The sequence below is a fragment of the Salinispora mooreana genome (assembly GCF_000379065.1).
GTDB classification, from domain to species: domain Bacteria; phylum Actinomycetota; class Actinomycetes; order Mycobacteriales; family Micromonosporaceae; genus Micromonospora; species Micromonospora mooreana.
The window spans coordinates 3780530-3838200 of the sequence record NZ_KB900614.1; the positions used below are offsets into that span (position 1 = coordinate 3780530).

Here is a 57671-nt window from a genome sequence, read left to right on the forward strand (position 1 = left end):
GGGCGCTCTACGCCGTCGTTTTCGTCCTGCTGAACGCGGCGGTCGCCACCGGTGTCCGCTGGCCGGCCGCGCCGCTGTGGGTGGGCAGCATCCTGCTGACGGCGGTCGCGTGGTGGACCACGCCCCGGACCGTCACCGGACTGCTCTGGCCCACCCTGGGAGCCGCCGTGGTCACGACCCTGGTCATGACGCTCCGAACGTGGATGTCGACCCCAGCGCGAGCCGGCACGCGGGTTCCGGCGCCGCGGCGGGCGTCAACAGGAAGCTGACGCGGCGGCTCCGTCCTCAGCCAACCAGCTGCTGAGCAGGTGATGACCGATCGAGTCCGGCCGGCCGAGCCGATGTCCTGCCGCCGCCCGCTGACGCAGCTCGGCGCGAGTGAACCAGCGCCCCTCCAGCAGCTCGGCCCCGTCCACCCGGATCTCGTCGGATGTGGCGGTGGCCCGGAAGCCCACCATCAGCCCCGCCGGAAACGGCCAGGCCTGCGACCCCTGGTACGCCACGTCGGTCACCACGATGCCCGCTTCTTCGGCCACCTCCCGCCGGACCGCGTCTTCCAGCGTCTCCCCCACCTCGACGAAGCCAGCGAGGGTCGAAAACGCGTTCTCGGCCGCCCCGGCGTGCCGCGCCAACAGGCAACGGCCGGGCGAACCCACTGTCTCCACCAGCACGATGACGGCGGGCTCGATCCGGGGAAAGTACAGCCGGGCACAGTCCGGCTCCGCGCACCGCCGGGCATGCCCGGCGTCCTGGACGCTGGTCGCCCCACCGCACGTGCCGCAGTACCGCTGCTGCCGATGCCAGTGCAGCAGACCGCGCGCATACGCCTGGAGGGCTGCCTCGGCTGGGCTAAGCCGCCCGACGAGCCCGCGCACATCTGCCACCCGAGTTGCCCCGGCAGCCGCCAGTGCGGCGTCCTCGGTGAGCTCGGAGAGGTCCACCGCGAAGACCGCTTGCCCCGCCGCGAACCCGAGGAATACGGTCTGCGCCGCGGCGGCGCGAGCCCGCGCCGCCCCTTCGCCGTTCAGTCGAACCGGCACCGCACCGCTGACCAGACAGCGGTCCTGCCACAACGGCAGCACTCTGGCCTCTGCCACGCTCAGTAGCGTCGCCAGCCGGTCCGGATCGGCGCGGAGGGCACCGGCCCGATCCACCCAATCGCCGCCGTACGCCAGGGCTACCTCGTCCTCCCGCATGGACCCCACCGTCGCACGTCCAGACGGACAGGCGAGGATGGGGGGAGAGGCGACACGCGACGCAAGACGCGACCTGCCGCCACGCGCACATGTTGGCTACCGTAGTTTCCTTCCGGGTGTGATACCCGCCCGGGTGCGACGCCCTGATCGAGGTGACTGTGACCCTGTACGGCGACAGAAATCTGCCCGCGGATGACCGGCCCACCGTGCAGGTAGCCGCGGTGCAGTGGCCCATTGCGGACGCGGAACCCGCCAATCCTCGACCGGGCCGAAAGTGGTCCTTTCCGTCAGGCGGGGGACGGGCCCACCGCACCTGGCTGCTCATCGCCGCCGGGGTGACGACCGCGGTGCTCGCCTCCGCCGTCGGCATCGGTGCCTACGCGTACGCCGGTGACGTGCCCCGTGGCACGACGGTCCTCGGCGCGGAGCTCGGCGGTCAGAGCCAGGCAGCCGCGGTCGAGGAGCTGCGTGCGGCGGTGGAACGACAGGCCGCCGAGCTGAACGCGCCCCTGCCTGTGGTCGTCGGCGAACAAACTGCGGAACTGGTGCCGGCCGAGGTGGGCCTCCGGGTTGACGTGGAGGCCACCGTACGAGCCGCCATGCAGGAGGAGGCACACGTCTTCGAGCGCCTCGTCGGCTCCCGCACGGTGCCACCGGTGGTGACGGTGGACGTGGAGCAACTCGACGCGGCGCTCAAGGAGGTCTTGGGGGACCAGGGTCGCAAGATGACCATGCCCGGAATCACCTGGAGTGGCCTCACCCCGAAGGCAACCCATCCGAAGCCCAGCCTGGAGCTCAACCCGGAGCACTCCGCGCAGGCGGTTCGGGAGGGCTGGTTGACCGGCGAGCCGGTCACCATTCCGCTGGCCGAGACGCACCCGGTGACCACCGCCGAGGAGGTGGACCGGATGGTGACCGAGTTGGCGAAGCCGGCCGTGGCGGCCCCGGTGACCCTGACGACGGACGAGGGCTCGGTGAGCATTCCGCCGGCGGCGATCGCGAAGAGCCTGCTGTTCACCGCCGACGAGGCTGGCACGTTGTCGGCGAAGGTCGATGGCAAGCGGCTCCGCACCGAGCTCGACGACGACCTGACCAAGGTCGAGGTGACCCCGAAGAACGCCCAGATGACCCTCACCAATGGCAAACCGAAGATCATCGCCAGTCGGGACGGGAAGCAACTGGACACCAGCGACCTTGGGGAGGCTGTGCTCGCGGTCCTACCGCAGTCGGGTGACCGCCGGGTGACCGGCACGCTCAAGACAAAGAAGCCAGAGCTCACCACGGAGAAGTTGGCCGGCCTGGGCATCAAGGAGAAGGTGTCGACCTTCACCACCCAGTTCTCCGGCGGGCTCTCCTCGCCCCGCAGCCACAACATCATCACCGCCGCCAAGGAAGTGGACAACACGTTGGTGCTACCCGGCGAGACGTTCTCCCTGAACGGGCACACCGGCGACCGCAACTACGCCCAGGGCTACAAGGACGCTCCGGTCATCCTCAACGGCAAGCTCGTGCCGGGGGTCGGGGGCGGGGTCTCACAGTTCACCACGACGCTCTTCAACGCCACCTACTACGCGGGGCTTGAGGATGTTGAACACAAGCCCCACTCGTACTACTTCAGCCGCTACCCGGCGGTCATCGAGTCCACGATCTTCTACCCAAATCTCGACTTCAAGTTCCGCAACAACACCGAGTACGGACTCCTGATCGATACCTCGTACACGTCAAACAAGATCACCGTTTCGATCTGGAGCACAAAGATCTGGGACAAGGTGAAGACGGAGTACGGCCCCCGAAGCAACATCACCAAGCCGAAGACGGTCTACCTGGAGCCGGGCCCGAACTGCATCGCCGCCAACGGCAGCAACGGGTTCAGCCAGAACGCCTACCGGGTGTTCTACAAGAACGGCAAGGAGACGAAGCGGGAGAAGTTCAGTTGGCGCTACGCCGCGGAGCCACGCTTCATCTGTGGCCCGAAGCCCTCCTGAGCCCCGCACCCACCTGAACTAACCGGGCCCTGTCGGCATTGCGCCGGCAGGGCCCTCGTCTTGTCTGCGGCCACCACAGCCTGGTCTGCGAGCACCGCCACGCAAGGCAACCGATGTACCGCAGCCGAACCGCAGCAGCTACCGCCAACAGCCGCACCGCTTCGGCGGCAGGCCAGACACACGGCCGGCCAGCGATCCGGCGGACTCCGACGGCGATAGGGCAGAACTGGGCGCGGTCAGAACCGGGGTGTCGCCAGGCCGACGATGAGGCGAACCGTTGGAACCACCGACGGGGCCCTGCGGTCGTCATGCTGGTCGGCACCGGTCCGGACTGGGCGAGGCCGCCGGCTGGACCTGTCCGCGCGGCGCTCCGGGCACTCGTTCCGATCCTGAGACCGATGCGCCCCGCAACCGGGCAACCGGGCAACCGGGCAACCGGGCAACCGGGCAACCGGGCACAAACTGCCAGCAGCAGGCCGGGCACAGAGTCTCGGTGCCGTGGTGGTGTTGTCGGGCTGAAAACACGTTGAGGGCCGACCCGGGTAGGGTCGGCCCTCAACTGAAGTTTTGCCCGGCGGTGTCCTACTCTCCCACACCCTCCCGAGTGCAGTACCATCGGCGCTGGAGGGCTTAGCTTCCGGGTTCGGAATGTAACCGGGCGTTTCCCCTCCGCCATGACCGCCGTAACACTTATCGACATATCAAACACACCCAACACCACAGGCAATGTTTGTTTGCCAAGAGTTACACAGTGGACGCGCAGCAACTTAGTAATCAAGTCCTCGGCCTATTAGTACCGGTCAACTGAACCCGTTACCGAGCTTACATTTCCGGCCTATCAACCCAGTCGTCTAGCTGGGGGCCTTACCCCACCAAAGGTGGATGGGATACCTCATCTTGAAGCAGGCTTCCCGCTTAGATGCTTTCAGCGGTTATCCCTTCCGAACGTAGCCAACCAGCCGTGCCCCTGGCGGGACAACTGGCACACCAGAGGTTCGTCCGTCCCGGTCCTCTCGTACTAGGGACAGCCCTTCTCAAGTATCCTACGCGCACGGCGGATAGGGACCGAACTGTCTCACGACGTTCTAAACCCAGCTCGCGTACCGCTTTAATGGGCGAACAGCCCAACCCTTGGGACCTGCTACAGCCCCAGGATGCGACGAGCCGACATCGAGGTGCCAAACCATCCCGTCGATATGGACTCTTGGGGAAGATCAGCCTGTTATCCCCGGGGTACCTTTTATCCGTTGAGCGACACCGCTTCCATTCGCCAGTGCCGGATCACTAGTCCCGACTTTCGTCCCTGCTCGACCCGTCAGTCTCACAGTCAAGCTCCCTTGTGCACTTACACTCAACACCTGATTGCCAACCAGGCTGAGGGAACCTTTGGGCGCCTCCGTTACCCTTTAGGAGGCAACCGCCCCAGTTAAACTACCCACCAGACACTGTCCCTGAACCGGATAACGGTCCGAAGTTAGATACCCAAACCAACCAGAGTGGTATTTCAAGATTGCCTCCACATGCACTGGCGTGCACACTTCACAGGCTCCCACCTATCCTACACAAGCTAATTCAGATACCAATGTCAAGCTATAGTAAAGGTCCCGGGGTCTTTCCGTCCTGCCGCGCGTAACGAGCATCTTTACTCGTAATGCAATTTCGCCGGGCCTGTGGTTGAGACAGTGGGGAAGTCGTTACGCCATTCGTGCAGGTCGGAACTTACCCGACAAGGAATTTCGCTACCTTAGGATGGTTATAGTTACCACCGCCGTTTACTGGCGCTTAAGTTCTCCGCTTCGCCCCGAAAGACTAACAGGTCCCCTTAACGTTCCAGCACCGGGCAGGCGTCAGTCCATATACATCGAATTACTTCTTCGCATGGACCTGTGTTTTTAGTAAACAGTCGCTTCCCCCTGCTCTCTGCGGCCATACAACGCTCCAGCAGCACGTGCCTTCACGTCTCCGGCCCCCCTTCTCCCAAAGTTACGGGGGCAATTTGCCGAGTTCCTTAACCACAGTTCACCCGATCGCCTTGGTATTCTCTACCTGACCACCTGTGTCGGTTTAGGGTACGGGCCGCTCGGAACTCGCTAGAGGCTTTTCTCGACAGCATAGGATCACTGACTTCACCTGAATCGGCTCGGCATCACGTCTCAGCCACACGCGCCGCGGATTTACCTACGACACAGCCTACACGCTTACCCCGGCACAACCACCGGCCGGGCTCAGCTACCTTCCTGCGTCACCCCATCGCTTGACTACTACCCGCCAGGTTCCCACGCTCCCCCAGCACAGTCCGAAGACCACACCAAGCTCGGATGGTTAGCACAACGAAGTTCATCAGGGACGCTCCTTCGCGGGTACGGGAATATCAACCCGTTATCCATCGACTACGCCTCTCGGCCTCGCCTTAGGCCCCGACTCACCCAGGGCGGATTAACCTGGCCCTGGAACCCTTGGTCATCCGGCGGAAGGGTTTCTCACCCTTCTTTCGCTACTCATGCCTGCATTCTCACTCGCACCGCGTCCACAACTCGATCACTCGGCTGCTTCACCCCCGGCACGACGCTCCCCTACCCATCCACACACCTACACACAACCCAAAGGCCATGCGAAGTACACGCGTGAATGCCACAGCTTCGGCGGTGTGCTTGAGCCCCGCTACATTGTCGGCGCGGAACCACTTGACCAGTGAGCTATTACGCACTCTTTCAAGGATGGCTGCTTCTAAGCCAACCTCCTGGTTGTCTATGCGACCCCACATCCTTTTCCACTTAGCACACGCTTAGGGGCCTTAGCTGGTGATCTGGGCTGTTTCCCTCTCGACTACGAAGCTTATCCCCCGCAGTCTCACTGCCGCGCTCTCACTTACCGGCATTCGGAGTTTGGCTGATTTCAGTAAGCTTGTAGGCCCCCTAGACCATCCAGTGCTCTACCTCCGGCAAGAAACACACGACGCTGCACCTAAATGCATTTCGGGGAGAACCAGCTATCACGGAGTTTGATTGGCCTTTCACCCCTAACCACAGGTCATCCCCCAACTTTTCAACGTTGGTGGGTTCGGCCCTCCACGCAGTCTTACCCACGCTTCAGCCTGCCCATGGCTAGATCACTCCGCTTCGGGTCTAGGACACGCGACTCTAACGCCCTATTCAGACTCGCTTTCGCTACGGCTCCCCCACCCGGGTTAACCTCGCCACATGCCACTAACTCGCAGGCTCATTCTTCAAAAGGCACGCCGTCACCCCACAAAAGAGGCTCCGACGGATTGTAGGCGAACGGTTTCAGGTACTATTTCACTCCCCTCCCGGGGTACTTTTCACCATTCCCTCACGGTACTATCCGCTATCGGTCACCAGGAAGTATTTAGGCTTACCAGATGGTCCTGGCAGATTCACGGCAGATTACAGGAGTCCGCCGCTACTCGGGAACACCCACAGGAGACTGGCAGCTTTCACCTACCGGACTTTCACCGTCTACGGTCAGCCATTCCAGACTGTTCAACTAACCACCAGCTTTATAACTCCCCACACGAGTGTCAGCCCGTGTCGCAGGATCCCACAACCCCAACCACGCAACCCCTGACAGGTATCACACGCAGCCGGTTTAGCCTCAATCCGCTTTCGCTCGCCACTACTCACGGAATCACAATTGTTTTCTCTTCCTACGGGTACTGAGATGTTTCACTTCCCCGCGTTCCCTCCACACACCCTATGAGTTCAGGTGCAGGTGACACCACATGACTGATGCCGGGTTCCCCCATTCGGACACCCTGGGATCACAGCTCGGTTGACAGCTCCCCCAGGCCTATCGCGGCCTCCCACGTCCTTCATCGGCTCCTGGTGCCAAGGCATCCACCGTTCGCCCTTGACAACTTGACCACAAAGATGCTCGCGTCCACTGTGTAATTCTCAACAAACAACCAACCCGCAACCACCACCCCGCACCAGCAACACCAACCCCACCCACACAAGGGCAAAACCAGCATCCGGTATACGAGACAAGCCACGCCAGGCAAAACCACCATCCCCGCAACACCACCACAACAGTGACATCACAGAAACAACGGCCCAAGAAACAACCACACGGTCATTCCTTCAGGACCCAACAGGGTGTTCACCGCCAACCCCAGCCGCATCATCAACCCCTTCCCCCACCCCCACAAGAGGAGCGTGTACAAGAGCATCAAACCGCTGCCAAGACCAACTAGCCAGTGTCTCCGACCAATGAGCACCCCATCACCCAACACAGGCAACCGAGGCTCCATACCGCCCTTCGACGGATGGCGCTCCTTAGAAAGGAGGTGATCCAGCCGCACCTTCCGGTACGGCTACCTTGTTACGACTTCGTCCCAATCGCCAGCCCCACCTTCGACGGCTCCCCCCCACAAGGGTTAGGCCACCGGCTTCGGGTGTTGCCGACTTTCGTGACGTGACGGGCGGTGTGTACAAGGCCCGGGAACGTATTCACCGCAGCGTTGCTGATCTGCGATTACTAGCGACTCCGACTTCACGGGGTCGAGTTGCAGACCCCGATCCGAACTGAGACCGGCTTTTTGGGATTCGCTCCACCTCACGGTATCGCAGCCCATTGTACCGGCCATTGTAGCATGCGTGAAGCCCTGGACATAAGGGGCATGATGACTTGACGTCATCCCCACCTTCCTCCGAGTTGACCCCGGCAGTCTTCGATGAGTCCCCGCCATAACGCGCTGGCAACATCGAACAAGGGTTGCGCTCGTTGCGGGACTTAACCCAACATCTCACGACACGAGCTGACGACAGCCATGCACCACCTGTCACCGACCCCGAAGGACCCCCCATCTCTGGGGGATTTCCGGCGATGTCAAACCCAGGTAAGGTTCTTCGCGTTGCATCGAATTAATCCGCATGCTCCGCCGCTTGTGCGGGCCCCCGTCAATTCCTTTGAGTTTTAGCCTTGCGGCCGTACTCCCCAGGCGGGGCGCTTAATGCGTTAGCTGCGGCACAGAGAACCGGAGAGGCTCCCCACACCTAGCGCCCAACGTTTACAGCGTGGACTACCAGGGTATCTAATCCTGTTCGCTCCCCACGCTTTCGCTCCTCAGCGTCAGTATCGGCCCAGAGACCCGCCTTCGCCACCGGTGTTCCTCCTGATATCTGCGCATTTCACCGCTACACCAGGAATTCCAGTCTCCCCTACCGAACTCTAGCCTGCCCGTATCGACTGCAAGCCCGCAGTTGAGCCACGGGTTTTCACAGTCGACGCGACAAGCCGCCTACGAGCTCTTTACGCCCAATAAATCCGGACAACGCTTGCGCCCTACGTCTTACCGCGGCTGCTGGCACGTAGTTGGCCGGCGCTTCTTCTGCAGGTACCGTCACAAACGCTTCGTCCCTGCTGAAAGAGGTTTACAACCCGAAGGCCGTCATCCCTCACGCGGCGTCGCTGCATCAGGCTTCCGCCCATTGTGCAAGATTCCCCACTGCTGCCTCCCGTAGGAGTCTGGGCCGTGTCTCAGTCCCAGTGTGGCCGGTCGCCCTCTCAGGCCGGCTACCCGTCGCCGCCTTGGTAGGCCATTACCCCACCAACAAGCTGATAGGCCGCGAGTCCATCCCAAGCCGAAAAATCTTTCCACCAACCACCATGCGGCAGCCAGTCATATCCGGTATTAGCCCCGGTTTCCCGGGGTTATCCCAAAGCCTGGGGCAGGTTACTCACGTGTTACTCACCCGTTCGCCGCTCGAGTACCCCGAAGGGCCTTTCCGCTCGACTTGCATGTGTTAAGCACGCCGCCAGCGTTCGTCCTGAGCCAGGATCAAACTCTCCAACAAAAACTTGAAGAAAATCCCAGCAACAAAAATATTTGCTGCCAAATTCAAGCCCAAGCCAACCCACCACACAGCAGGCCAACCCAGACCAAAACGGCACTGGCTTTCCAAACACCCTGTTGAGTTCTCAAAGAACAACCACACACCATCAGAACCCCACACCAGGGCCCCTCCGGAGGCAACCGCTCCCACCCACCGCTCTCGCGTCAGGCACTTTTACTACCTTACCTCACCGTCTCCGCTGTGTCAAACCGTTTGTCTCGGTCTGTCATGCTTCGTACGGTTCAGCTTCCGTTGAGCGCACACGAGGTTTCCCGCGTGTGTGATCCTCGGATTTGGCAGACCGGCCGCCCGCGGTTTCCCGCTGACTCGCCCGGTTCCTGCCGGCTGTTACCTTACCCGGTCGGTTTCGCCGCACCCAATCGGCCTCTCGGCAGAATCGGCGGGCACCGCCCGGCCGGCGACTCGAAGGTGAGCCCTTCTTGGCGCCGGTGCCGCTTGGATGAGGCCTCAGGACTTTCACCCTGTTTGCCCCGTTCCGCGCTGGCAGAGAGAAAGTTACGCGGATTCGGGTTCGCACGTCAAATCGAGGGGGTGCGGCCCCCGTCACACCGCCCTCCCCCGCCTGTGGAGAACCCACGTTGACGCAGGTCAGCCCGGTACGTGCCGGGCAGGTCAGTCCGACTGCCCGCCGGCCTCGGCGCCAGCGCTATAGAAGACGTACCGACCCAACCGGGCTCGGCCATAGCCGTCTACCCGCGCCCCGCTCAGACCGGCGTCGACGAGCGCCGCCAGCACCTGCTCGGGGAGGCTCTCCCCGGCCTGGCTGGAGCGGTGCGGATGTCCCCCGTTGGGTCCGGACAAGCTCCCGCCGAGGTCGACGACGTGCAGCTCGCCACCGGGACGCAACACCCGCCGGACTTCCCGCAACACCGGCACCCACTCGGCCACGGGGACGTGATGCAGCATGAACGAGGAGAGCACCCGATCGACGTTGTCATCCGGCAGCGGCAGGTCGTCGGCGAACGCGCGCTCGTACTGAATCTGCAGTCCGCCCCGGGTCGCCTTACGGCGAGCGCGACGCAAGGCGCTCAGGTCCGGGTCGATGCCCAGCGCGTCGACCTCCGGAAACCGTTGCTTGAGCGTCCGCAGCAGTTCGCCGGTGCCACAGCCGATCTCCAGGACTCGTTGTCCCGGCTGCAGGTTTGCCCGAACCAGCAGCTTCTCATGAGCCCGACTGATACCCATGAACCGGGCAAACGGATCGTACAGGGGTAATAGCCATTGCTTGCCCATGGCGGACAGATAGCCCCGACTCTCGGAATGGAAGTTGTGGTGTCCGGTCATGGCACGCTCCGGTATTCGAGGAAACTCGGTCGTACCCTCAGCCTCATGGCAGGTGAAGCTGCGAACAATGGCGGAACTGTGGGCGGGGTACGACGAAATTTGGCTCTCCCAAGCCCAGCCGCAGCGCGCGCATCCCACCATGTCGGCGTCACCGGGCAGGGCGTGCCGGTCTTCGGCTTCGGCCACGTGCCCGGGATCCTCCCGGTCGTGGTCTCCCGGCACCGCCGCGGAGAGCCGGTCGCCAACCTCGGCGCCGTCGGCACCCACACCCACGACTTCCTGGTGCTCTTCTACGCCCACCTGGCCCACGGGACGGTACGCATCGACGACTGCACCTGGACGGTAGGCGACGGAGACCTCTTCGTCATCGCACCGGGACAGGTCGTCTCCGCCGGAGAGCAGTTCAAGGAGGCCACCACCGACGGCTGGACCGTGTGGTTCCCGGCCGACGTGGTCCGGCCGGGAATGCCCGGCGCCTACTCGTCCTGGCGGACGCACCCGTTGCTCTTCCCGTTCGCCCAGGGCATCAACCGGGCGCAGCGGCTACCGGTCCCACCGGTCGACCGGGCCGGCCTGGTGGAGCGCTTCGCCGCGCTCGACACGGAGCTCCGGGCCCGCCGCGACGGTCACCAGGAGGCCGCCCTCGCCCACCTGACCCTGCTGCTCGTGACCGTGGCCCGGCTCTCGACCGACCTCGCCGATCACCTACGTTGCGCCGACGAACCGCTGCTGGCAGCCGTCTTCGAGGCGATCGAGAAGCGCTACCACCAGCCCATCTCCCTCGCCGACATCGCGGCCGACCTCGCGCTCACCGCCGGCTATCTCACCACCGTGGTGCGTCGTAAAACCGGCCGAACCGTCACCCAGTGGATCGCCCAGCGCCGGATGCAGCAGGCCCGCCTGCTGCTCGCGGAGACCGACCTGACCATAGGCGCGGTCAGCCGCCGGGTCGGCTACCCCGACACCAGCTACTTCAGCAAACGCTTCCGCGCCCGCCACGGGGTCACCCCCACCCAGTGGCGGGACGCCGCACCTCCCACCGGTTGAGGGTCACCCACGCGGCGGCACCCGCTGTGGTGGGTACCGGGTCACGCGTCGTCCGATGGCGCCAAGACGACCGAATCGATCCAGCCCAGCGCCGCGACGGCGGTCGGAAAGCCACAGGTGGTGATGGCGGCGAGCGCAACGGCTCGCACCTCGTCCACGGTCGCCCCGTGCTGGAGCGCCTTGCGAACATTGGAGCGCACGGCTCCCTCCGCCTCGGCCCCAACAGCCACCGCCAACTTGATCAATCGGTCGGTTCGGTCATCAAAAGAGTTGCGCTCCCGTACCGTCCGCGCCAGCACGCCCTGCGCCTCCGCGATCTCCGGAAAGCGTTCCAGGAACTTCACGTAGACATCCGGAAGATACTGCTGTTGCATATCGCCCTCCGCTACCGCCCGATATTCACACATTAGTCATCGCGCCAAGGTCAGGTGGCCAGCGGAGGCATCCGCGAAGAACTCACACCCTGGCTGCCGTCGCGTAGGTCGGGCCTCCGGTCCGCCCGCGCCAACCCTGCGCCGGTCACTGCCGGGCGGCGTCCCGTACCTGGTCCGGCGAGGCCGTTGGCGACGGCGCCGGGCCGCGGCGAACACGGTAGACGACGTACGGACGCCACAGGTACGCCAGTGGGGCCGACCAGACGTGCACCAGACGGGTGAACGGCCACAGCGCCAGGAAGAGGAAGCCGCCGATCGCGTGCAGCTGGTAGACCAGAGGAGCCCCACTCATCAGCGCCGGATCGGGCTGGAACCAGAAGATCCCACGGAACCAGACGGCGACCGTCTCCCGGTAGTCGTAGCCCCCACCGAGCAGGTTGACCCCGACCGTGGCGATCATGCCGAGTGCGGCCATGGCGGCGAGCGCGGCATAGAGCACCTTGTCCATCCGGGTGGTGACCCGACGGACCCGCCCGTTGATCACACGCCGGATGATCAGCAGGACCAGGCCGGTCACCAGCATCAGGCCGGTCACCGTGCCGCCCCAGACCGCGGTGAGGTGGTAGGCGTGCTCGCTGATACCGATCTTCTCGGTCACCGACGCGGGCACGAGCAGGCCCATGAGGTGGCCGCCAGCAACCCCGAGCACACCGAGGTGGAACAGGGGTGAGCCGAGCCGCAGGAGGCGGTTCTCCAGTACCTGGCTGGTGTGCGTGGTCCAGCCGAACTGGTCGTGACGCCACCGCCAGACGTGGCCGGCGACGAAGACCGCGAGGCAGAGGTACGGCAGGACGGTCCAGACGAAGTTGGTCATCGCGATGCCTCCGACGGGGAGCAGGCGGGATAGGGGGCGAGCGCGGCAGCATGCAGGTCCGGACCGTCGCCGAGGGAATCCAGCCCGACGGTCTCCACCGGTGGCCCGTCAACGGCGAGCGCCGCGATGGCGGCCCGGTCGGCGTCGGTCAGCGCGGGCAACACCGCGCAGACAACGTCCAGCAGCAGGCGGTAGGGGGTGCCGCAGTCGGTCAGTGCGGCGCGGAGCAGCTCAATGCCCTGTCGATGTTGGCGCAGGGGCGCCTCCCCCTCGCCGGGGCCCACCATGGCGGCGTACTCCAGCACCACCGGCAGCAGGTCCGGCAGTTCCCCATCCGCGAGCCGCAGTCCGTGCGCCCGGTAGCGCTGCTTGAGCACCAGCAGCGCCATTCCCCGCTTACGGGTGTCTCCGTGCAGGTAGTAGGTGAGGTACAGGCCGGAGCGGCGGCGCAGGTCAAAGGTCTGCACGAAGTGCTGCTGTACGTCGATCAGGGTGTTGTCCAGCAGCCAGTCCAGGAACCTGTCGATCTGCTCCCGCGCCTGGGGCACCGCGATCTGCGCGGCGGCGCCGCGAAGCTCCGCTCCGGCACCGAGCAGCTCGTCGTCGGGGTAGGTGAGCAGCAGCGAGACCAGCTCGAAGATGCGGGTCCGGTCGGTCGCGGCGGTCATGAGCCGCCTCGCAGCGGGTTGATCGTGAAGCCACGCCGGCCGTCGGCGCGACGGGAGAAGAGTCCGGGCCGGCCGGGACGAACCTGATCGCCCTCGACGAGGTGGAAACTCTCCGCGGAGGCTTGCGTGGTCATTCCCGGGCCGCCCTCACAGTCCAGCGCGCAGTCCTGGTTCGCGGTGGCCTGTGCTTCCAGCGCCGCGGCGTCCTTGCTGTACGCGGCCGGGATCACGTAGCGCTCGTCGTACTTCGCGATGGCCAGCAACCGGTACATGGCCTCGACCTGGTCCGCGGTCATCCCGATGCCGTCGAGCAGATCGTCGGCGACGGTACCGTCCAGGGTGCGGGCCCGCATGTAGGAGCGCATGGCCGCCAGCTTCATCAGGACCCCGGCGGTCGCCTCCACGTCCCCAGCGGTGAAGAGCTCGGCCAGGTACTCCACCGGAATCCGCAGCTCCCGGATGGTGTGGAAGATGTCGTCGGCGTCGGTGTCGTCCCGGCCGGCATCCCCCACCGCGTCCAGCACCGGCGACAGCGGCGGGACGTACCAGACCATGGGCAGCGTCCGGTACTCCGGGTGCAGCGGCAGCGCGACCTTGTACTCGCTGATCAGCCGCCACACCGGGGACCGTTCGGCGGCGTCCAGCCACTCCTGCGGCATGCCGGCGGCCCGGGCGGCCTCCTGTACGGCCGGGTCCGTCGGATCGAGGAAGACCGCACGCTGCGCCTCGAGCAGGTCGTGCTCGTCGGTCACCGAAGCGGCAGCGAGCACAGCTTCCTCGTCGTAGAACACGATGCCCAGGTAGCGCAGCCGGCCCACGCAGGTTTCGGAGCAGATTGTCGGCTGCCCCGCCTCGATCCGCGGGAAGCACAGGGTGCACTTCTCCGCCTTACCGGTGCTGTGGTTGACGTAGACCTTCTTGTACGGGCAGGCGGAGACACACATCCGCCAGCCCCGGCAGTGGTCCTGGTCAACCAGGACGATGCCGTCCTCCTCCCGCTTGTACATCGCGCCGGAGGGGCAGGCCGACACACACGCCGGGTTGAGGCAGTGCTCGCAGATACGCGGCAGGTGGAACAGGAAGGTCTTCTCGAACTCGAACTTCACCCGCGCCGCAGCGTCGGCCGGCATCCGGGCGAGGTTCGGGTCACCGGTGGCGTGCTCGTGCGCCCCGCCGAGGCTGTCCTCCCAGTTGGCCCCCCAGGTGAGGGCCATCGGCTCGCCGGTCAGCGCGGAACGGGGCTGCTGCACCGGGGTGTCCTTGAGCCCGGCGGGGGCGTTGACCAGAATGTCCTTGTCGAAGGTCGCCGGCTCGTAGTAGTCGTCGATCGAGGGCAGATCCGGGTTGACGAACAGCCGGCTGAGCCGCTTGACCCGGCCACCGGAGCGCAGCTTCAGCCGTCCCTTCTCGTCCAGCTGCCAGCCCCCGTGCCAGCGGTCCTGATCCTCGTAGTGCTTGGGGTAGCCGATGCCCGGCTTGGTCTCGACGTTGTTGAACCAGACGTACTCGGTGCCGTCCCGGTTGGTCCAGGTCTGCTTGCAGGTGACGGAGCAGGTGTGACACCCAATGCACTTGTCCAGGTTCATCACCATGGCAACCTGCGCTCGGATCCTCATCAGTACTCCACCTCCTGGTCGCGGCGGCGGATCACCGTGATCTCGTCGCGTTGGCTGCCGATCGGGCCGTAGTAGTTGAAGGCGTAGGTGAGTTGGGCGTGTCCGCCAGCCAGGTGGGTGGGCTTGACCAGCAGCCGGGTCAACGAGTTGTGGTAGCCACCCCGGCGGCCGCTCTGCTCCGCCTTGGGCACGTTGATCGTCCGCTCGGGCGAGTGGTATTGGAACACCGTGCCCTCCGGCATCCGGTGACTGACCACCGCCCGGGCCACGATGACTCCGTTGCGGTTGTGCGCCTCGACCCAGTCGTTGTCCCGAACACCCACCTTGGCGGCGTCCGGCACACTCATCCAGATCACTGGTCCACCTCGCGACAACGCCAACATCAATTCGTTGTCGTGGTACATCGAGTGGATAGACCACTTCGCGTGCGGGGTCAGGAAGCGTACGGTGACGCCGCCATCGACCAACTCGCCCGGCGTGCCGAAGTGCCGGGCCATGTTCAGCGGGGGTCGGAAGCCCGGCAACTGCTCGCCCAACTCCGCCACCCAGTCGTGCTCCACGAAGAAGTGCTGCCGGCCGGTGATGGTGTGCCACGGCTTGAGCCGCTCCACGTTGAGGGTGAAGGGCGAGTAGCGACGGCCGTCCTTCTCCGAACCGGACCACTCCGGGCTGGTAAAGACCGACTGCGGTGCCCGCTGGGTGTCCGCGTACGTGATCTGGTCGGTCTCGTGCCCGGCGATCAGATCCGCGAACGGTTGCCCGGTCCGCTGCTCCAACGCCGCGAAGCCGGCCGCGGCGACCCGACCGTTCGTGGTGCCCGACAACGCCAGGATCGCCTCACACATGCGGTCGGCGGTGGCCAGCGACGGCCGGCCGGCGAACGGCCCGTCGGCGACGACCCCGTTTCGCTCCCGCAGGTACGCCAGCTCCGCGGTCACGTCCACGGTGAGCGCCTTCGTGCTGGTGCCGAGCCGGTCAAGGAGCGGGCCGACGGCACGCATCTTCGCGCCGATCTGGGTGTAGTCCCGCTCGATCTCGATGAGCTTCGGCATGGTGGAGCCGGGGACCGGCTCACACTCGCCGGCCTTCCAGTCCCGCACCCGACCGCTGGGCATGGCCAGCTCGTCCGGGGTGTCGTGTTGCAGCGGCGCGGCCAACACGTCCCGCCGTACCCCGAGGTGGTCGACGGCCAGCTCACTGAACCGGTCGGCGAGCGCCAGGAAGGTGTCGTAGTCGGAGTGGGCGTCGGCGGGCGGCTCCACCGCCGGGCTGAACGCGTGCACGAACGGATGCATGTCCGTGGTGGAGATGTCGTGCTTCTCGTACCAGGTTGCGGTGGGCAGCACCACGTCGGCGTGCAGCCCGGTGTTGGTCATCCGGAAGTCGATCGCCGTGAGCAGGTCAAGCTTCCCGGTCGGTGCCTCATCTCGCCACACCAGGTCCCGGGGTCGGTGCTCCGGGTCGCACTCCGTGGCGGTGGCGCTCGAGTCGATCCCCAACAGGTGGCGCAGGAAGTACTCGTTGCCCTTGCCCGAGGAGCCGAGCAGGTTCGCCCGCCAGAGGGTGAGGCAACGCGGGAAGTTCGCCGGGTCGTCCGGGTCCTCTGCCACCGACCGTAGCCGGCCGGCCTTCAGCTCGGCGACGATGTGCTCCTGGACCGTCACCCCGGCCACCGCCGCCTCGTCGGTGAGGTCGAGGGGGTTGCGGCTGAACGACGGGTGGCCGGGGCTCCAGCCCATCCGCTGTGCGGCGGCGACGGTGTCGGCGAAGGCCATCCCCGCGAATCGGCCGGTTCCCAACGGGGAGGAGAGCTCGTCGGCCGGGACCCGCTCGTACCGCCACTGGTCGGTGTGCAGATACCAGAACGGGGTGCTCGCCTGGTGCCGCATCGGCCGTTGCCAGTCGAGCCCGAAGGACATGTGCTGCTGGCCGGTGATCGGCCGGGCTTTCTCCTGCCCCACGTAGTGCGCCCAGCCGCCACCGTTGACGCCCTGGCAGCCGGTCAGGGTGACCAGGGAGATGAGCGCCCGGTAGGTCATGTCGGAGTGGAACCACTGGTTCGCGCCGGCGCCCAGGACGATCAGCGACCGCCCCTGGCTACGCTCGGCGTTGCGGGCGAACTCCCGGCCGATCCGGGCCGCCACCGCGGCCGGCACCCCGGTGATCCGCTCCTGCCAGGCCGGCGTGTTCGGGGAGTCCGGGTCGTCATAGCCGGTCGGCCACTCCCCCGGCAGGTCGCCACGGCGTACCCCGTACTGCGCCAGCACCAGGTCGTAGACCGAGGTGACCAGGTGCTCGCCGACCCGCATAGCCGGTACGCCGCGGCGGATGGTGGACCCGCCCTCGGTCTCCCCGACGTCGAAGCGAGCCAGCTCGACCTCGATCGCCTCATCGCTCCGGTCGAACAGCCCGAGAGCGGGGAGCACCTCGCCCAGGTCGAGGTTCCAGCGCCCCTGGCCCGCCTCGCCGTACCGGAAGCCCAGCGACCCGTTCGGCACCACCAACTCGCCGGTGCGCTGGTCGACCAGGACGGTCTTGTGCGTTCCGTCCTCCTGGCCCAGGTCTGCTGCGGTGAGGAACCGGTCCGCAGCCCACCGGCCGTCGGCGGCGGGTCGGAGCGTGACCAGGAACGGCAGGTCGGTGTAGCGGCGAATGTAGTCGGCGAAGTAGTCAACCGTGCGGTCCCGGAAGAACTCGGTGAGCACGACGTGGCCCATCGCCATCGCCAGGGCGCCGTCGGTACCCGGATGCGGGGCCAGCCAGTCGTCGGCGAACTTGACGTTGTCGGCGTAGTCAGGGCTGACCGCGACGACCTTCGTGCCCCGGTAGCGGGCCTCGGCCAGGAAGTGGGCGTCCGGCGTACGGGTGACCGGAATATTCGAGCCCCACATCATCAGATAGGTGGAGTTCCACCAGTCGCCGGCCTCGGGCACGTCGGTCTGGTCGCCCCAGATCTGCGGCGAGGCGATCGGCAGGTCGGCGTACCAGTCGTAGAAGCTCAGCAGGGTGCCGCCGAGCAGGGCGTGGTAACGGGTGCCGGCGGCGAAGGACGCCATCGACATCGCCGGAATCGGCGAGAAGCCCACCACCCGGTCCGGCCCGTACGTCTTCGTGGTGTAGACGTGTGCGGCGGCAACCATCGTGGTCACCTCGTCCCAGCTGGCGCGGACGAAGCCGCCCCGTCCCCGCTGGGTCTTGTAGGCGCGCGCCTTGAGCGGGTTCTCCACGATCTCGGCCCAGGCGGACACCGGATCACCCAGGCGCGCGAGCCCGTCGCGGAACATCTCGGCCAGCACCCCCCGTACGTAGGGGTGGCGCACCCGGGAGGGCGAGTACTCGTACCAGGAGAAAGAGGCGCCGCGGGGACAGCCACGCGGCTCGTAGTCCGGCGAGTCCGGGCCGGTTGTCGGGTACTCGGTGGCCTGGTGTTCCCAGGTGATCAGGCCGTCCTTGACGAAGACGTTCCACGAGCAGGAGCCGGTGCAGTTGACGCCGTGGGTGGAGCGCACCACCCGGTCGTAGCGCCACCGGTCCCGGTAGAACCGGTCCCAGTCGCCGTCGGCTATCTGGTGCAGCGTCCGGCCGTGGTCACCGACCGACTCCCGGCGGAGGAAACGCCGAGCAGCCAGCAGCGGCGCCGCACCGGGGACCTGGTCTGTCGCAGGATCATGAACTTCTGGCGGGCGGTGCGCTGACACGTGGGCACTCCTCCGGCGGCGAGCGACAACGCGAGGGCTGTCGGCGGCACACGGGCAGTGCGCCACGCATACCAGGGTTCGCGAAATCAACCGCCAGATCGGGAGGCCGCGGTCCCGAGCCGCCGGGACCAAGGTCCCGGCTATCCCGCTATAACACCGCGTGGAGTGCATCCGACGGGACCTGCTGCCAGCCAGACGGGGGAGAAGGTCCCTACCCACCGCTGATAAACGACAGCAGCCTTGGATAGACAGTCGCGCCAGTGACGCTAGCGCCGACCTCCGTCTACCGCTGATCGAGGAATTGCCGTGTACGTCAAACCCGCTCCAGACGACCCGACGCCGGATCACACCGCGGCCGAGCAGAACAGCCCCAACGATCGTGGGCGCACCCGGGTCCTGACCCTGTCCACCATCGGCTTCACCGTCATGTTCGCGGTGTGGCTCATGTTCGGCATCCTCGGCAAGCCAATCAGCGAGGAGTTCGGGCTCTCCGAGGTGCAGCTGTCCTGGATCATCGCTGCCGCCGTGCTCAACGGCTCGCTCTGGCGGCTCCCCGCCGGGATTGTGGCGGACCGGATCGGCGGCCGCCGAGTAATGACCGCGATGCTGCTCCTGACCGCGGCCGCCTCTTTCCTCGTCTCCCGCGCCGACTCGTACCCGATGCTGTTGGCGTTGGCGTTCCTGGTCGGTTTCGCTGGTAACTCCTTCACCGCGGGTATCGCCTGGAACTCCGCCTGGCAGCCGCGGGAGAAGCAGGGTTTCGCGCTCGGCCTCTTCGGCGCCGGCAACGTCGGCGCCTCCGTCACCAAGTTCATCGGCCCGCCGCTGATCGCCGGGACCGCCGGTGCCACCTACCTCGGCGTCATCGAGGGCGGCTGGCGCCTGGTCCCCGTCGTCTACGCGGTGTTGCTGCTCATCCTCGCGGCGGCCACCTGGTTCCTCACTCCGCGCCGGGATCGGGTGCCGAACCACGGCACCCCGTTGCGCGCACAGCTCGAACCGCTCAAGCAGCTACGAGTGTGGCGGTTCAGCCTGTACTACGTGGCGGTGTTCGGTGCGTACGTGGCGCTCGCCGCGTGGCTGCCGACCTACTACATGAACAACTACGACGTGTCCCTGCAGACCGCGGCCTACCTGACCGCCCTGTACATCTTCCCCGCCTCGCTGCTGCGACCGGTCGGCGGATCACTCTCCGACCGGCTGGGTGCCCGCCGGGTCATGTACTGGACGTTCGGCCTCATGCTGCTCAGCACGGGCATTCTGATGATGCCCCCGGGCCACATCGTCGTCGACCACCCCGACGGCACCCAGACCACCCACCTCGCCTACCAGCTCGGCATCGTGCCCTTCACCATTCTGGTCGTGCTGCTCGGCTGCGCGATGGGCGTCGGCAAGGCTGCGGTGTACAAGCACATCCCGGAGTACTTCCCAAGCCAGGTGGGAGCTGTCGGCGGTCTGGTCGGCATGCTCGGCGGTCTCGGCGGATTCTTCCTGCCCCCGCTCTTCGCCTACACCAAGGCCTGGACCGGGCTCCCGTCGAGCACCTTCCTGGTCCTGTTCATCCTCACCCTCATCTGCGCGATCTGGATGCACCTCACCGTCGTGCGCATGCTGCACAGTGAATCACCCCAGCTCGCTAACCACTTCGAGAAGCCAGACTTCGAGAACCGACCGGCCGTTCCCGCTTCGGAAGCGACCCGTGCGCCCAAGGAGGCCCACGTATGAACACGTCGATTTCCTCCCGGACCGGCCGAGCCGGCAACCGCGAGTGGCTGGAGTCCTGGAACCCGGAAGACGCCGACTCCTGGGACAAGGGCTTGGCGTGGCGCACCCTCTGGATCAGCACATTCACGCTGACCCTCTGCTTCACGTCCTGGTTTCTCGCCTCGGCGATCGCCCCGAAGCTGACGAATCTCGGCTTCGATCTCAGCACCGCCCAGCTCTACTGGCTCACCGCCATGCCCGGCCTGGCCGGCGGGCTCATGCGCCTGATCTGGATGGTGCTGCCGCCGATCATGGGCACCCGCAAGATGGTCACCCTGACCACCGTGCTCCTGCTCCTCCCCGTCCTGGGCTGGGGAATCTTCGTGCAGGACCCGAGCACTCCGTTCTGGGTGCTGCTGTCGCTGTCGTTCCTCTCCGGTATCGGTGGCGGAGCGTTCTCCGGCTTCATGCCGAGTACCTCCTACTTCTTCCCCCGCCGACTCCAGGGCACCGCGCTGGGCGTCCAGGCCGGTATCGGCAACTTCGGTGTCTCGCTGGTCCAGCTGCTGACCCCGTGGGTCATCGGCTTCTCGCTGATCGGCTTCCTCGGCAGCTCCCGGCCGATGGCCACCTCGCCGGGCGAACCTCCCAAGGACGTGTGGTACCAGAACGCGGCGTACATCTACATTCCGTTCATCATCGTCGGTGCCGCGCTCGCCTGGACCATGCTGCGGTCGGTCCCCGTCAAGGCGAACATTCGGCAGCAGTTCGACATCTTCCGCAACGTTGACACGTGGTGGATGACGCTGCTCTACATCATGACCTTCGGTACCTTCGCCGGGCTGTCCGCCCAGTTCGGGCTGCTGATGAAGAACCTGTACGGGGCCGGCAACCCCGACATCGTGCAGGGCACCGGGGCCGCCGCACAGCTTCTCGTGGACGGCTACTCCGTACCCGACCCGGTCAAGTTCGTCTTCCTCGGCCCGCTGGTCGGTGCCGCGGCCCGCGTCGTGTTCTCGCCGCTGACCGACAAGTTCGGCGGCGCCCGGTGGACCCTGATCTCCGGAATCGGGCTGGTCGGCTCCATCGCCTTCACCATCACCGCACTGCGACCCGACACCAGCTCGGCCGCGTCGCTGGATGCCGGCTTCGACCGGTTCCTCTGGGGAATGCTCGCGATCTTCCTGTTCAGCGGGATCGGTAACGCGTCCACCTTCAAGCAGATGCCGATGATTTTCGAGCGCCGGCAGGCCGGTGGTGTCATCGGTTGGACCGCGGCGATCGCCGCCTTCGGCCCGTTCTTCTTCGGAATCGGCCTGACGCTCATGTCCCCGACCGCGTTCTACCTCGTCGGGCTGGCATTCGCTGTTCTCTGCGTCGTCGTCACCTGGCAACGCTACGCCCGACCGGGAGCACCCAAGCCCAGCTGACCGTCCCGTCCCGCTCCAACCGACTGCGGACCTGGGCGCAGTTACGGCCGGGCTGACCTCGTTGCGCCGGCAACGAGGTCAGCCCGGTTTCTCTTGTTCTCCACGGTTAGCGTCCGGTGGCCCGTCACGGTCGGCGGCCCCTGCCCCAGGCCCTCCCATGAGCAGCGGCAAAGCCGGACGCTGCTGGAGCGCGGGGCCCGGTCGGGAGCCACGACGGCCTCAGACCAGAGTGATCCAGTAGTCCCAGAAGCGGTGCAGGATCGCGGCGACGATGAACGCAACCCAGATGACGAGGACCAGGCTGTGGTAGCGGGCGAGGTGTTCCGTTGCGCGCCGGAGGGCCCGCGGCAGTACGGTCGCGTTGTCGCGCAGGGTCTGCAGCGTGGTGTAGAGGAAGATCGGAATGGTGACCGCCCAGACCACCATGCAGTACGGGCAGAGCGCGCCGATCACATAGAGGCTCTGATAGATGAGCCAGTGCACGAAGACGACACCGAAGATGACGCCCCCCTGCAGGCCGAGCCACATCCACCGGGGGAGGCCTCCGGTGGCGAGCAGGACAGCGCCGAGCGTGGTGACCACGGCGAATCCCGCGATGCCGAGCAGCGGGTTGGGGAATCCGAACACCGCGGCCTGCGGAGTGTTCATCACCGAGCCGCAGGACAGGATCGGGTTGATGCTGCAGGTGGGGACGTACCCCGGGTCAGCCAGCAGGTTGATCTTCTCAACGGTGAGGGTGGCGGCGGCGAGCAGGCCGACGCTACCGCCGACCGTGAGGATCCACGCGGTGACGACACTCAGGAAGTGGCGTTCCGCGGGGGCGCTGACGGGTCGGTCGACGGTGGCGGTCGTCATCCGGCCAGGGCAGCGTCGATCATGTTGGTCAGATCCTCCTTGCGCAGGTCGGAGAGGGGCTCGCCGTTGAGGAAGAAGGTGGGGGTGCCCTGCACACCAACGGCCTCGCCGTCGGTCCGGTCCTTCGCCACCCGAGCGGCGGTGGCGGGGTCGTCCAGGTCGCGCTGGAAGCGGTCGATATCCAGACCGAGGGTACGGGCATAGCCGAGGAAGACCTCGGTCTGCGGCTCTTCCTGGTGGCCCCAGACGTCCTGGTTCTCGAAGAGCAGCTGGTACATCTCGGCGAAGCGGTCCTGGTTGGCCGCGGCCTCCGCGGTACGGGCGGCCAGCTCGGCATTGGGGTGGCTGGAGATGGGGAAGTACCGCACCACGAAGGTGATCTGCCCCTCGTAGTCGGCGAGGATCTCCTTGACCGTCGGGTACACCGCCCCGCATGCCTCACACTCGAAGTCGAGGAACTCCACCAGGGTGACCCTGCCGCCGGGAGCGGAGGTCAGTCGGTGACTGTCCTCGCGGACCAGCACCGTGGGTTCGACCGTGCCGCCGGTCGTCTCCGCGCTGGGAATCGCGTCGCGGCGGTTGAACGCCAGCACGCCGACCGCCACCAGAATCAACGCCACGACCGCGGCAAGGGTCAGCCGGGTGTTCCTCGTCATATCGCTATCTCCTGTCGGTCTGTCCGATCCCGCGGCGACCGCCCCGTGCAGGCGAGGCGCCAGAGGCAAAGGTACCGGGCGCACCACCGCGGATCACTGTGATTCACCTGTTCAGCGCGGAACGGGCAGGGCCGCACCGAGCGGCGGGGCTATCGGGACCACCATCCGGCTCGCCGACGCCCGCGGACGAGCGGGCCACCGCCTACTCACCGACGGACCCGCCGATCGCGTTCGGCCAAATCCGCCAGCATCCGGTTGTACGCGGCCAGCTCGGCGTCCTCGCGCCCTTCGGCTTCGGCGCGATCGGCGGCCCGGTCCCGGCGGCGGGCCTCCCGCTCGTCGGCCTTCATCCACTGGCGCATCAACGCGCCCAGCACGACGACGGTGGGCAACTCACCGAAGGACCACGCGATGCCGCCAGCGGTGCGTTGGTCCTCCAGTGGAGTGGCACCCCAGGGGCGGTCCAACGCGATCCACCAGGTCTCCGCGATCAGGGTGGTGGACTGCATGAGCGTGACACCGAGGAAGGCGTGCAGCACCATGCTGATCAGGACCAGGATCAGCTTCAACGGGTGTGGGATGCGGCGAGGCGCGGGATCAACCCCGATGACGACCCAAAAGAACAGATAGCCGGCGCCGACGAAGTGTCCGACCATGGCCAGGTGCGCGGCGTGCGAGCGCAGTGCCAGCTCGTACAGGCCGGTGAAGTACATCAGGTAGAGGCTGGCGACGTAGATCACCAACGCGACCACCGGGTTGGTGAGGACGCGCGAGAGCCGCGAGTGCAGCGCCACCTGCAGCCACTCGCGGGGGCCCGGCCAGCGCGGGTCGGTCGACGGGGCCAGGGCGCGCAGTGCCAGGGTGATGGGCCCGCCGAGCGCGAGCAGAATCGGGCCGATCATCATCAGCAGCAGGTGCTGAATCATGTGGATCGAGAACAGCAGCGGCCCGTAGCGGGCCAGACCGCTCGAGGTGGCCACGATGATGAGGGCACAGCCCAACAGCCACATGACGGTACGGGAGACGGGCCAGGCATCACCGCGGCGGCGGAGCCGCCACACCCCGGCCGTGTAGAACCCGGCGGCGGCGAGCACAGCCGTCATGATCAACGGCTCGGGCAACCAGGCGGTGGCAAGGTTGCCGATGGTCATCGGCGGCGGCATCGGGAAGCCGAGTAGCGCGGTGGCGAGGTCCTCTGTCTCCTCACCAATGGGTGCCGGGGTGCGGGACAGGGCGACCGAGGTACCGATCGCAGCGGCGAAGAGCAGCGTTTCGACGACCGCCACCCGCAGGAACGTTCCTCGCCGACCTGCCGCCAGGGCAGGCAGGGCCCGGCGACGGTGCGCCAATCCCGCGGCGGCGATCGCGACGAGCGCAGCAGCCTTGATCAGAAGCATCTGCCCGTAGCGGGTGCCCAGCAGGTCGGCGGCGCTCGGGAGCCGAACAGCGGCCGACAGCAGCCCGGACAGACCCACTGCGGTCAGGCAGCCGACGGCGAGCGGGGAGAACCTACGCACGGCCCGCGCCAGGTCGGCGGTCGTGCCGCGACTGGTAACGGCCAGGGCGAGCAGGCCACCGACCCAGAGGGTGACCGGCAGCACGTGCAGGAGCAGACCGGAGACCGCCAGCTGGTGGTCGCCGCTGGCTGCGGCGTGGCCGGTGAAGACCGGCGGCACCAGGCCGCCCAGCGCCAGCAGCAGGGCGGCCAGCGCGCCACCGGGTCGCAGACTGGTCGCGGCGACCACCGCCGCGACCAGCGCCAGGGCGCCACTGAGTGCCAGGGACTGCCCGAGCGGGACGGCGGTGGCGAAGTGGAGCACCCCCGACAGGGACAGCACCTCCGCGGCGGGGAGGCCGAACAGGTCGACATAGGTGTAACTGACCGCAACCGCGGACGCAGCGGCCCACACCGAGGCCGTGCCGGCAGCGGCGCGCATGCGGCGGTAGCCGATCGGGGACAACCGCCCACCCTCGTCCCGGGGCGAGAGCACCACCGCTGCCAGCAGTAGACCGACCGTGGCGACCGCGCTGATCTGCATGCCCAGCCGGGAGGCCGGCAGCAGCCAGGCCGTGGTTGGTCCTGGGTCCGGAAGCCCGGGCGGGGCCTCCGCGACAGCACCACCGCCCCACCACAGCAGCACCGCGCCGACGGCGGCGGACACCAGCACCGTCCCCGCCGACAGCAGGAACGGCCGGCGCCGTACAGTGGCGAGACTCATCACCGGGTCGCCAACCGACGCGGGTGGCGGGGGAGCGGCCGGAGACCGGCGACTACCCGCCAGACGGCGGCCCGGCGGGTAGTCAGGCTGGATGGGCGGTTCACGAACAGCTCCCAGATAGAGGGCGAAACATCAGGTAGTCGGCCTGTTGCGCCCGCTGGTTCCCGGGAGCGACGCAGGTCACCATCCGCTCCCGTGGCAGACAGCGTCCGCGTCGGCCGGCTCCGCCGGTTCGGCTTGCAGGGTGGCGTGCTCGATTGCGAAACGATCCTGCAGCAGCCGCCGGGACCGGGCCAGCACTGCGGCAAGATCGGCATCACGCTCGAGAACCAGGTGCGCCGAAGCAACGTCCATCCCTGAGGTTAGCGTCCATACGTGCAGGTCGTGCACGTCGGCTACCCCGTCCTCGGCGAGTAGCGCCGCCCGTACCGCGGCGATGTCCAGATGTGCCGGCGCGGCCTGCACCAACACCCGCAGCGCGGCGCGACCCAACTGGTACGCCCGGGGCAGGATGAACAGCCCCACCGCCACCGCGATCAGCGGGTCGGCGTACCACCAGTCGGTCACGGCGATCACGACCGCGGCGACGATCACGCCGACGGAGGTGAACAGGTCTCCCAGGACCTCCAGGTAGGCGCCCCGCACGTTCAGACTCTCCCGCGAGCCCGCGCGTAGGAGGAAGAAGGCGACGACATTGGCCACCAGGCCCGCGACCGCCACCGCCACCATCGGCCCCGCCAGCACCTCCGGTGGCTGACTGAACCGACGTACCGCCTCGACCACCACGTAGCCGGCCACCCCGAACAGCAGGACGGCGTTGGCCAGCGCCGCCAGCACCTCCATCCGATAGAGCCCGAACGTGCGCTGGCCAGACCGGGACGCCCTGCTGGCGGCGGTGATCGCGGCCAGGGCCATGCCGATGCCGAGGACATCGGTGAACATGTGGCCAGCGTCGGAGAGCAGCGCCAAGGAGCCGGTCATAATCGCTGCGACCGCCTCTACCACCATAAAGGTGAGGAGCAGCCCGAAGGCTGCCCAGAGCCGACCCCGGTGCTTCTCCCCGGCCCGCACCGCTTGTTGACCATGGTCGTGCCCCGCACCCATCCGCCTCTCCCCTCTGGTCAATCAGTGCCGCCCCGAACATATGCTCACATCGCTATACATGCAAGTACTACGGGTGCCACCAGCGATGACCTGAGGGCCCCATCCAGCCACTTCTGCACGTACTCACACCTGCAAAAAGGATGAAAGACGACATAACCTCTGAAATCACCTACGGGCTAGGGCAGCAGCGAACCCGCTGCGGAACATCGAATCCCGGGCCGAAAGGTAGGGAGAGCCCCAAGCCGGAGGGTAGGGGTAGCCCTGCCCGAATTCGGCGGGCTGACCGCCATGGACGAACGCCTTTTGCCGGCACCAGAATGAGCTCGAAGCCAGGGGGCACAGAACATTTGCGAGGAGCTGAGCGGCATGGGCGGTGGCGCCACACAGAATCGGCCGGGTCCGCCCGGGCACAGCACATCCGTCCCGACATCGACCAATCTGCCGGCACAGTACTCGCTGGCGAAAATCCTGGGAATCTGGGCGGCCGCCACCCTACCCATGGGACTGGGATACTGGGTGATCACCCCCGCAGTCGCCGACGGCCCCTACGACACCGTGGTGCTGGCCACCGTCACGCTGGCGGCCGGCCTGATCTGGCAGTTCGTGCTGGCGATGTTGATACTCTGGCGCGAAGAGGGGTCGATAGGCCGCTCCGCCATGGCCCGCCGACTGTGGCTACAGGTTCCCAAGGACCCGGCGAGCGGTCGTCCCCGCAAATGCCTCCTTTGGCTACTGGCACCACTGGGAATTGTGTTCGTGCTCAACATGATGCACGTGGCCCCAGTGATTGAGAACCTCCAGCAGCACCTGCTACCCGGGCCGGCCCCACTACCCTTCCAGAAAGCCGAAACGCTGTTCTCGGCCGAAGTCGCGCCGCAGATGGAAGGGGCTTGGTGGTTCCTTGCACTTTTCCTGACGCTCAGCGTCTTCAATGTCTTTCTCGGCGAGGAGTTCATCTTTCGCGGAATCCTCCTACCCAGGATGCAAGGCGTGTTCGGATCAGTGGACTGGTTCGCGAACGGAGTCTTGTTCGGCCTGTACCACGTACATCAGCCCTGGACTGCTGGTGGCATCATGCTAACCAGCGGACTGATCATGTCGCTACCGGTGAGACGCTATCGGAGCATGTGGCTCTCGGTTATTCCGCACTCGATCCAAACGGTGATCGTGTTTGGCATGCTGCTCGGCCTCATGCGGGGCACGGCGTGACACCGCCGACGCCGACACCACCGGCGAAACTCAACGCCCGGCTCCCCAACGCCGCCTGGGAGAGGCTTGGGGACCTGCCCGTGTGCGGGCAGGTCCCCAAGCCTCGATCTCCCGCTGTAGCAGCCCTCGGACCTACCGGCAGAAGTCACGCAACCGTGATCCCGCAAGCCCGGAGGGCACTCTCACCGACTCACCCAGCGCCCCGGCAGTATCGACGAGGCCGGGACAGAGCCAGCTAGTTGGCGGGAATCGTCACCAGGTCTGCCAGCGGCTTCTCGGTGGCATCTTCCCGCGGACGGGAGAGATAGAAATCGGCGTACAGATATCCCGTGCTCTCCATGTCGGCCGGGTCGACGCCCCGCGCCGCCAGCTCCGCCATTGCCCACTCTCGTTCGGTACCGTCGATAAACCGCCGCTGCCGAACAGCCTGGTCCGCCTTCTCGGTCACGAGCCCGTACTGCGCGAGCACGTCCGAAATCGGCTCATAGTCGTACGTCCTAAGGCAGAACGCGGCCACCCAGGGCGGGGCCTCAGTGCACGTGAGTAGTCGCTCGAACGTCCGCTCGGTGACATAGCCAATGCCACCCGTGGTCGTGATGAGGTCAACCTCCGACATCTTCTTGGCCAGCTCTGACGATGGCTTTGTCGCCTCCAGGTTCTCGACAAAGGCATCGTCGAGCGCACCGACTGCCACACCGTGCCGGGTAGCATTCTCGGCGACGTCCAAACCAATGACGTGCGGAGCGTCTGGCCGGGCCCGCTGACCCAGAAATTCGTTCTCGGCGCGGCGCACCTGGTCCACGGTACGCCCGTCGTCACTGGCACCCTGGTAGTACGTGTACACGTCGTCCAGCTCAAGATCGGTCTTGGTGAGCACCCCGACGATGCCATAGGAGCAGCACACGTCGAGCACGGTGGGGCGATAGCCGTCACCCCACGGTTGGGCATCGATCAACTGGTTGAATACGGTAGCCCCATGCTGCGGGATCTCGTATTTCAACTGTCGCAGGTTAGCGTAGTACGCGCACGGCGTCTCCTGGTTGTAGATTCCGCTGAAGTTGGCCTTACCGGACTCGTCGGTCAACGCTTTGACTCCCTTTACTCCGGATGCAAACTCAGGGCCCAAACACAGCCTCCGACCTGCGGCGGCCGGAGGCAACGGGTGCTACACGGGTAGGATATGGTGCATTCGTAGATTAGCCAAGCCGGCAAATCAGACAACCTACTCCAGCCACGGGGGTTGCGTAGTGTGGTGATCCCCGCGAAATCGCAGGTAGGAACGGGGATGAGCACGAGTACGTCCACTGTGCCGCTGATTGTGATCGGGCGACAGTGACACGTCGCAGTACTCTTCGACGTCACTCTCCGGCCTCCTTTCCAGGAAGCCGGAGATGTTCTCCGGCCAGGGGCGCCCGGGCGCGGCCACTCGGTGCCGCTGGTGTCCTAACCCGCCGGGTTGCGGAGAGTGTCGATCCTGGCGACCGCGTTCGCGACACCATCCTCGGCCGCGAGGCTCCTCCCCAGCTTGACCGCGGTGGCCCGGATCTCGGCGTCGGTGGTCACCGCACGGATCGCGACAGCCAGCCGCTGCGGAGTGAGCTTCCGCTGCGGTATGGGTGCACTGCCCGCGCCGAGCGCGAACACCCGCCGGCCCCAGACGAACTGATCCAGGAGGAACGGGCAGATCACCGAGGGCTTGCCAGCGCGAAGCGCCGCCGCGGTGGTGCCGGCCCCACCGTGGTGCACGACGGCGGACATCCGAGGGAAGAGCCAGTCGTGTGGGGCCTGCGTGAGGTGCCAGATGGTGTCTGACGGCTCGATCTCCGCCAAGCCGCCCAGCCGGTGGCCACGATGCCGCGGACTCCGGCCTGGCGCAGTGCCTCGCCGACGAGGCGGGTGAGTCGGCGTGGGTCGCGCCCGGCCATACTGCCGAAGCCGACGTACACCGGTGGGTCGCCCGCCTCGATGAAGTCGACCAGGGCGGCCGGGGGCTGCCAGCGGGCGGCGTCGTCCAGGAACCAGTAGCCGGTGAGGTGCACGTGCTCGGGCCAGTCGGCGGGGCGCGGCTGGACGTGCTCGCTGATGCCGTGCAGCACGGGGATCGGCCGCCCGTCGGGTAGCCGGGTGGTCAGCGCGGCACCGCTGGTCTTCGCGAGTCCGAGCGTGTCGCGACGAAAGGTGTTCACCATGCCGTCGTACATCCGGTATCCGGCACCGCCCAGTCGGTAGGTCAGTCGGTTGTACCAACGGCCGAGGGGCAGTTCGGGCAGCCCGACGAGGGGGAAGTCACCGGTCGGCACGGAGACCGGCACGGGCAGCGCCAGTACTACCGGTACGCCGAGCCTCTCGGCGATGTGTGGACCGGCCAGCACCTTGGGGTGGTAGACGACCAGATCTGGCTTGGCCTGCCTGGCTGCCGCCCAGGCATCGGCCAGCAGCCTCCGGTTGATGGGATTCGCCTGACGGGCCAGCCTGATGGTGGTCCTGACTGCCCCGAGCACCCCGGTGGTCTCCTCCATCGCGGCCCGGCCCGCTGCCGAGTCCAGCAGCTGCAGTATGTCGTCACTGAGCTGGCCGTACGCCAACCCCTGGTCGGTGACGAACGACCGGAACCGGGCACAGGTGGCCAGAGTGACGTCGTGGCCGGCCGACTGGAGACCTTTGCCGAGGGCCACGTACGGCTGGACATCTCCGCGCGACCCTACGGTGATCACCAGGATTCGCATCCTAGTTGTCCTTTCGTGCTTGTCGACGGAACTCCGCCAGCAGGGCTGGGGTGCGCTCGACCATGAAGGTGTAGAAGTCGCGGGTATGGCGTAACCGGCTGGCCTCCGGTGCCGCCGCGTCGCCGACCAGATCGATACCGCGCTGCATCAGATCGATGAAGGCGCGCATCTTGTCGGTGGGGTCGATGGCACGGGCGAAGGCATCCGGATGCATCTCGTACGCGTGTCCCCGGCCCTGGCTCGGCACTCGTCGGACCAGGCCGGACTGCTCCAGCACCCGCATGCCGGTGGATACCGAGGCCTTGGAGAGCCCCATCGCCTCGCACAACTGCGCGGTGGTCTGTGTCGGCGGGTCGCAGATGAGCAGCCAGCCCAGCAACTTACCGAAGGCGGGGGTGGTGCCCATCCGAGCCAGGACGATCCCCACCTCCTCGGCGTACCGCCGGCCAGCCTCCGGGTCCATAGACTCCTCTCCTGACTCGATAGATCCGAGCGTTCGGAACTTTCTAAACAAGAAATTAGACCTGGCCCGTAAACCAGGCCAGAGCGAAATATGAATTTTTCCACCACGAATCTATTCCCGAGACAGGTATTGACGATCCGCCCTCCCACATCACTGCTGCTAAACCGTCGAAATCGAGTACCTCGCAATGCTGCAACGGCACGCATCAGCCGGTATGGTCCGGGCTTATGGGACAGGAGATTATCGATCCCGCCGATGTCCGGCAGGACTTCGCTCGGTACTCGCTCCGCAGCTCGCTCTTCGTTCCCGCGTCGGCGCAGCAGGCATTCGCGGTATTCACCGGCGCGATAGCCGACTGGTGGGTCATGGAGTACACCTGGTCTGGCCCCGGCCTACTAACCACGCTGGGGATGGAGCCACGGACCGACGGGATGCTGTACGAAATCGGCCCGCACGGCTTCCGCAACGACTGGGGCCGGGTCCTGACCTGGACCCCGCCCCGCCGGCTCGTCTTCACCTGGCAGATAGGGGCAGACCGCGTCCCAGCACCCGATCCGGCCCGGGCCAGCGAGGTCGAGGCCCTCTTCCGGCCCGACCAGTCGGGGCAGACCCGGGTGGAGGTGGAACACCGACACTTCGATCGGCACGGCCCGGCAGCGGAGGGCTACCGCCGGGCACTGACCACCGGCTGGTCCGAACTCCTCGCTCGTTACGCGAACGTGGTCGCGAGGCGCGCCGTCGACTGAGGCACTGGCTCGACCATTTCCGCCACTATTGCAAAACCCCGGCAAATCAACACGGTCCGCCTGCGGAAAGCGATACAGCAGGGCCCCAGGCATCGGCAGGGCGCGCTACTCTGCGCAGCGTTACCTTCGCCTGAGGAAGGACTGCAATGCTGATCTCACGCGCCTCGCAAGCTGCCGCCCTGGCCGCTTGCGTGACGTTCCTGCTCGCCGGTAGCGCCTGCGGGACCGACGAGTCCGACGAGGTCGCCGCTACCCCGGTACGCCTCTACGGCACCGACGGCACCATGCTCGACTCGTTCCCCACCGAGTTGGGGAACCAGGCCGACCTGGTTGACGGAATGAAGGGCACCACACCGCTGACCCCACTGCCAACGGACTTCAAGGACCGGCTGCGGTCGATCGACCCCGACCTGACCAGCTTCGTCTATGCGGCAGAGACCTACGACGCGGTGCTGATCAGCGCGCTCGCCGCGCAGCTCGCCGGGACCACCGATCCGGCGGCTGTCGCAGCACAGATCGTCGGAGTCACCAACGGTGGCCAGCGGTGTGAGACCGCCGTGGCCTGCCTCGCGCTGGCCCGAGACGGGCAGGACATCGAGTACCGCAGTGTCTCGATCACCCGGGGTGGGTTCACCGCGGCCGGCGAGCCCTCCACCGCCAGCTACGCCACCCTGCACTTCGACGGGACTCAGATCAACGACGCCAAGACGGAGTTCGTCGGTGCGGGCTCCGAGTCCACCGCGAGCAGCGCGCCGCCGCCGAGTACCGGGGCGGCCGACCAGAACGATGACGCCCCGCTGGTGTTGGGCGGCCTGCTGCCGCAGACCGGGGACCTCGCGCTGTCCAACCCACCCCTCGCCGCCGGCGCTGCCCTCGCGATCCAGGAGATCAACGCTGCCGGCGGCGTCCTTGGCGCCCCGGTTACCTGGATCGACGGCGATGACGGCACCAACCCAGCGGTCGCCAGGGCGACGGTGGCGAGCCATGCCGCCGCCGGCGTCCACGTCATCATCGGTGCCGGGGCGTCGGGGGTCTCCCGGGCGGTGCTACCCGACGTGGTGCAGGCCGGGCTGGTGCTGTTCTCCCCGTCGAACACCGACGCGAGCCTCACCGACCTGAACGACGAGGGCCGCTACTTCCGAACCGCTCCACCCGACAGTTTGCAGGGCCGCGCGCTGGCTGACGTCATCTTGCGGGACGGCTCGAAGCGGATCGCCATCGTGGCCCGTCAGGACTCGTACGGCGAGGGACTACAGGAGATCGTCCGGTCCGAGTTGGAACGAGCTGGCCTCGCCTCGGACCAGCTCAACCTGAGCACGTATCAGCCACCGGAGGGCGCCGAGGCGACACCGGTCGACTTCACGTCCGTGGTCCGCGAGGTCAAGGAGTCTGGGGCCGACGCTGTCCTGATCATCGGGTTCAGTGAGTCAGCCGGTCTGATCCGGGCCCTCGCCGACGCAGGGGTGCCGCTGCACCACTGAGCCGCAGTCGGGGGCTGGCCACACCGGCGTACGGTGCGGCACCACCCCACCGGCTCCGGGCCCACCCAACCGACTAGGCGCCCCGCATCGCTGCCGACATCACCCGGTTCAGGACCGACGCCGACGCTCGAGAAAGTCGGTCATCCGCCGGTACTTCTCCTCGTCCTCGAAGAGCACTGCCTGACTGACCAGATCCAGGTGCGGGTGTGCGGCGGCTGGAGCGTCCACGGCCAGCTTGGTCAGCCGCAACGCGAACGCGGAGCCCTTCGCCACCTCGTCGAGCAGGGTGTGCGCCGCTGGCAGCAGCTCGGCGGGCTCGGCGACCACCTGGTTGACCAGACCGATCCGCAGGGCCTCCGCAGCATCCACCCGCCGGCCGGTGAAGAGCAGTTCCTTCGCCCGCGCCTCGCCGACCAGCGCCGGCAACCGGTGCGTCGCCCCCGCCCCGGCCAGGATGCCGAGCCGCACCTCGGGCTGCCCGAAGACGGCCCGCGAGGTGCACACCCGTAGGTCGCCGGCGTACGCCAACTCGGCGCCGCCGCCCAGAGCCGGCCCATCGACAGCTACCACGGTCGGCATCGGCAGCGCCCTGATCCGGGCGAAGACGGCCGAGTTGATCGCGGCGAGGGCATCCAGCCGGCCACGCTCGCGGAGCTGCCCAATGTCGGCGCCCCCGGCGAAGATGCCCTCAGCACCTCCGGTGAGCAGCAGCAGCCGTGGCCGGGCCTCCAGCTCGGCGCAGAGTTCGTGGAGCGCATGGACGAGGTCAACGTCGATGGCGTTGCGCTTCTCTGGGCGGTCCAGCGTCGCCACCACCCGGTCGTCCTGTTGATCGATCCGCAGACCCGTCACGCCTTCGCCCCGTTCTCCCACCGGTAGAAGCCCTGGCCGGACTTCTTGCCGAGGTGTCCGGCGGCAACCATCTCGACCAACAGCGGCGGTGGCGCGAACCGCTCCCCGTACGCGGCCGCCAGGGTGCGGGCGATGTCGAGCCGCACGTCCAGCCCAACCAGGTCGGTGAGCTCCAGCGGCCCCACCGGATGCCGGTAGCCAAGCACCATCGCCTTGTCGATGTCCGCCGGCTCCGCCACCTTGTCGGCGACCATTCGAATCGCCTCCAGACCGAGCGTCACCCCCAGCCGGGAGGTGGCGAAGCCGGGCAGGTCACGTACGACGACCGGATCCTTGCCCAGCCGAGCGGCGAGCGCGACCGCCGCGTCCGTGCTCTGCGGTGCGGTTGCCGGGCCGACCACGACCTCGAGCAGCGTCATCGCCCAGACCGGGTTGAAGAAGTGCAGGCCGAGAAAGCGGTCCGGGCGGGTCAGCCCCTCGGCCAGCTCGGCGATCGAGATGCTGGAGGTGTTGCTGGCCAACAGCGCAGGGCTCAGGTTCTCGGCGTCGCGCAGCACGGAGCGCTTCAGGTCAGCCCGCTCCGGGACGGCCTCGACCACGACCTCCGGGGTGACGCTGACCTCGGTGAGAGCTCCTCGAACAGTCACCCGGGACCGGTTGGCGCCGGCCTGCTCAACCGTCATCCGGCCGCGGGAGACGGCCCGGTCCCACAGCTCACCTAGGCGCACCGAGGCGGCTTCACCCCGGCCCGGATCGACCTCGACCAGGTCCACGTCGTAGCCGGCGCCGGCGGCTACGTACGCGATCCCGAGGCCCATCGTTCCGGCCCCGATCACGACCCAACGGTCACCCATGGTGCCTCCTCCCTCCGGCGGCGACCCGGGGGTCACCCGCGCCGTCCCGCCTACCCGTGTCGCTCGTCCCCGCGACCCTATTGGTTGGGAGGCCTCGCGCGGCAGGCCGGCACCAGGCGGCAAAGCTCCCGGATGGACACCGCCGCGGCAGCTCCACGACCAGCTCTGCGACGTACGGCACGCCGGTCCGGCTTACTGCCCGGTCAACCGGCCGTGGGGCCGTATCCTGGCGGCGTGGCCACGCTGGACCGACTCGCGACCGAGAAATACATCCTGCTCACGACCTTCCGCAAGGACGGCCGTGCGGTACCGACCCCGGTCTGGGCGGTCCGTGACGGCGATGCGCTCGTCGTGTGGACAGTTGCCAGCTCCGGCAAGGTGAAGCGGATCCGGCGCAGCGGCGATGTGACCGTCGCCCCCTGCGATGTCCGAGGTCGACCGCACGGTCCGGCGGTCGCCGGATACGCCGCGCTCGCCGACTCGGCGGGCACCCGGCGGGTCCGTGGCCTGATCAAGGAGAAGTACCGGGTACTCGGCCGGCTTACCCTGCTGGGGAGCCGGCTACGCCGGGGCGAGCAGGGCACGGTGGGGATTCGGGTCACGCTCAAGGACTGAACCAGGCCGTCCCACGGAGCATCCCGAAGTCGGAGTCGCGTTCACCCCGGCAGAGCCTTCCGGGGACGGAGCAGCGTTCGCCCCGCAGAAATGCCGTAGAGCGGTGGACAACTCGTCCACCGCCCTACGCGCGTTGTCCGTTGGCTCTCACCCGGTCAGTCCCCCTGACGCTGCTGTGGGATCTGCCCCTGCAACAGCGCTCTGACCTCCGACTCCCGATATCTGCGGTGCCCGCCAAGAGTCCGGATGGCACTCAGCTTGCCGGCCTTGGCCCAACGGGTCACCGTTTTCGGGTCGACACGGAACATCGACGCCACCTCGGCCGGCGTGAGCAGCGGCTCCGGTTCGTGCGTTCGCGATGCCATGGGTCACTCCTCCACATGTATAGACATCGGCCGGGGTCCCGCCGGCCGACGCGTCTCCCATGGTCCGGCTAGTCCCCGATGTCCGACATGGGCCGAACGGCCGAACGTCCTTAGACGGACGGATGAACCATGACCGAATTATTCGCCTTTAATATGACAGAAGCCACCTTATATGGTCTCATGATCAGGGTTTGTGACGTATCAAATGCGAGTGATTCCTGGGTCAACGAGGGGTAATCGACTGGTTTGGGGTCAGTTGCACCGCTCGAGCAACTGCACCGCGCGCCATCGCGACACCAGCTTGTCGTAAGCCGTTGACGCCTCCTCCGCCTCGCCCCGAGACAGCCCGGCCAGGCTGGCGGCGACCAACTCCGGCGAGTCGTCAGCCGCGAGGGTCTCATCGGAGAGCAGCGACACCAGCCCGCCGTAGTCCAGTTCCACCACCGACCGTGGATGAAACTCCTCCAGCCAGCGTGCGACCTCCTCCACCGCCTCGGTGATCGGCGTGACACCGACCGACTTGCGCAGTACGGCCAGGGCCCGCGACGAGCGACGGCGGGCCTTGGAAATCTCCGTCCGGTACCGCAGTGCCCGCCGGCCGGGCTCGGTGACCTGGTGCCGCTCCGCCGGCTCGAAGAGGACAAACCACCGCAGCGGCACGCCCCAGGTGGCGATCTGTTCGTGCACCCGGGGAACGCCGTGCTCCAAGACACGCGCCCCGCTACGCCAGTCGTCAACCGCCGCCTTGGCCTTCCCGGCGAGCACCGGCGGCACAAAGGCGTCAGCCAACACCGGGGGTACCCCGTCGCGCGCGTTCAGCGCCGCCTCGGCGACCCGGATGCGCAGGTTCCACGGACAGACCAGCAGCGTGTCGTCGGCCTCCAGGACGTACGCCTCGTCCGGCAGATTCGGCAGCCGCGTCCAGCCCGCTCCGAGCGCCTCGATCACCGACGTGAGCTGCCGGCCGGGCCCCTCCGCCGGGGCGACGGCCCGCCCCTGTTCGACGTAACTCCGCCAGTACGCCTGGCGGTCACGGTCGAAGGCGGTCAACGGTTCGTACACGCGCAGGTATGCGGCGAAGAGCGAGGGCACGGCGCGATCCTCCCACGAGTCGGATGCGAATCCCTGGTGGCACAGTTTCGCGTGCACTCCGGAGAGTCGCCGAGCGGCTGGTCCCGCCGTCCGGACGCATACGTCGGTGACGACGAAGACGATGTCGGCCGATACTAGGCTCAGCGGCACCGGCAGCATCCCGCCGGCGTCCGCAGGTCCGCGGCCCACAAGGCCGCACACCACACCAGGAGTGAGTCATGGGCGTATTCGCCACCACCGACGACCCCGGGTCGGTCGGCCACGAGCAGGTTCTGTTCTGCCAGGACAAACAATCCGGCCTTCGGGCGATCATCGGGATCTACTCCACGGCGCTGGGACCCGCCCTCGGCGGCACCCGGTTCTACCCGTACGCGAACGAGGAGGCAGCCCTCGCCGACGTGCTCGACCTCTCCCGCGGTATGGCGTACAAGAATGCCCTCGCCGGGCTGGACCTGGGCGGCGGCAAGGCAGTCATCTGGGGAGATCCCGAACAGCTCAAGAGCGAGGCGCTGTTGCGTGCCTACGGCCGCTTCGTGGACACCCTGGGCGGCCGCTACTACACCGCCTGCGACGTTGGTACCTACGTGGCCGACATGGACGTGGTCGCCCGGGAGACCCGGTTCGTGACCGGCCGAAGCCGCGAGCACGGGGGCGCCGGCGACTCCTCGATCCTCACCTCGTGGGGCGTGTTCCAGGGCATGCGGGCCGCGGCCGAGCACGCCTGGGGCACGCCGACGCTGCGCGGACGACGAGTCGGCGTGGCAGGCCTGGGCAAGGTCGGCAAGTACCTGGTCGGCCACCTCCTGGACGACGGTGCCGAGGTCGTGGCGACCGACGTGAACCCACGGGCCCTGGCCTGGGCGCGGACAAACCATCCGCAGGTGACGCTGATGGACGACGCCACCGCGCTGACCGCTGCCGACATTGATGTGTACGCTCCGTGCGCGTTGGGGGGCACGCTCAACGACAACACCGTCCCCGCGCTGCGGGCGAAGGTGGTCGCCGGGGCGGCGAACAACCAGCTCGCCCACCCGGGCATTGAGAAACTCCTCGCCGACCGGGGCATCCTGTACGCGCCCGACTACGTGGTCAACGCCGGTGGTGTGATCCAGGTCGCCGACGAAATCGAGGGCTTCAACTTCGAACGCGCCAAGCTACGGGCGACCAAGATCTACGACACCACCCGGGAAATTTTGGGGCTCGCCGAAACCGAAGGGGTGCCACCGGCGGTGGCCGCGGACCGGCTGGCCGAGCGACGGATGACTGAGGTCGGCCGACTGCGGACGATTCTGCTGCCCTGATCACGTCCCGGGGCGGGCCGGGCTGGTTCCGCCCCTGGGCCGCCGCGGCGTTCGCGGCGCGGTTAAGCTGGATTCACGGTGATTCGCCTTCTGTTAGGGGCGCTCCCCGGATTGGCCCTTACCGAGTACACTGGGTGACGACCGGCCCGCCGCGACGCGCGGAGCCGGGCGACGGTAACCCGAGGTGCCGAACGATGGCATCTCCATGTACCGTAAGAGCCACGAGAGATGCCTGACGTCATCGGGGCCCGCCTTCGGGCTGCCCCGCATTCTGTGCGAGGGGGTCGAGCCATGGGGCGCGGCCGAGCTAAGGCCAAGCAGACAAAGGTGGCCCGGGAGTTGAAGTACCACTCCCCGAACACCGACCTCGCCGCCTTGCAACGCGAACTCGGCGGCAGCCACAAGTCGGACCACGACTTCGACGACGACTACAAAGAGTATGTCGACGACGATGACGAGGACCACGTGGACGACGACCCGGACAACCGGGCTCGTCCCAACCGCTGACCCCTGGTCGCAACCTGAGCACGCGGATCGACCGCGTGCTCATGTCTGTGTCCATCGGTCAGCGGTCCCCGACGGAGGCAGGGCGTGTCTCGGAGCGCTGGCAGTGGCTCCGAGACACGCCCTGTTCGGCAGGCACCGGGGAGCGCCGACGCAGCATCGACCGGTCGGGATGGCCAGTCGGCTCAGCGTGACCCGGGGTGACCGGTCGACTCAGCGTGGACGGTTGTTCCAGTTGTAGAACGTCGGGATGTTCTCGAAGTGGTTCCAGGCGCAGACCGCGCTGGAGGTGCCGTCTCCTGCCGCCTCCGCCCGTAGGAGGCGGGCCGCCTCGGCCTCGCGAAGCAACGTGGTGAGGTCGGCGCCAGCGGCGCGGACCCGATCAACCACGTCGTCCGAGACCGCGCCCGCCGTACGCTCAGGTTTCCGGGGACTGGTGTTCTCGGGCATGCTCCAACACTCCCTCCAATAGGCGGATCTTGCTGTTGCGGCAATGCTCGGTCTCCGTACCGTCAAAGCGTCCCTGCTCGAAGTAGCGATTGGCCGCGTGGCCACCGCCGCAGAAGCCGAAGTAGGAACACGATGCGCGGCACGCCTCCACCCCGGCGAGGAACTCCCCGACCCAGGGTGTCCCTGCAGCCTCGGCCAGGATCTCCGCCAGCGGAGTGACCAGCACGTTTCCGCTGCTGAAGTCGCCGTACCGAGGGTTCGTGAAGCCGGCCAGCTCGGGCGAGAGCACGGTCACCGAACCGTCGTGACCGACCGTGGGAATCGGATCCAGCCGACGGGGCAGCAGCTGCTCCTCGACGCCGTCCAACACCGCGGCGGCGTACCGCAGGGACCACTCGATCTCACGCAGGTGGATGCGGGGGTTCCGCCGCCAGGCCGCCACCAGCTCCGCCCAGAAGGCGGTCACCGCAGCCGCGTCGTGGCGGTTGGTCCGCGTATTGACCCCCTCGGTCTCCTCGATGTTCACGCCCAACACGTCCGGGCCGAGATCGAGAAAGAAGTCGTACAGTTCGCGGGCGAGACCCGGCTCGGGGCGCCCCACCACCGCCAGCGCCGAAAACGGCAGCCCATGCCGACGCAGCGCCTCGACTCCCCGCATGATCTGGGCGTACGCGGGACGCCCGCCCCGGGTGACCCGATCCGCGTTTCGCTCCCGCGGCCCGTCCACGCTGACGCTCACCCGGACCCGGTGCTCCGCGAAGAACCGACACCAGGCATCGTCGATCAGCGTCGCGTTGGTCTGGACGTGATGCTCGACCTCCGGCCCGAACGGGGCAATCAGCGCGGCAAGCAGCTCCTGCCCGGCGGCGAGCGGCTCACCACCGTGCCACACCACGGAGAATCGCTCAGCGCTCGCCCACGGGTTGACCGATGCGGCCACCGCCTCTGCCACGTCGACCGGCATCCGCCGGTCGACGTCCCGGAGCGGGAGATAGCAGTACTCGCAGTCAAGATTGCAGAGCGTGGTGGGCTGCATAACCACATAGGCGGGGACGGCGGCCATCCCGCGCATCCCACCTGTCGGCTGCCCGCGTACCGCCATCGCCCTCCTCCGCCAGGCCCTGGGCGCGTGTTGACACCCCGACGTGCCTGGCAACGTTGAGGGCGCTCCTCAGGCTAGGCGGAGTCGGCCTCCCGGGTGAAGCCCTGATCGACAGTCCGTCCGGGCTTCCAGCGATCAGCCGCGGGTGTGCTGCCCGACCATCTGAACGTTGCCGGTGCCTTCGACAATCTCGCCGACCTGCCAGGCGTCCACGCCGCGGCCGGTGAGGGTGGCCAGCGCGCGGTCGGCGTCCTCGGCGGAGACGATCGCGAACATGCCGACGCCCATGTTGAACGTCGCCTCCATCTCCGGGGCCTCGATCCGGCCCTTGGACTGCACCAGGTCGAAGATCGGCTGCGGCTTCCAGGTAGCGCGATTGACCACCGCGTCCACGTGCTCCGGCAGGACCCGGACCAGGTTCCCCGGAATGCCGCCCCCGGTCACGTGGGCGAATACCCGGACCTCCGCCTCAGCGATCAGCTTCAGACAGTCTTGGGCATAGATCTTGGTGGGAGTCAGCAGCTCCTCACCGAGGGTGCGTTGCCGGCCGAAATCCTCGATGACCACGTCCAGCCGCATCCGGCCGGCACCGAGCAGCACGTGCCGGACCAGGGAGAATCCGTTCGAGTGCAGGCCGGAGGCGCGCATCGCGATCACTACGTCGCCGACCTCCACCCGCTCGGAGCTGAGGATTCGGCTCTCCTCCACCACTCCCACACCGGTGGCCGAGATGTCGTACTCGTCCGGGCGGAGAACACCGGGGTGCTCGGCGGTCTCCCCACCCAGCAGGGCGCAGCCGGCGTACCGGCAGCCATCGGCGATACCAGCGCCGATCTCGGCAACCCGGTCTGGGACAACCTCCCCGGTGGCGATGTAGTCGAGCAGGAACAGCGGCTCGGCACCGCACGCCACCAGGTCGTCCACGACCATGGCAACCAGGTCGATGCCGACCGTGTCGTGAATGTCGAGCTGCTGCGCGATCACCAGCTTCGTGCCGACGCCATCGGTGGAGGAGGCCAGGATCGGGTTCTGGTACTTCTTCGTATCCAGCCGAAACAGGCCGGCGAAGCCACCCAGGTCGCCCATCACCTCTGGCCGTCGAGTCTGCTTCACCTTCGACTTGAGTAGCTCAACCGCGCGGTCGCCCGCCTCGATCGAGACACCGGCATCCAGGTACGAGGCCGAGCGTTTGCGCACCGGGCGCCCGGTGGCGGTGGTCCAGGGCTGGCGGTCACCGCCGGCACCGGTCTGGCTACTTCCTGCGCCGCTGCGCTCGGACACGTGCGTCACGGTTCTCCCCTTAGATGGTCCGGGTGCGAACCGGCGATGACCGGACGCACCCGGTGGTGCTACCGGATGTGGTTTTTCGGCTCTTCCGGGTCGGGGCGCGGCACCCGCGCCGAGCTGAACGCGTCGTAACCGCTGTGGGCGGCGACGAACGGAGTGGCGTGCGGTTCGGGGGTTTCCGCGGTGACCCGCCGACCGACCCCCTCAAGCACGTGCTTGCCGATCAGGCTGTCGGCGGGCAGTTCGATCGGATACTCGCCGTCGAAGCACGCCCGGCAGAGCCGGCTCTTCGGTTGCTCGGTCGCCGCGATCAGACCGCTGAGCGACACGTAGCCGAGCGTGTCGGCGCCGATCGACCGCCGGATGCCCTCGTTGTCCAGGCCATTGGCGAGCAGCTCGGCGCGGGTCGCAAAGTCGATGCCGTAGAAGCATGGCCAGGCGACCGGCGGTGACGAGATCCGAACGTGCACCTCCAACGCGCCGGCCTCGCGAAGCATTCGCACAATGGCCCGTTGGGTGTTGCCGCGGACGATGGAGTCGTCCACGACGACCAGCCGCTTCCCCCGTACGTTCTCCCGCAGCGGGTTGAGCTTGAGCCGAATACCGAGCTGACGCAGCGTCTGCGACGGCTGGATGAAGGTCCGCCCGACGTACGGATTCTTCATCAGACCGGCCCCGAAGGTAATGCCGGACTCCGCCGCGTAGCCGATCGCGGCGGGGGTACCCGATTCGGGCACGGGAATCACCAGATCAGCCTCTACCTCGTGCTCCCGCGCAAGCTGCCGGCCGATCTGTACGCGAGCCGCGTGCACGTTGCGGCCGGCGATCGTGGCGTCCGGACGGGCGATGTAGACGTATTCGAAGAGGCAGCCCTTCGGCTCCGGTGCGGCGAAGCGGGCAGAGCGCAGCCCGTCCTCGTCGATGGCGATCAGCTCACCCGGCTCGACCTCGCGGACCACGCTGGCACCGACGATATCGAGCGCGGCCGTCTCACTGGCCACCACCCAACCGCGCTCCAGCCGGCCCAACACCAGCGGACGGACCCCGTACTGATCACGGGCCGCGTAGAGCGTCGACTCGTCCATGAAGACGAAGCTGAACGCTCCCCGTAGCTGCGGCAACACCTCCAGCGCGGCGGCCTCCACCGAGAGGTCGGGCCGGCTGGCCAGCAGCATGGTCACCAGCGAGGTGTCGCTGGTGGCCCCGTCGCCGGCCAACGCCCGCTCGCCGGACTCCCGCTGCAACTCGGCCGTGTTGACCAGGTTGCCGTTGTGGGCCAGCGCGATCGTCGTGCCGGAGGCGGTGGAGCGGATGGTTGGTTGGGCGTTCTCCCAGGTGGAGGCGCCGGTGGTCGAGTAGCGCGTGTGGCCGATCGCCACGTGCCCGCGCAGACTGGCCAGGGTCGGCTCGTCGAAGACCTGGGCTACCAGGCCAAGGTCCTTGTAGACCACCACGCCCGTGCCGTCACTGACTGCGATGCCAGCCGCCTCCTGCCCTCGGTGCTGCAACGCGTACAGCCCGAAATAGGTCAGGTTGGCGACCTCCTCGCCGGGGGCCCAGACCCCGAAGACGCCACAGGCGTCCTGGGGGCCGGGACGCTGGGGGTCAAGGTCGTGGCTCAACCGGCCATCGCCTCGGGGCACCTGCCGCTCCCTCTTGCTGGACTGGCCAGGCGAATCACGGGATCGATCCGCTCCTCGGCCGGGACCGCTTGTCGTCGCTGACAGTGTACGCGAACCCCTGCCTACACAGAAAGTCACGAAATCACTGCATCCTGTAATGCCCTATCCGCTACCCGCCGCTAAGCGGCAGGTACGCGGCCAGGTCCGCCCGGACCCCACTGACCCGTACGTGACCCTCGGCGACCGCTTCCGCCCACGGGACACGTCCCGTGGCCACCCGTAACCAGGTCTCCGGGTCGGTCTCGACCACATTCGCCGGGGTGCCCCGGGTGTGCCGGGGACCCGGCACACACTGCACTGCGCCGTAGGGTGGGACCCGCACCTCCACCGATCGACCGGGCACCTGCTCCGCGAGCACGGTCAACAGGGCACGGACCGCCGCCCGGAGCGCAGGACGATCGGGGGTACGCCCCTCATCAAGCGCCGACAGTGCTGCCACGACGGCAGGCGTCCTGGCGTATGGCGGGGGCACAGCGGGACGATACGGCGCGCGCGCGGATACTCTCAACACCGGCCCTGGGTCGCGCCGATCCGACTGGACAAGGCATAGTAGCCCACGGCGTACTCGTACCGTGATGATCCCCGGCCCGGCGACCGCCGGCCACGTGGGACCCCAGTGGAAGGCGGTGGACGTGTCAACACACCGACGTGCCTGGAAGCAGCGGGCCGGTGTGGTCGTGGCGTTGCTGGTCGGCGCCCTGCTCACCGCCCCCGCCACCCCGGCCTCCGCCGACCCCGGGGTCAACATCTCGGCCTCGACGAGCCGGGTCGAGGCGGGCGGGAGCATGACGGTCCGTTACTCGGTCGAGGTCTCGGAAGGCACGACCGTCGACGTGACGGTGTCATCCGACAACGGAGAGCTCGCCTGCGTCCGCGGTTGCGAGCCTCGCAAGATCGATCAGAGCGCGAGCTATGAGGCCACCTTCCGACTGGCGGACGACGCGGCCGACGGAAAGGCGACAATTACCGTCACCGCGAACGACACCAACGGCGGCAAGGGTTACGGGACCGCCAGTGTCACCCTGGTGGGCAAGCCGGAGCCGGAGCCCAGCCCGACCCAGGCCCCCCAGGTGCAGACGGTGAAGTCGGTCTCCGGCGAGGTGGTCGACAAGAGCACCGGCGGTGCGGTACCGGGAGCGCAGGTCATCCTCAAGGACTCCGACAACAACCGGTTCGACACCATTACCGACAACGGTGGAAACTTCCGGTTCACTGGCAGCACCCGGAGCCCGATCGCCCCCGGCCAACTCGCCATCGGCGCAATCCACGACGGCACCAACGCCACCAAGACGCTGAACGCCTCCGCCGGGCAGAGCGTCTCCGGCCAGCGAATCTCGCTCGAGGTCAAAGAGACAACCCCGAGCCCCGCCCCGTCGTCGAGTGTCGAGCCGGCCCCGACCGTCGGGGTGGAGGAGGTGACCGATGGGCCGATCGAGGCCGTCGCGGATGTCCCCGTCGCGGACGCCAGCGATGAGGAGTCCGGCGGCACCGGCTCACTGCTGATCATCCTGCTCGGTGGCCTCCTCGTGGCAGCCGGCGTCGGCACCATGGTGCTGCTGTGGCTACGCCGCAAGGAGAACGACGACGAAGACGAGGCGGGCGGCCACCCCTCCGGCGCGGCCACGGGTGCCGTCCCGGTCACCCGCGGTGGCTACGGCAATGTCGACGACCAGACGCGGATCGTGAATCCAACCGCGGCGACGCCGACGATGGTCGGCGGGGACTCGTCCCTCGCCGAGGCGCCCACGATGATGCACAGCCCGGTGATTGACGACGTCCCACCGGACCCCTACGGTGCTCCGCCGCAGCCCTACGGCGCATCCGCCGGCCAGTCCAGCTGGGCCGACAGCGGCTACGGCGCCACGTCTTCTCCCGCCCCCGGTGGCGGCTACGGCGCCAGCGACTACGGCATGTCCTCGCCGGCCGAACCCGGCTACCCGCCCACCTCCGGCGGTTCCTACGGCTACGACGAAGCGACCGGCCGCTACCAGGCGGACGCCACGCAGTACCCGGCCCCGGCCGACCCGTACCCCACCGGGAGGTACCAGCAGGACGCCGGCTACAGCCAGGCTGGGCCCGGGTACGGACACGGTGCCGAGCCGGCCGGTGGCTATGACCAACAGGGCGGCGGCTACGGCGGCTACGGCTACGAGCAACAGGGTGGCGGCTACGACCACCAGGGCGGTTACGGCGGCTACGACCAGGGAGCCCCCGCCCAGCACGGCGGCTACGGCCAGGAAGCACCCACGCAGTACGGCGGCTACGGCTACGGCTACGGCTACGAGCAACAGGGTGGCGGCTACGCCCAACAGGGTGGCGGCTACGCCCAACAGGGTGGCGGCTACGACCAGGGAGCCCCCGCCCAGCACGGCGGCTACGGCCAGGAGCTGCCAACCCAACGCGGCGGCTACGGCCAGGAGACACCCACGCAGTACGGCGGCTACGGCCAGGAGACACCCGCCCAGCCCGGCGGCTACGACCAGGAAGCACCCACGCAGTACGGCGGCTACGGCCAGGAAACACCCGCCCAGCACGGCGGCTACGACGACCGCGGGTATGGCCAGGCCGGCTACGGCGGTGGCTACGGGGACCCGACGCAGGCCGATCGGGCCCGGTCCGACGCTCCCCCGCCGGACCGGGGCGGTCGCCGGCTGGACTGGCTGGACGACTGACCACAGACGGTTGAGGGCCACCCGGAGCCGGGTGGCCCTCAACCGTCTGTCCTGGGGTCTGCTGATCCCCCAGCAGCACGATCCGGCCCGGCTGAGTTCAGCCGGGCCGGATCGTGCTTACTCGGATCGGGTGCCGGAACCCGGTGGGGCCGATACAGCGGCGGTCACGCCGGCTCGCTCGGTCCCCCAGGCTGCGGCTCGGAGCTGGCGGGCGTCGCCGTCTCGACCGGCGTAACGGTCGAGGCCGGCTCTTCGACCGGCACGACGGTCGCTGCGGGCTCTTCGACCGGCTCGACCGGCGAGGTGGCGAGCTCCGCTCCGCCGAAGAGGCGGGGCAGGGTAGCGCTGTGCGCGGCACGCAACTCCGCCAGGCTGAGCCGGAACTGCCCGTGCAACTCCAGCACACCACCGGCCGGATCGGTGACGCCGATCCGCTGGCACGGCACGCCCTGCTCGGCGGCCAGCCCGGTGAACGCCTTCTCGTGCCCGCGCGGCACCGAGACCAACACCCGGCCAGCGGACTCGCTGAACAGGAAGACGAACGGCAGCGAGCCGCCGGTGAACTGCCCCGGCAGAGTGATCTGGGCACCGACCCCCCGGCGCAGGCAGGACTCGACCAGACCCTGCGCCAGACCACCGTCGGAGAGGTCGTGCGCGGAGCTGAGGTGCCCGCCCCGGGCTGCCACCGCCATCAGGTCGGCGATCGCCCGCTCGCGGTCGAGGTCCACCCGGGGAGGTACGCCGCCGAGGTGTTCGTGGGTGGCCCACGCCCACTCCGAGCCGGACAACTCCTCGTGCGTCTCACCGAGTAGGTAGATCTGGTCGTGCCCGCCGTCGCGCGGGACAAAGCCCATCGGGACCCGGTCGGCCACATCGTCCAGCACGCCGAGGACGCCCACCACCGGGGTCGGGTGGATGGCTGCCGCACCGGTCTGGTTGTAGAAGCTGACGTTCCCCCCGGTCACCGGGATGCCCAGCTCGCCGCAGCCGTCGGCGATGCCCCGGACGGCCTCGGCGAACTGCCACATCACGCCCGGGTCCTCCGGCGAGCCGAAGTTGAGGCAGTCGGTGACGGCGATCGGCTTGGCGCCGCTCACCGCCACGTTCCGGTACGCCTCGGCCAACGCGAGCTTGGCGCCGTGGTACGGGTCGAGGCGCGCGTACCGGCCGTTGCCGTCAACGGAGAGCGCGATGCCGATACCACTACGCTCGTCGATCCGGATCACACCCGAGTCCTCGGGCTGGGCGAGCACGGTGTTGCCCAGCACATACCGGTCGTACTGCTCGGTGACCCAGGTCTTGTCCGCGAGGTTCGGCGAGGCGGTCATCCGCAGGACCGTCTCCCGCAGGGCCTCCGGGTCACTCGGCCGGGGCAGGGTCTCCGCTCGGTCGGCCTGAAGCAGGATCAGGTCGGCGGGCTCCCGCATCGGCCGGTGGTACACCGGGCCGTCGTCCGCCAGCGAACCCGGCGGGACGTCAACGACCAGATGGTCTCGCCAGGTGACGACCAGGCGACCCGGCTGCCCGTCCGCTGCCGGTGGGGTGACCTCACCGATCGCGGTGGCGAGCACGCCCCACTTCTCGGCGGTCTTGAGCACCGCCTCCAGCTTCTCCGGCTCGACCACCAGCAGCATCCGCTCCTGGGACTCGCTGGCGAGGATCTCGTGCGGCTCCATCGAGGCTTCCCGCAGCGGGACCCGCTCGAGCCAGACCCGCATACCCGTGCCCGCGGCGGCGGCGGTCTCGGCGAGGGCACAGGTCAGCCCGGCGCCGCCGAGGTCCTGGATGCCGACGACGAGCTGCTCGTCGTAGAGCTCCAGGCAGGCCTCAATGAGCAGTTTCTCGATGAACGGGTCACCCACCTGCACCGAGGGGCGGCGCTGCTCGCTGCCCTCGTCGAAGGTGGCGCTCGCCAGCACCGACACGCCGCCGATGCCGTCCCGGCCAGTCTTGGCACCCATCAGCACCACGACGTTTCCGTCGCCGGCGGCGGCCTTGTTCTGGAGTCGGTCGATCGGCAGCACCCCGACGCAGAGGGCGTTGACCAGCGGGTTGCCCTGGTAGCAGGGGTCGAAGACGACCTCGCCACCGATGTTCGGCAGGCCGAGGCGGTTGCCGTAGCCGCCGACTCCGGCGATCACGCCGGGTAGGACGCGAGCGGTGTCGGGGTGGTCGGCCGCGCCGAAGCGCAGCGGGTCCATCACCGCGACCGGACGCGCGCCCATGGCGAGGATGTCCCGGACGATGCCGCCGACGCCGGTCGCCGCGCCCTGGTAGGGCTCGACGAAGCTCGGGTGGTTGTGCGACTCGACCTTGAAGGTCACCGCGAGCTCGTCGGAGACCCGAACCACACCCGCGTTCTCACCGATACCGGCGAGCAGCCGGTCGCTGGACGGGGCCTTCTCCCCGAACTGGCGCAGGTGCACCTTGCTCGACTTGTAGGAGCAGTGCTCACTCCACATGATCGAGTACATGGCCAGCTCGGCCTGGGTGGGCCGCCGGTCAAGCACCTGCCGGATCCGCTGGTACTCGTCGTCCCGGAGACCGAGGTCGGCGTAGGGCTGAAGCTCGTCCGGGCTGTCGCCGGCGTGGGGGACGGTGTCCACGCCCCCGGCCCAGCCGATGACGGCGGCGCCTCGGTCAGGCGCGGCCGTCGATCCGGCTGCCGCGGCGTCTGAGGTGTCCCGGGCCGGGTCCTGGGTGGTCATGACCTCTCCTTGTTACGCAGCGGGCCGCCCGTCGGGCGGGTGAGCCGACCGATGATGCCGCGTGCGGTCACGCCGCGGTCTCCACCAGGTGCTTGAGCGCCGAGGTGAAGAAGCCGAGGCCGTCCAGGGAGGGGCCGGTGAGCTCCTCCACCGCGTGCTCCGGGTGCGGCATGATGCCGACGACGTTTCCGGCGGAGTTGGTGATCGCGGCGATGTCCCGCTGAGACCCGTTCGGGTTTCCCACGTAGCGGGCGACCACCCGGCCCTCGGCTTCGAGCTGGTCCAGCGTCGCGGCGTCCGCGACGTAGCAGCCCTCGCCGTTCTTGACCGGGATCAGCACCTCCTGGCCGGGCTGGAACGCGTTGGTCCAAGCGGTGCCGGCCGACTCGATGCGCAGGACCTGGTCCCGGTTGCGGAAGTGCAGGTGCTGGTTTCGGGTCAGCGCACCGGGCAGCAGGTGGGCCTCGCAGAGGATCTGGAAGCCGTTGCAGATGCCGAGCACCGGCAGACCCGCTCGGGCGGCGTCCACGATCGTCTCCATCACCGCGGCGAACCGGGCGATGGCGCCGCAGCGCAGATAGTCGCCGTACGAGAAGCCGCCGGGCAGGACGACAGCATCCACCCCGTGCAACTGCGGGTCAGCGTGCCAGAGGCGGACCGGCTCGGCGCCAGCGAGCCGGACAGCCCGGGCGGCGTCCCCGTCGTCGAGCGAACCGGGGAACGTGACCACACCTACTCGGGCGGTCACGGTTGGGCGTCCACGGTCTCGCCATCCTCGGCCAGACGGATGGTGAAATCCTCGATGACCGGGTTGGCGAGCAGCTTGTCGGCGATCTCCCGGGTCTGGTTCAGATCTGGCTCCCCGGTGAACTCGATCTCGATCCGTCGGCCAATCCGGACCGAGGCGACGTCGGTGACGCCGAGTCGGGGCAGCGCGTTAGCGACGGCCTGTCCCTGCGGATCGAGGATCTCAGGTTTGAGCATGACGTCGACGACGACGCGAGGCACTGGGCACTCCTGACTGTGTACGCAGTTGGGTGCCGACCCACTAGGGGCGAGCGCAGCCAGCCTACCTGGCAGATATCGCGCGGGCCGCACCGGCCGCACGCGGTTTGGGCGATCTTCTGCACAGTTAGGCCGTGACACCAATACCGATGCCTTTCCGTTGTGCTCCCGATGCGATTTCGTTGCCACCTACCGCGTAGTGGCGGGAGCTTCCGCTGAGCGATACCACCAAAATAATCTAGACTCTTCAATGTAAATCCCGAAAGCCAGTACGGGAGCCCCCACCAACCAACAGGTCGGCGTCGCCCGCGGCGTCAACCTCCGGATCCACGGCGGTGTCGGGTACAACCGTTCCTGGATCGCCTCGATTTCCGGTGTCTGACGGTTAACGCCACCACGGCGCAGGTGGCCGGCCACGCGCCGACCGTCCGCGCCGCGCTGTTTTTCACCATCCGATCAGGTGAACAAGGCCCACGTTCGACCCCAGCGCCGACTGACAGCATCAGAACCGTGCTGGTCGTGACGACGGATCAACTACCCGGATATGAGGTCCGCCAGATCCTCGGCGAGGTGGTCTCCTCGATGGCCAGGACCCGTAACCCGTACCGCGAGGGCGTGAAGAACCTCCGTGGCGGCGCGTACGACCCGATGGCACCGGACAACCTCACCCGCTGGCGTGCCGACTCGGTGGCCCGTCTCGGCGAGGAGGCCCGCCGGCTCGGCGCGAATGCGGTGATCGGGATGCGGTTCGACAGCCGGGACTGCGGCGAGATGTGGATGGAGATCTGCGCCTACGGCACGGCGGTGATCGTGGTGCCCCGGGTCCCCGACGTCATGCCCCCCGATCAGCCCCTGGTGGCGGCGGAGACCGCACACGAGCCGAAGCTCCTGCCCGAGCCCAGCGGCATCGGCGAGCCGGCCACCGCACCCGACCTACGCAGCGCGGCCGAGACCCCCACCCCCGAGCCCTGACCCACCGCGTCCCGACCCGCGGGGACCGAGGCCGTGGCCCAGGGCGGGGACAGCGGAGATCAGAGGATCGGCGGCGGGCTGTACGCGGCGGCGCCGGGGTGGCGGTCGAGAACCGCCGCGACTCGCTGCACCACCGCCTGGACCTGGGCGGGAGCGGCACCGACGAAGGCCGTACGGTCGGCCACCAGGTCGGCGATGTCGGCGCGAGTCAGGTTCAACCGGTCGTCGGCCGCGAGCCGGTCGAAGAGGTCGTTCTCGGTGGCGCCCTTCTCCCGCATCGCCAGCGCGACCGCCACCGCGTGCTCCTTGATCACCTCGTGGGCGACCTCCCGGCCGACGCCCCGCCGTACCGCCGCCACCAGGATCTTGGTGGTGGCCAGGAACGGCAGGAAACGCTCCAACTCCCGGTTGACCACCGCCGGGTACGCGCCGAACTCGTCCAGCACGGTGAGGAACGTCTGGAACAGCCCGTCAGCGGCGAAGAAGGCGTCCGGCAGCGCCACCCGACGCACCACCGAGCAGGAGACATCCCCCTCGTTCCACTGGTCGCCGGCGAGCTCGCCGACCATCGACAGGTAACCACGGATGATCACCGCGAAGCCGTTCACCCGCTCCGACGACCGGGTGTTCATCTTGTGCGGCATCGCGCTGGAGCCGACCTGGCCCGGCTGGAAGCCCTCGGTGGCCAGCTCCTGGCCGACCATCAACCGGATCGTGGTGGCCAACGCCGACGGCCCGGCGGCCACCTGGGACAACGCCGAGAGCACGTCGAAGTCGAGCGAACGCGGGTAGACCTGCCCGACGCTGTCCAGCACCCGGCCGAACCCGAGGTGCTCCGCCACCCGACGCTCCAACTCGGCCAGCTTGCCGGCATCCCCGTCGAGCAGGTCGAGCTGGTCCGCGGCGGTGCCGACCGGGCCCTTGATCCCCCGCAGCGGGTACCGCCCGATCAGGTCGTCCAGCCGCTCGTACGCGATCAACAGCTCCTCCGCCGCCGACGCGAACCGCTTACCCAGCGTGGTGGCCTGCGCCGCCACGTTGTGCGAACGCCCGGTCAGCACCAGGCCGGAGTGCTCGACGGCGAGCTGGGACAGCCGGGCCAGGGTGGCGACCACCCGGTCCCGGATCAGCTCCAGGGAGGCCCGCACCTGAAGCTGCTCGACATTCTCGGTCAGGTCCCGGGAGGTCATGCCCTTGTGCACGTGCTCGTGCCCGGCGAGCGCGCTGAACTCCTCGATCCGCGCCTTCACGTCGTGTCGGGTGACCCGTTCCCGCTGCGCGATCGAGGCCAGGTCGACCTGGTCGAGCACCCGCTGGTACGCCTCGACCACCCCGTCCGGCACGTCCACGCCGAGATCCCGCTGGGCGGTGAGCACGGCCAGCCAGAGCCGCCGCTCCATCCGAATCTTCTCCTCCGGGGACCAGAGGGTGACCAGCTCGGGGGAGGCGTACCGGTTGGCGAGCACGTTCGGGATCGTCGTCACGGCCCCATTCTCCGGTACCCGGGCGCAGCGCTCCCCGCCGGGCCGCCGCTGACCATGCGACCCGAGCGAGCGGTCGGCGTGGCCGGGCGCTACATCCGGTCGGGGGTGGCGATGCCGAGTAGGTACAGGCCCTGCCGGAGGACCCGGGCGGTGAGGTCGCAGAGGGCGAGCCGGCTGTCTCGGACCGCGTCCTCGGCCCGCAGCACCGGGCAGGCTTCGTAGAAGCCGCTGAAGGTCGTGGCGAGGGTGTGCAGGTAGCCGGCGAGCCGGTGGAACTGCAGGGTCTGCTCGACGCCGGCCACCACGGCTCCGAAACCCGCCAGTTCGAGGGCGAGGGCATGTTCGGCCGGGTGCCCGATCGTGATCGGGACGGGGGTGAACTGCTCGATCTCGGCCCGACGGAAGATGGACCGGATCCGGGCGTGGGCGTACTGCAGGTACGGGGCGGTGTTGCCGTCGAGGGAGAGCATCCGCTGCCAGTCGAAGACGTAGTCCTTGTTCCGGTCCGTGGACAGGTCGGCGTACTTGATGGCACCGATACCAACCGCGCGGGCGACGTCAGCGACCTCCGTCGCGGAGAGGTCGGGGTTCTTCTGCCGGGCCAACTCGGCGGCCCGGGTCACGGCCTCGTCGAGCAGCCCGACAAGTTTGATCGAATCACCGGTCCGGCTGCGCAGCATCCTGCCGTCCGAGCCGAGGATCGAGCCGAAGCCGAGGTGCTCGGCCCGCGCCGGTGGACTCAGCCAGCCGGCCTGCCGCGCGACCGCGTACACCAGCTCGAAGTGCTGATGCTGCGGCAGGCCGACGACGTAGAGCAATCGGGTCGCGCCGAGGTCCTGGGTGCGGTGGCGGATCGCCGCGAGGTCGGTGGCGCCGTAGCCGTAGCCGCCGTCCCGCTTCCGCACAATGATCGGTAGCGGCTGCCCGTCGCGGCCGGTGAAGCCGGCCGGAAAGACGCAGGCGGCGTCGCCGCTCTCCCGCAGCAGGCCGAGCCGATCCAGCTCGTCGGTCACCGGGTCGAGCCGGTCGTTGTAGTAACTCTCCCCGCAGAAGTCCTGCTCGGTCAGGAGGACGCCGAGCTGGTCGTAGACGGTGAGGAAGTACTTCTCCGACTCGGCGACGAGCAGCCGCCACCACCGCAGTGTCAGCTCGTCCCCGTGTTGCAGGGCGACCACCCGCTGCCGGGCCCGCTCCCGGAACGCGTCGTCGGCGTCGAACTTGACCCGGGCCGCCTTGTAGAACGAGTCCAGGTCCCCGACCGACAACTCGTCGGCGGCCTCCGACTCGCCCAGGTCGAGCAGGTGCTCGATGAGCATCCCGAAGGGGGTGCCCCAGTCACCCAGGTGGTTGGCCTTGATCACCTGATGCCCGAGCCATTCGAGCAGCCGTACGGCGGCGTCACCGATCACGGTTCCCCGCAGGTGCCCGACGTGCATCTCCTTGGCCACGTTCGGGGACGAATAGTCGACCACCACCGTCTCCGTGGCGGCGCTGGGCACGACCCCGAGCCGGGTGTCGACGGCCGCGGTCGACAGCAGCGTGCCGAGCGCCGAGTCGGCGACCGTCAGGTTGATGAAACCGGGACCGGACACCGCCACCGCTGAGCAGAGGTCCGCCAACTCCACCTGACCCAGCACCTCGGCAGCGATGTCCCGGGGCCGGCGACCACACCGACGCGCCAGGGCGAGGGCGGCGTCGCACTGGTAGTCCGCGTGCTGCGAGCGCCGCAGAACCGGGTCGACCGGCGCCCCGGCCACCGCCGAGAACGCCGGTGCCAACCGGTCCGCCAGCAACTTCTCAAGATTCATGAAAGGTACGCCAATCTCGGGAAGCGGATCGACGACCAGGGTGTCCGGCGGCTCGATCCGCCGGACACGAAGGGTCAACTCAGGCGGTCGAGGACGGTTCGCCGGAGTTCGATGCTGGACACGAGCAGGAACCTACCGAAACTCCGGGCGCACCATCGACCGATTTCCGCCCGCGATCCGCCCGGGAAGTGGGCCCGGGACTACCCCCGCTGGTCGTAGTGCAGCTCGTGCCGGTGGCTGCCCTTGATGAGGATCGACACCTCGACCGGTCTGGCGTCGACCGACCGGATCACCCGTAGCTGGCGGAGCACCGGTACGTACGGCGGCAGGTCGAGCGCTTCGACCTCCTCCGTCGTGGGCATCCGCGCGCAAACCCGGTCCCGTGTCTGCCGCTGCGGGTACCCCAGATCCGCCAGGGCCCGCGGGGCACCACCCGGGATCTTGCGTCGCTCGGCGAGCTCCGTACCGCTGGCGATGGCCGCCGGATAGTACGACCAGGACAGCTCGACCGGCTCGTCACCACACACCAGCAGCCGATGCCGCAGGACCGCTCGTTCACCCGCACCGATCCCCAGTTCCCGCGCCACCTCGGCTGGCGGCACCACCTCTGCCACCGAGCGGAGCCGGTAGGCGTACCCGTCGGAGGTGGGAGCGAGGTAAGCCGACGCCTCCACCACCAGCGGCCGCCTCGGTCGGACGTAAACGCCCTTTCCCACCTCGCTGTAGACAGCGCCCTCCGCCTTCAGCGCGCCAAGGGCACGCTGGACTGTCGCGGTGGCAGCGGAGTACTGCCGCACGAGCGTCGGGATCGACGGCAGCGCTGACCCCGGCGGCAACTCGCCCGACATGATGCGGGATCGAAGGTCGGCCGCGACCTGCTCATGACGGGGGCGGCTGTCGGATCCACTCGCCATGTCCGCTACTCCGCTCCGTCAGTCAATCGCCAGCTCGTACCGGAGGCGTCGACCCCACGGCACCATCGTCATGACGCTGACCTCGACCGGAACGTCGTCCTGCGTGCTCAACACCCGGGTGAGGCCCAGCGCCCACTCATGATCGGCCAGGCCAAGCAGGCGTCGCTCAGCTGGCTCCGGCAGGCGCGTGTAGACATCCTCTCGTACCCGTCTGGGACGATAGCCCACCTCGGCGAGCAGTCGGACGGCCCCACCGCGGATCTTCCGTTGTTCGGCGAGAGCGGTACCGCGGGCGATGGCGACCGGATAGTACGAGTCCGTTAGTTCCACCGGCTCGTCGTCCAGCAGCATCAACCGCCTTCGGACGATCACCGGGTCGCCCGGTGCCACTCGTAGCGCCGCAGCCACCTCAGCGGCAGCCACCACCTCACCGACCGCGAGTATTCGCTGCGTACCGCTTCGGCCCTGCCCCGCAGCGTCGGCGGCCCACACGTCTCCAGCATGAGTCGCGTCCGGTTGGACATAGGGCATCGAGACGCTGAGCCAGTCAGATCCGCCCATCGCTACCTCCCCGCGGTTCCATGTTGCGTCAGCGTATCCATCTATGCCTGCTCACGCAGCACGACACCTTGCTACCTTATTCGAATGGCAGCAATGTAACCGGCAGGCCGCCAACGAGGCACAACAACTTTGCCGGGGGACGGACGCAGAGGGCCTGCAGCGACTCCGACTGCCGTGCGGGCACGGCAGTCGGTTCACCGTGCGCCCACCCAAACCGACAGGAGCGGAGCATGGGCATCTACCGATCAGCAACCAGTTGGTCTCGTGAAGAGGCGGAGGCTGAGGCAGCGCACGAGATCCTGACCAACCACATAGCCGACCCGGAGAACGGCTGCTGCACGATCTGCCTGGCGCCTGGTCCGTGCGGGCCGGCCAATGCAGCGGCAAACCGCTTGGTCGACCTGGGCCGGCCGGTGCTGCTCGCCGAATCGAGACGCGAACGGCGGGCCGGGTGGCGGGGCTGGTTCGGCTCCACCGGGGCGGTTCCGGCGACCGGGTCAACTCGGTGGCGTCGGGCACCGCTGCTCACTTTCGCCTGGCTCCTTCGGCTCGGGGTCATCTCGTGACCGCCGGCCTGCACTTCGGCGTGGGAAGCGTGGTGCAACTTGCTGAACAGCACTACTGCTACGGCCTGGGCACCCTGACCCTGCGCATCGTCGAGGTGGGACGCCGGGTACGGCACACGGACGGGCTCTGGATCAACGTGCGTGGCGTTCAACTCGAAAGCCCACCACGCCAGCGACGGATCCTGGCCCGCCTGGACGCCATCCAGACGCAGCCGGTACCCATCCCGGTCACGCACATACCGGTCCGACCGGGATGGAACTGCGCCGGCTGCGGAGCGGCGTGGCCCTGCCCGGACCACCGGCGACGCCTACTCGACCAGTACGCAGGCAACCCCGCAGCGCTCGGTATCTACCTGAGCACACAGATGACGGCAGCGGTACCCGACCTGCGTCACCTTCCCCCCGAGGAGTTGTACGAACGGTTCCTGGGCTGGCTGCGACTGACCTAACGCCGCGGGCCGTCCGGGTTGCGGGCTCGGTCAGCGTTCCAGGATTGCCGTTACGCCCTGCCCGCCCGCGGCGCAGATCGAGATGAGCCCTCGGCCGCCGCCGCGCTCGTCGAGCAGCTTGGCCAGGGTCGCCACGATCCGGCCGCCGGTCGCGGCGAACGGGTGCCCGGCGGCCAGCGACGAACCGTTGACGTTGATCCGTTCCGGGTCGATCGCTCCGAGTGGGGCGTCCAGGCCGAGCCGGTCCTGGCAGAACTCCGGCGACTCCCAGGCGGCCAGGGTGGCCAGCACCTGCGCGGCGAACGCCTCGTGGATCTCGTAGAAGTCGAAGCCCTGGAGCGTCAGCCCGGCGCGGGCCAGCAGCTGGGGCACCGCGTACGCGGGGGCCATCAGCAGCCCCTCCTCGCCGGGTACGAAGTCCACGGCGGCCGTCTGCGACCAGGTGAACCACGCCTGCACCGGCAGGTTGTGGGCCCGCGCCCACTCCTCACTGGCGAGCAGCACGGTCGACGCGCCGTCGGTCAGCGGCGACGAGTTGCCGGCGGTCATCGTGGCCTGCTCGGCGTCCGGGCCCTTCGTGCCGAAGACCGGGCGGAGGCTGCCGAGCTTCTCCAGGCTGGTGTCGGGCCGCAGGTTCTGGTCCCGGGTCAGCCCGAGGTACGGCGTCATCAGGTCGTCGAAGAACCCCCGCTCGTACGCGGCGGCCAGCCGGTGGTGCGACCGCAACGCCAGCGCGTCCTGCGCCTGCCGGTCGACCTGCCAACGCAGGGCGGTACGGGCGGCGTGCTCGCCCATGGACAGGCCGGTGCGGGGCTCGGCGTTGCGGGGGAGCTCCGGCCGGAACGGGTGTGAGGGGCGCAGCCGGGTGGCGGTCCGCACCCGCTCCCCGAGGGTCCGGGCGCTGTTCAGTTTGAGCAGTGTGCGCCGCAGCTGCTCGTTCACGGCGAGCGGCGCGTCCGAGGTGGTGTCGACGCCACCGGCGATACCGACCTCGAGCTGCCCCAGAGCGATCTTGTTGGCGACCAGGATGGCAGCCTCCAGGCCGGTGCCGCAGGCCTGCTGGATGTCATAGGCGGGGGTGTGCGGGTCGAGCTTCGAGCCGAGCACCACCTCGCGGGTCAGGTTGAAGTCCCGGGAGTGCTTCAGCACGGCGCCCGCGACCACCTCGCCGACCCGCTGGCCGGCCAGGCCGTACCGGGCGACCAGCCCGTCGAGGGCCG

At 67.9% G+C, this 57671-nt stretch carries 45 protein-coding genes, 3 rRNA genes and 1 pseudogene (2 of these 49 running past the window's edge); 15 read left to right on the forward strand and 34 right to left on the reverse strand.

From position 1 onward, the window contains the following. A protein-coding gene (locus SALPAC6_RS0117990) for a lipopolysaccharide biosynthesis protein (protein ID WP_018254757.1) crosses the window boundary here: on the forward strand, positions 1-269 show its final stretch. The gene continues 1003 nt to the left of window position 1, outside the view; the window shows 269 of its 1272 coding nt (coding positions 1004-1272); its start codon lies off the left edge, out of view; the stop codon is at positions 267-269. On the opposite strand, the gene nudC is transcribed toward SALPAC6_RS0117990, so the two are convergent. Then, positions 255-1196, reverse strand: coding sequence for an NAD(+) diphosphatase (nudC, locus tag SALPAC6_RS0117995; RefSeq protein WP_018254758.1), 942 nt, complete (start codon positions 1194-1196; stop codon positions 255-257). The genes SALPAC6_RS0117990 and nudC overlap by 15 nt on opposite strands. Before the next feature lie 158 nt (positions 1197-1354). Here nudC and SALPAC6_RS0118000 point away from each other — a divergent pair, with 158 nt between their 5' ends. Next, entirely contained in the window at positions 1355-3181 is a 1827-nt protein-coding gene (locus SALPAC6_RS0118000; RefSeq protein WP_018254759.1) for a VanW family protein, read from the forward strand. A 569-nt stretch (positions 3182-3750) separates the two neighbouring features. Here the strand turns inward: SALPAC6_RS0118000 and rrf are convergent. The 4 genes from rrf to SALPAC6_RS0118025 form a co-directional block, all read right to left on the reverse strand. Next, a 5S ribosomal RNA gene (rrf, locus tag SALPAC6_RS0118005) occupies positions 3751-3867 on the reverse strand. Positions 3868-3951: 84 nt separating this feature from the next. After that, positions 3952-7062: ribosomal RNA gene (locus SALPAC6_RS0118010) — 23S ribosomal RNA — on the reverse strand. 415 nt (positions 7063-7477) lie between these two features. Continuing rightward, positions 7478-8994: ribosomal RNA gene (locus tag SALPAC6_RS0118020) — 16S ribosomal RNA — on the reverse strand. The 16S, 23S and 5S rRNA genes sit together here, the layout of an rRNA operon. Before the next feature lie 672 nt (positions 8995-9666). Continuing rightward, complete coding sequence (locus tag SALPAC6_RS0118025) at positions 9667-10338, reverse strand: class I SAM-dependent methyltransferase (RefSeq protein WP_018254760.1); 672 nt, start codon at positions 10336-10338, stop codon at positions 9667-9669. 162 nt (positions 10339-10500) lie between these two features. Here SALPAC6_RS0118025 and SALPAC6_RS0118030 point away from each other — a divergent pair, with 162 nt between their 5' ends. Then, positions 10501-11385 carry an AraC family transcriptional regulator gene (locus SALPAC6_RS0118030; RefSeq protein WP_018254761.1) on the forward strand — a complete coding sequence of 295 codons (885 nt, stop codon included), beginning with the start codon at positions 10501-10503 and terminating at the stop codon, positions 11383-11385. Positions 11386-11426: 41 nt separating this feature from the next. On the opposite strand, the gene SALPAC6_RS0118035 is transcribed toward SALPAC6_RS0118030, so the two are convergent. The 5 genes from SALPAC6_RS0118035 to SALPAC6_RS0118055 all read right to left on the reverse strand — a co-directional run bounded on the left by SALPAC6_RS0118035 (position 11427) and on the right by SALPAC6_RS0118055 (position 18615). Then, complete coding sequence (locus SALPAC6_RS0118035) at positions 11427-11759, reverse strand: carboxymuconolactone decarboxylase family protein (protein WP_018254762.1); 333 nt, start codon at positions 11757-11759, stop codon at positions 11427-11429. Positions 11760-11904: 145 nt separating this feature from the next. Continuing rightward, on the reverse strand, positions 11905-12633 hold the full coding sequence (gene narI / locus SALPAC6_RS0118040) for a respiratory nitrate reductase subunit gamma (protein ID WP_018254763.1): 729 nt from the start codon (positions 12631-12633) through the stop codon (positions 11905-11907). Continuing rightward, entirely contained in the window at positions 12630-13301 is a 672-nt protein-coding gene (narJ, locus tag SALPAC6_RS0118045) for a nitrate reductase molybdenum cofactor assembly chaperone (protein WP_018254764.1), read from the reverse strand. The genes narI and narJ overlap by 4 nt, the downstream gene beginning before the upstream one ends. Further along, entirely contained in the window at positions 13298-14917 is a 1620-nt protein-coding gene (gene narH, locus SALPAC6_RS0118050) for a nitrate reductase subunit beta (protein WP_018254765.1), read from the reverse strand. The genes narJ and narH overlap by 4 nt, the downstream gene beginning before the upstream one ends. Next, positions 14917-18615 (reverse strand): nitrate reductase subunit alpha, encoded by a 3699-nt coding sequence (locus SALPAC6_RS0118055; RefSeq protein WP_018254766.1) that lies wholly within the window; start codon positions 18613-18615, stop codon positions 14917-14919. The genes narH and SALPAC6_RS0118055 overlap by 1 nt, the downstream gene beginning before the upstream one ends. 306 nt (positions 18616-18921) lie before the next feature. On the opposite strand from SALPAC6_RS0118055, the gene SALPAC6_RS0118060 reads away from it, so the two are divergent. Continuing rightward, positions 18922-20340, forward strand: a complete 1419-nt coding sequence (locus SALPAC6_RS0118060) for an MFS transporter (RefSeq protein WP_018254767.1) — start codon at positions 18922-18924, stop codon at positions 20338-20340. Next, positions 20337-21749, forward strand: coding sequence for an MFS transporter (locus tag SALPAC6_RS0118065; RefSeq protein ID WP_018254768.1), 1413 nt, complete (start codon positions 20337-20339; stop codon positions 21747-21749). The genes SALPAC6_RS0118060 and SALPAC6_RS0118065 overlap by 4 nt, the downstream gene beginning before the upstream one ends. 219 nt (positions 21750-21968) lie before the next feature. Here the strand turns inward: SALPAC6_RS0118065 and SALPAC6_RS0118070 are convergent, their stop codons facing one another. From SALPAC6_RS0118070 to SALPAC6_RS0118090, 4 genes are all read right to left on the reverse strand, one after another. After that, the gene (locus tag SALPAC6_RS0118070) at positions 21969-22604 is read right to left on the reverse strand and encodes a vitamin K epoxide reductase family protein (protein WP_018254769.1); all 636 of its coding nucleotides are present in this window, start codon (positions 22602-22604) and stop codon (positions 21969-21971) included. Then, positions 22601-23260: a DsbA family protein gene (locus SALPAC6_RS0118075; protein ID WP_018254770.1), complete on the reverse strand. Its 660-nt coding sequence runs from the start codon at positions 23258-23260 to the stop codon at positions 22601-22603. Before SALPAC6_RS0118075 ends, SALPAC6_RS0118070 begins: the two co-directional genes overlap by 4 nt. 206 nt (positions 23261-23466) lie before the next feature. Next, on the reverse strand, positions 23467-25479 hold the full coding sequence (locus SALPAC6_RS0118080) for a cytochrome c oxidase assembly protein (RefSeq protein ID WP_018254771.1): 2013 nt from the start codon (positions 25477-25479) through the stop codon (positions 23467-23469). A 180-nt stretch (positions 25480-25659) separates the two neighbouring features. After that, positions 25660-26583, reverse strand: a complete 924-nt coding sequence (locus SALPAC6_RS0118090) for a cation diffusion facilitator family transporter (RefSeq protein ID WP_018254772.1) — start codon at positions 26581-26583, stop codon at positions 25660-25662. A gap of 366 nt (positions 26584-26949) precedes the next feature. On the opposite strand from SALPAC6_RS0118090, the gene SALPAC6_RS0118095 reads away from it, so the two are divergent. Further along, positions 26950-27792 (forward strand): CPBP family intramembrane glutamic endopeptidase, encoded by an 843-nt coding sequence (locus SALPAC6_RS0118095; RefSeq protein ID WP_018254773.1) that lies wholly within the window; start codon positions 26950-26952, stop codon positions 27790-27792. 235 nt (positions 27793-28027) lie between these two features. On the opposite strand, the gene SALPAC6_RS0118100 is transcribed toward SALPAC6_RS0118095, so the two are convergent. The 3 genes and pseudogenes from SALPAC6_RS0118100 to SALPAC6_RS0118110 all read right to left on the reverse strand — a co-directional run bounded on the left by SALPAC6_RS0118100 (position 28028) and on the right by SALPAC6_RS0118110 (position 30981). Beyond that, the gene (locus tag SALPAC6_RS0118100; RefSeq protein ID WP_018254774.1) at positions 28028-28876 is read right to left on the reverse strand and encodes a hypothetical protein; all 849 of its coding nucleotides are present in this window, start codon (positions 28874-28876) and stop codon (positions 28028-28030) included. Between the two features lie 359 nt (positions 28877-29235). Beyond that, positions 29236-30518: pseudogene (locus SALPAC6_RS26265) on the reverse strand (glycosyltransferase). A 1-nt stretch (position 30519) separates the two neighbouring features. After that, a complete protein-coding gene (locus tag SALPAC6_RS0118110) occupies positions 30520-30981 on the reverse strand; it encodes a GbsR/MarR family transcriptional regulator (protein WP_018254775.1) in 462 nt (153 codons plus the stop codon). A gap of 227 nt (positions 30982-31208) precedes the next feature. On the opposite strand from SALPAC6_RS0118110, the gene SALPAC6_RS0118115 reads away from it, so the two are divergent. Further along, a complete protein-coding gene (locus SALPAC6_RS0118115) occupies positions 31209-31727 on the forward strand; it encodes an SRPBCC family protein (protein WP_018254776.1) in 519 nt (172 codons plus the stop codon). A 146-nt stretch (positions 31728-31873) separates the two neighbouring features. Then, entirely contained in the window at positions 31874-33208 is a 1335-nt protein-coding gene (locus tag SALPAC6_RS0118120) for an ABC transporter substrate-binding protein (RefSeq protein WP_018254777.1), read from the forward strand. A 108-nt stretch (positions 33209-33316) separates the two neighbouring features. Here the strand turns inward: SALPAC6_RS0118120 and SALPAC6_RS0118125 are convergent, their stop codons facing one another. After that, positions 33317-34060 carry an enoyl-CoA hydratase/isomerase family protein gene (locus SALPAC6_RS0118125; RefSeq protein ID WP_018254778.1) on the reverse strand — a complete coding sequence of 248 codons (744 nt, stop codon included), beginning with the start codon at positions 34058-34060 and terminating at the stop codon, positions 33317-33319. Beyond that, complete coding sequence (locus SALPAC6_RS0118130; RefSeq protein ID WP_018254779.1) at positions 34057-34914, reverse strand: 3-hydroxyacyl-CoA dehydrogenase family protein; 858 nt, start codon at positions 34912-34914, stop codon at positions 34057-34059. The genes SALPAC6_RS0118125 and SALPAC6_RS0118130 overlap by 4 nt, the downstream gene beginning before the upstream one ends. A gap of 234 nt (positions 34915-35148) precedes the next feature. On the opposite strand from SALPAC6_RS0118130, the gene SALPAC6_RS0118135 reads away from it, so the two are divergent. Further along, complete coding sequence (locus SALPAC6_RS0118135; RefSeq protein WP_018254780.1) at positions 35149-35529, forward strand: PPOX class F420-dependent oxidoreductase; 381 nt, start codon at positions 35149-35151, stop codon at positions 35527-35529. 155 nt (positions 35530-35684) lie between these two features. Here SALPAC6_RS0118135 and SALPAC6_RS0118140 read toward each other — a convergent pair whose 3' ends face one another. Continuing rightward, positions 35685-35894: a BldC family transcriptional regulator gene (locus tag SALPAC6_RS0118140; RefSeq protein WP_007073996.1), complete on the reverse strand. Its 210-nt coding sequence runs from the start codon at positions 35892-35894 to the stop codon at positions 35685-35687. Between the two features lie 252 nt (positions 35895-36146). Continuing rightward, positions 36147-36986 carry a hypothetical protein gene (locus tag SALPAC6_RS0118145; RefSeq protein ID WP_026189806.1) on the reverse strand — a complete coding sequence of 280 codons (840 nt, stop codon included), beginning with the start codon at positions 36984-36986 and terminating at the stop codon, positions 36147-36149. A 218-nt stretch (positions 36987-37204) separates the two neighbouring features. Here SALPAC6_RS0118145 and SALPAC6_RS0118150 point away from each other — a divergent pair, with 218 nt between their 5' ends. Both SALPAC6_RS0118150 and SALPAC6_RS0118155 read left to right on the forward strand, forming a co-directional pair. Next, positions 37205-38287, forward strand: coding sequence for a Glu/Leu/Phe/Val dehydrogenase dimerization domain-containing protein (locus tag SALPAC6_RS0118150; RefSeq protein ID WP_018254782.1), 1083 nt, complete (start codon positions 37205-37207; stop codon positions 38285-38287). Between the two features lie 291 nt (positions 38288-38578). Next, a complete protein-coding gene (locus SALPAC6_RS0118155; RefSeq protein ID WP_011904080.1) occupies positions 38579-38794 on the forward strand; it encodes a DUF3073 domain-containing protein in 216 nt (71 codons plus the stop codon). Between the two features lie 210 nt (positions 38795-39004). On the opposite strand, the gene amcA is transcribed toward SALPAC6_RS0118155, so the two are convergent. From amcA to SALPAC6_RS0118180, 5 genes are all read right to left on the reverse strand, one after another. Further along, entirely contained in the window at positions 39005-39241 is a 237-nt protein-coding gene (gene amcA / locus SALPAC6_RS0118160) for a multiple cyclophane-containing RiPP AmcA (RefSeq protein ID WP_018254783.1), read from the reverse strand. Next, positions 39210-40313 carry a cyclophane-forming radical SAM peptide maturase AmcB gene (gene amcB / locus SALPAC6_RS0118165; RefSeq protein WP_018254784.1) on the reverse strand — a complete coding sequence of 368 codons (1104 nt, stop codon included), beginning with the start codon at positions 40311-40313 and terminating at the stop codon, positions 39210-39212. Before amcB ends, amcA begins: the two co-directional genes overlap by 32 nt. A 165-nt stretch (positions 40314-40478) precedes the next feature. Beyond that, positions 40479-41633 carry a phosphoribosylformylglycinamidine cyclo-ligase gene (gene purM, locus SALPAC6_RS0118170; protein WP_026189808.1) on the reverse strand — a complete coding sequence of 385 codons (1155 nt, stop codon included), beginning with the start codon at positions 41631-41633 and terminating at the stop codon, positions 40479-40481. 59 nt (positions 41634-41692) lie between these two features. Further along, a complete protein-coding gene (gene purF, locus SALPAC6_RS0118175; RefSeq protein ID WP_020493601.1) occupies positions 41693-43273 on the reverse strand; it encodes an amidophosphoribosyltransferase in 1581 nt (526 codons plus the stop codon). A 148-nt stretch (positions 43274-43421) separates the two neighbouring features. After that, positions 43422-43784, reverse strand: a complete 363-nt coding sequence (locus SALPAC6_RS0118180; protein WP_033666554.1) for a sterol carrier family protein — start codon at positions 43782-43784, stop codon at positions 43422-43424. 133 nt (positions 43785-43917) lie between these two features. Between SALPAC6_RS0118180 and SALPAC6_RS0118185 the strand changes: the two genes are divergently transcribed. After that, positions 43918-45984 carry a hypothetical protein gene (locus tag SALPAC6_RS0118185; protein WP_026189809.1) on the forward strand — a complete coding sequence of 689 codons (2067 nt, stop codon included), beginning with the start codon at positions 43918-43920 and terminating at the stop codon, positions 45982-45984. Positions 45985-46148: 164 nt separating this feature from the next. Here SALPAC6_RS0118185 and purL read toward each other — a convergent pair whose 3' ends face one another. The 3 genes from purL to purS all read right to left on the reverse strand — a co-directional run bounded on the left by purL (position 46149) and on the right by purS (position 49700). Continuing rightward, positions 46149-48692 carry a phosphoribosylformylglycinamidine synthase subunit PurL gene (gene purL, locus SALPAC6_RS0118190; RefSeq protein WP_018254789.1) on the reverse strand — a complete coding sequence of 848 codons (2544 nt, stop codon included), beginning with the start codon at positions 48690-48692 and terminating at the stop codon, positions 46149-46151. Between the two features lie 67 nt (positions 48693-48759). Further along, the gene (gene purQ, locus SALPAC6_RS0118195) at positions 48760-49440 is read right to left on the reverse strand and encodes a phosphoribosylformylglycinamidine synthase subunit PurQ (protein WP_018254790.1); all 681 of its coding nucleotides are present in this window, start codon (positions 49438-49440) and stop codon (positions 48760-48762) included. Further along, positions 49437-49700, reverse strand: coding sequence for a phosphoribosylformylglycinamidine synthase subunit PurS (purS, locus tag SALPAC6_RS0118200; protein WP_018254791.1), 264 nt, complete (start codon positions 49698-49700; stop codon positions 49437-49439). Before purS ends, purQ begins: the two co-directional genes overlap by 4 nt. Before the next feature lie 402 nt (positions 49701-50102). Here purS and SALPAC6_RS0118205 point away from each other — a divergent pair, with 402 nt between their 5' ends. Then, positions 50103-50669, forward strand: a complete 567-nt coding sequence (locus tag SALPAC6_RS0118205; RefSeq protein WP_018254792.1) for a YbjQ family protein — start codon at positions 50103-50105, stop codon at positions 50667-50669. A 59-nt stretch (positions 50670-50728) separates the two neighbouring features. On the opposite strand, the gene purB is transcribed toward SALPAC6_RS0118205, so the two are convergent. The 4 genes from purB to SALPAC6_RS0118225 all read right to left on the reverse strand — a co-directional run bounded on the left by purB (position 50729) and on the right by SALPAC6_RS0118225 (position 55436). Continuing rightward, a complete protein-coding gene (gene purB, locus SALPAC6_RS0118210; protein WP_018254793.1) occupies positions 50729-52153 on the reverse strand; it encodes an adenylosuccinate lyase in 1425 nt (474 codons plus the stop codon). Between the two features lie 89 nt (positions 52154-52242). Further along, a complete protein-coding gene (argS, locus tag SALPAC6_RS0118215) occupies positions 52243-53961 on the reverse strand; it encodes an arginine--tRNA ligase (protein ID WP_026189810.1) in 1719 nt (572 codons plus the stop codon). A gap of 200 nt (positions 53962-54161) precedes the next feature. After that, complete coding sequence (locus SALPAC6_RS0118220; protein ID WP_012180399.1) at positions 54162-54875, reverse strand: GntR family transcriptional regulator; 714 nt, start codon at positions 54873-54875, stop codon at positions 54162-54164. An 18-nt stretch (positions 54876-54893) separates the two neighbouring features. Next, positions 54894-55436, reverse strand: a complete 543-nt coding sequence (locus tag SALPAC6_RS0118225) for a UTRA domain-containing protein (protein WP_026189811.1) — start codon at positions 55434-55436, stop codon at positions 54894-54896. Positions 55437-55666: 230 nt separating this feature from the next. On the opposite strand from SALPAC6_RS0118225, the gene SALPAC6_RS0118230 reads away from it, so the two are divergent. Both SALPAC6_RS0118230 and SALPAC6_RS0118235 read left to right on the forward strand, forming a co-directional pair. Continuing rightward, on the forward strand, positions 55667-56002 hold the full coding sequence (locus SALPAC6_RS0118230; RefSeq protein WP_018254796.1) for a hypothetical protein: 336 nt from the start codon (positions 55667-55669) through the stop codon (positions 56000-56002). Continuing rightward, entirely contained in the window at positions 55999-56451 is a 453-nt protein-coding gene (locus SALPAC6_RS0118235; protein ID WP_018254797.1) for a hypothetical protein, read from the forward strand. Before SALPAC6_RS0118230 ends, SALPAC6_RS0118235 begins: the two co-directional genes overlap by 4 nt. A 30-nt stretch (positions 56452-56481) precedes the next feature. On the opposite strand, the gene SALPAC6_RS0118240 is transcribed toward SALPAC6_RS0118235, so the two are convergent. Next, positions 56482-57671, reverse strand: the 3' portion of a protein-coding gene (locus SALPAC6_RS0118240) for an acetyl-CoA C-acetyltransferase (RefSeq protein WP_018254798.1). It continues 103 nt past the right edge of the window; the window shows 1190 of its 1293 coding nt (coding positions 104-1293); its start codon lies beyond the right edge, outside the window; its stop codon occupies positions 56482-56484.

Coding starts and splice junctions, on each gene's coding strand:
- purL (WP_018254789.1), bottom strand. CDS start 48,692: ATGACCACCCAGGACCCGGCCCGGGACACCTCAGACGCCGCGGCAGCC.
- SALPAC6_RS0118150 (WP_018254782.1), top strand. CDS start 37,205: ATGGGCGTATTCGCCACCACCGACGACCCCGGGTCGGTCGGCCACGAG.
- argS (WP_026189810.1), bottom strand. CDS start 53,961: ATGAATCTTGAGAAGTTGCTGGCGGACCGGTTGGCACCGGCGTTCTCG.
- SALPAC6_RS0118225 (WP_026189811.1), bottom strand. CDS start 55,436: ATGGGCGGATCTGACTGGCTCAGCGTCTCGATGCCCTATGTCCAACCG.
- SALPAC6_RS0118220 (WP_012180399.1), bottom strand. CDS start 54,875: ATGGCGAGTGGATCCGACAGCCGCCCCCGTCATGAGCAGGTCGCGGCC.
- SALPAC6_RS0118090 (WP_018254772.1), bottom strand. CDS start 26,583: ATGGGTGCGGGGCACGACCATGGTCAACAAGCGGTGCGGGCCGGGGAG.
- SALPAC6_RS0118035 (WP_018254762.1), bottom strand. CDS start 11,759: ATGCAACAGCAGTATCTTCCGGATGTCTACGTGAAGTTCCTGGAACGC.
- nudC (WP_018254758.1), bottom strand. CDS start 1,196: ATGCGGGAGGACGAGGTAGCCCTGGCGTACGGCGGCGATTGGGTGGAT.
- SALPAC6_RS0118080 (WP_018254771.1), bottom strand. CDS start 25,479: ATGAGTCTCGCCACTGTACGGCGCCGGCCGTTCCTGCTGTCGGCGGGG.
- SALPAC6_RS0118025 (WP_018254760.1), bottom strand. CDS start 10,338: ATGACCGGACACCACAACTTCCATTCCGAGAGTCGGGGCTATCTGTCC.
- SALPAC6_RS0118065 (WP_018254768.1), top strand. CDS start 20,337: ATGAACACGTCGATTTCCTCCCGGACCGGCCGAGCCGGCAACCGCGAG.
- amcB (WP_018254784.1), bottom strand. CDS start 40,313: ATGCGCGGGATGGCCGCCGTCCCCGCCTATGTGGTTATGCAGCCCACC.
- SALPAC6_RS0118095 (WP_018254773.1), top strand. CDS start 26,950: ATGGGCGGTGGCGCCACACAGAATCGGCCGGGTCCGCCCGGGCACAGC.
- SALPAC6_RS0118075 (WP_018254770.1), bottom strand. CDS start 23,260: ATGACGAGGAACACCCGGCTGACCCTTGCCGCGGTCGTGGCGTTGATT.
- SALPAC6_RS0118110 (WP_018254775.1), bottom strand. CDS start 30,981: ATGGACCCGGAGGCTGGCCGGCGGTACGCCGAGGAGGTGGGGATCGTC.
- narH (WP_018254765.1), bottom strand. CDS start 14,917: ATGAGGATCCGAGCGCAGGTTGCCATGGTGATGAACCTGGACAAGTGC.
- SALPAC6_RS0118070 (WP_018254769.1), bottom strand. CDS start 22,604: ATGACGACCGCCACCGTCGACCGACCCGTCAGCGCCCCCGCGGAACGC.
- SALPAC6_RS0118230 (WP_018254796.1), top strand. CDS start 55,667: ATGGGCATCTACCGATCAGCAACCAGTTGGTCTCGTGAAGAGGCGGAG.
- SALPAC6_RS0118155 (WP_011904080.1), top strand. CDS start 38,579: ATGGGGCGCGGCCGAGCTAAGGCCAAGCAGACAAAGGTGGCCCGGGAG.
- SALPAC6_RS0118130 (WP_018254779.1), bottom strand. CDS start 34,914: ATGGGTGACCGTTGGGTCGTGATCGGGGCCGGAACGATGGGCCTCGGG.
- SALPAC6_RS0118120 (WP_018254777.1), top strand. CDS start 31,874: ATGCTGATCTCACGCGCCTCGCAAGCTGCCGCCCTGGCCGCTTGCGTG.
- narJ (WP_018254764.1), bottom strand. CDS start 13,301: ATGACCGCCGCGACCGACCGGACCCGCATCTTCGAGCTGGTCTCGCTG.
- SALPAC6_RS0118115 (WP_018254776.1), top strand. CDS start 31,209: ATGGGACAGGAGATTATCGATCCCGCCGATGTCCGGCAGGACTTCGCT.
- amcA (WP_018254783.1), bottom strand. CDS start 39,241: ATGCCCGAGAACACCAGTCCCCGGAAACCTGAGCGTACGGCGGGCGCG.
- SALPAC6_RS0118140 (WP_007073996.1), bottom strand. CDS start 35,894: ATGGCATCGCGAACGCACGAACCGGAGCCGCTGCTCACGCCGGCCGAG.
- narI (WP_018254763.1), bottom strand. CDS start 12,633: ATGACCAACTTCGTCTGGACCGTCCTGCCGTACCTCTGCCTCGCGGTC.